The following is a 53,322-nucleotide window of genomic DNA, read 5'->3' as shown; positions in this document are numbered from 1 at the left end:
TTGGTCGGCGTCACCCGCGCGTCGGTCCCGTCGGTGAAGGCGGAGAGCAGGCCCTGCGTCGAGGCGGCGTTGGTCGTGGCGGGGGATTTGGGCAGGTTGGCCGAGTAGGTGAGCGTCGTCGTCGGCTTGGCCGGGATGATCGCGTTCGAGATCTTGATCGGACCCGTGCCGTTGGTCTGGCCGGTGACCGGGTCGAGGCTCGCGCCGACGAGGTAGGCGCCCGCGCTGTTGACGAGGTAACCGTCCTTGTCCGGGGCGAAATCGCCGCGGCGGGTATAGAGGTTGGCGGTGGAGAAGGCCTCGCCGCCGCCGGTATCGGTGGTCTTCTTGCGAACCGCGAAGAAGCCCTGGCCGTCGAGCGCCATGTTGGTGGAGACGCCGGTCGAGACCTTGTTGCCCTGGATCGAGTTGGTGAGCTCCGAGAAGGCGCCGACCGAGCCCGCGGTCTGGCTCTTCGCGTCGCCGTCGACGAGCATGTCGACGAAGCTCGTATCGATGCGCTTGTAGCCGGTCGTCTGCGAGTTCGCGATGTTGCCCGAGATGTTGCTCAGCGAGAAGGACTGCGCCTTCAGGCCCGAAACCGCGGTCTGAAGCGCGGAAAAGACGTCCATGGCGTTCGCTCGCTCCAAAAGACCGCATGAAGCGGTGGATCTGAAGTCGAGAGCGCAACGCGCGTGCCAGAGCTAAGTCATTGGTATCTTTGGAATGGATTTGCCGGGGCTCGGCAGTTTCGGACGGGCAGGCATGGGGCGAGCGGCAGATTCTGCCGGGTCCGGCCGTGTTTACGGCCCGTTATCGCCATCCCCGTTAGTGTCGCCGGGAGTTGTCGTGTCGGACGGGATTCATGAAGAACAAGAGGACGAGCCTCGTCCACCTGATCTACTTCTCACGCCTGACCATCTCGAACGAGCCGGCTCTGCGCGCCAAGCAGATCGGTGACATCACCCGTCAGGCTCAGAAGAAGAACGAGTTCGCCGTGATCACGAGCTTTCTGATCATCGACCAGAATTTCGCGATCCAGGTCGTCGAGGGCGAACGCCAGTCGGTCAACGAGACCTTCCAGCGGATTGCCGCTGATTCGCGCCACCGCGACGTGCAGATCGTCGAATGGCGCGAGATCGCCAAACGGGAATTCGTCAGCTCCTTCACCACGGTGAGCCGCACGACCGCCAACGAGCCGCATTTCGCCAAATCCGGCCTTCTGCCGATGCTGCAGCGGGGCACGCCCAAGGGCAGCGCGATCCACGGCCTGGCCGTCACGCTCCAAGCCGAATCGATGGCCAAGCAGGGCATCGACCATCTGTTCGTTTGAGCGGGTGGGCTGCCGCCAGCCCGCCCTTCAGAGACCCCGTTGAGATGCGACCCCGGACGCCATGAGCGACACGCTTCCCATCCTCATCGTCGATGACCAGCCCAAGCTCCTGCGGCTGATCATCGAGCTGATGACCCGCCTCGGTTTCCCGGACGTCGAGGGCGTATCGGACGCAGCCGAGGCCCTCGTTCGTATGCGGGAGCGCCGCTACGCCCTCGTCATTTCCGATCTCACTATGGAGCCGATGGACGGGCTTCAGCTCCTGCGCGAGATCCGGGCCGACGACAGCCTGATGAACACGCCCTTCATCCTCACCGAGTCCTCGTTCGACTTCGAGGACATCAACCACGCCCACGTCGCGGGCGCCGACGCCTTCATCCTCAAGCCGTTCGACATCAACCTCCTGAAGACGAAGCTGAAGCAGGTGCTCAACCGCAAGCCGCGCCGCCGCGAGGCGCCGCTGCCTTCCGAATCGACGCTGAGCCAGGAATTTCCGCTGCTCGGCAAGTTCTGACCAGCGCCATCCTCGCGCAGAACGCTCCGTCCGATTGCCCTTCCCAAGAAACCGACCTTCGGTTGGCCTTCCGTGAGGCACTCTTAACCGGATCCGGTCATTTTGCCGGGAACGAAAGAAGGGTGTGGACGACCGATGCAGGCGCAGGCCGAAGGTCAGGGAGCCGCAGATCGGGGCAACGGCCAGGACCGCCGCGAGACGCTTGGCGGGCATCTGCTGCGCGCAGGTTTCGGACTGTGCCTGACCGTCGTCGGATTTGCCGCGACTGCGCTGATGGCTTCGCTCTCCGCCGAGCCGGGCCTGAGGCTCACGGTCGTCGGGGGCGCGGCCATCCTTACCAACGTTTTCGTCTGCCTGATTCTGTGCCGGCTCGCCCGCAGCCTCACCCGCGCGATGCAAGCCGCCGAAAGCCTCGTTCGAGGTATCGCCGCCGATCCGACGCCGCCTGCCGCACGAACGGGTCTTGCCGAACTCGACGCCATCCTCGTCACGACCCTCGCACTGCGCACGGCTCGTGACACCCTCGCCGAGCGGGAGAAGGCCGCGCGTCTGCGCCCGGAAGCCCGCATCGCCGAAGCCTTCGCCGGGGGCATCGTCGCCTGCGTGCTGAGCGAGCCCTCCGGCCATATCGCCCTGGCGACCGCGCCCGCCGCCGCGCTCCAAAATCTCCCGGAAGCCGCCTCCGGCGAGGTCGCACTTGCCGACGGGCGCCATCTGCTCGCCGACCGCCATCGGCTCGGTGACGGAGCCGATCTGACCATCCTCACCGACATCACGGCCCTGAAGCACCGCGAGGACGCATTGAGCGATCGTATCGCCCGGTTGAACGCGGCGCTCGATACCCTCTCCCTCGGCTTCCTTCTCTACGATCGCGATCACCGGCTGCTGGTGGTCAACCGCCGCTACCACGAGATCTACAGGCTGCCTCCGGGGGCCGTGACCCCCGGCATGTCGGCGCTGGAAGTGCTGCGTAGCAATGTCAGAGCCGGCGATCAGCCGGACCGGAGCGAGGCCGAGTGCATTGCCGAGATCGGCGTGATGATGGGAGCCGACGCCGTGCCGGCCCAAGTCCAGCATCTCGCCGACGGACGCGTCGTCGCCGTCGAGATCCAGCCGATTGCCGGTGGTGGCTTCGTGGCGATCTACGAGGAGGCGACCGAGCGCTGGAACGCCGAGACCCGCATCGCCCACATGGCCCGGCACGATGCCGTCACCGATCTGCCCAACCGCGTGCTGCTGCGCGAGCGGATCGAGGGGGCGATCACCCAGGCCCGGCGCGAGACCGGCTTTGCCGTGCTCTGCCTCGACCTCGACAACTTCAAGCAGGTCAACGACACCCTCGGTCACGCGGTGGGCGACGAGTTGCTGCGGGCGGTGGCGCACCGCCTCAGGGCTTGCCTGCGCGAGGTCGACACCGTGGCCCGTCTCGGCGGCGACGAGTTCGCGATCATCCAGGCGGGCGTCGAGACGCCTGCCGATGCCGCCACCCTGGCCCGTCGCATCCTCGACGTGGTCAGCGCGCCCTACGCGCTGACCCATCACTCCGTCATCGTGGGCGTCAGCATCGGCATCGCGCTCGCCCCCGGAGACGGGCTGGAACCCGAGCGGCTGATGCAATGCGCCGACGTCGCCCTCTACCGCGCCAAGGATGACGGGCGCGGCGTGTTCCGCTTCTTCGAGGCGCAGATGGATGCCCGCCTCCAGGCCCGGCGTGCCCTCGAACTCGATCTGCGCGCCGCCTTCGAGGCGGAGGCGTTCGACCTGCACTATCAGCCGATCTATGACCTCGCCGAGGAGCGCATCTGCGGCTTCGAGGCGCTGCTGCGCTGGACCCACCCGACCCGCGGCCGGGTCTCGCCGGCCGAATTCGTGCCGCTCGCCGAGGAGATCGGCCTCATCGTGCCCCTGGGCGAGTGGGTGCTTCGCCGCGCCTGCCGTGAAGCCGCAGGCTGGCCGGAGGGCCTCAAGGTCGCGGTCAACGTCTCGGCGGCGCAGTTCACCTCGATCGCGCTGATCGGGACGGTGCAGGCAGCGCTCGCCGCGAGCGGCCTCTCCGCCCGCCGCCTCGAACTGGAGATCACCGAGAGCGTGCTGCTGGTGAACGGCAGCGCCACGGTGGCGATCCTGCACGGGCTGCGTGACCTCGGAGCCCGGATCGCCATGGACGATTTCGGCACCGGCTATTCCAGCCTGAGCTACCTGCGCAGCTTCCCCTTCGACAAGATGAAGGTCGATCAGTCCTTCACCCGCGACCTGACGGTGGAGCAGGGCTCCGGTTTCATCGTGCGGGCGGTGGTCAGCCTCGCCTCCAGCCTCGGGATGACGACGACCGCGGAAGGTGTCGAGACACCGGAGCAACTCGCTTGGCTGCGCGAGGAGGGCTGCGACGAGGCGCAGGGCTACCTGTTCAGCCCGCCGGTTCCGGCGAGCGAACTCCCGACCCTGCTTGAGATCTGGAACGGCCGGAAACGCCGCGCCGCGTGAGGCCGTGATCCGATCGCGCTTGCCGTCGAGCGCGCGGAATCACGCCGCTTCGGAGGCCGGCGGACGTTCCCGGGACACCTTGGCCACCGCCTCGCGCAGGGTGGCGAGGCCCGCCTCCGGGCCCATGCCGGCGGTGGCGAGATGCCGGCGATAGGCCCGCGCGCCGGGCCGCCCGTTGAACAGGCCGAGCATGTGCCGGGTATAGGCATGAAGCCGCAGGCCCCGTTCGAGCCCTGCCGCGACGATCGGCTCGAAGGCCTCGATCGCGGCGAAGGCGTCGGCCACGGGGCCCGGTTCGCCGAACAGTTCGGTATCGACATCAAGCAGCAGCGCCGGCTCGGTGTAGGCGGCCCGGCCGATCATCACGCCGTCGACATCGTCGAGCCGGGCCTTGGCGGCGGCGATGTCGGCGATCCCGCCATTGACCGCGATCGGCAGATCCGGATGCGCCCGCTTCAGCCGGGCGACACGGCCGTAATCGAGCGGCGGCACGTCCCGGTTCTCACGCGGCGAGAGACCTTTGAGCCAAGCCTTGCGGGCATGCACGACGAGGCCGTCGACCCCCGCCGCGATCACGGCGTCGGCCACGGCATCGAGGGCTTGTTCGATCTCCTGATCATCGACACCCAGGCGGCACTTCATGGTCACCGGCACCGAGACGGCCGCCTTCATGGCCGCCACGCAGGCACCCACGAGGTTTGGCTCGCGCATCAGGCAAGCGCCGAAGCGTCCCTCCTGCACCCGATCGGAGGGGCAGCCGACGTTGAGGTTGATCTCGGCGTAACCGAAATCGGCGGCGATCCGCGCCGCCGCCGCAAGGTCGTCCGGATTCGAGCCGCCGAGCTGCACCGCCACCGGCTGCTCGCCGGCGTCGAAGCCGAGCAGCCGCTCCCGGTCCCCGTGCAGCACGGCCCCGGTCGTGACCATCTCGGTATAGAGCCGCGCCCGGCGCGACAGGGTTCGGTGGAACGCGCGGCACTGCCGGTCGGTCCAATCCATCATCGGTGCGACGCTGAAGCGCCATCCGCTGAGTACGTTCAGTTTTTCAGCCGGGGTCGACACGTGCGCCCTGTTCCGTTTCGATGCCGGTTCGCTTCGAGCCTCGTCCTGAGCGGCCGGGGATAAGCCGATGCGGCAAGCGTTGAATTTGCTTGCTTCCGCAGGCTGCAAGCCGTCCGTGAGGACGATGTACGCAATGGCGCGGCCGGATACCACGCATCGGCCAGCCTCAAAAGAGATGAGCACCGCCATTGCGGGACCGGAGCGTTCGCCAGGAGGCGGGCGCAACGGTCGAAGCCGCGTCGTCATCACGCGCGTCGAAACAAATAGCGAGAGGCGCCGACCTGATGCCATCGGGTCGGATCAGCTCTCGGCAGTCACGCACCGTTCGAGGATTGCTGACGCATGGTGCTGTCGGCTGCCATCACGGCATCCACCGCACGTTCGGCGAGTGCGCGGGCGAGATCATGGGGCAGTCGGCCGCTGCTGGGCAGTTGTCTGCTGGTAACGTCATGCTGCGCGATCACGGCGGCCACGGCCCTGATCCGATCTTCGCGGCTTGCTTGAGCCTGCTGCACGTCATCCCTCCTGATGCGGCACCGATTTGAACCGGATTCCGCCTGTGCAACGCCGATGAGAGTGCCTCACAGACGTTTCATCACCGATCGTTTCCTCTCACCGCGACGGCGAAGGGGCGTTTCAGGAGAGACACCAAGTTGAAGCGCTTTGCGCGTTTGCCGGCTCTTCAATACCGGAACGGACGTCCCGTGTCCTTGTCGGGGTCGCAGATCTGCACAAGTTGCAGGCTGGTTGGGGAAGTTTGAAGCACCCCTTTTGCGGGCCATGCGCACAGGCCGCGCACGGTCGAACCAGGGTCTGGTGACGGACCGGATCGCCGCCCGTCTGCTATGATTCTTGGGCGGGCTGCTGATCGCCAAGTCTGAGAATGCTTGCTGCGAAGGCTTCCGCGCTCTCCTTGGTCAAATCGGTGACGACGAGACCTTGAACGGTCACCGCCCAGAGTCCGTCGCCGTTCTGGAAGACGCTGATTTCCGTCATGGCTTCCCCCGGAATTCGACTTCCCGGTTAACCATCACGCTCTGCAACGTGTTCCGGGCCGTGGCGGCGGGGCATGCCCCGCCGCTCACGCGAATCCCAGAGCGTCTCGATGGCGTTCGGAGCCGCTCAGTGTTCGTGGCGGTGGCTATGGCCGTGCTCATGGCTGTGGTCATGCCCGCAGCCTCCGTGGGCGTGGCTGTGACCGTGATCGTGGTCATGATCAGCATGGGCTTCATGAGCATGATCATCATGCGTATGGGCCTCGTGGCCCTGGTGATGATGGTCGTGGCCGCACTGGCTGTGATCGTGCGCAGCCTTCTCCGGCTTGAAGGGGCGGTTCACGGGATGGGCCGAGCAGCCGGCCCCGCGGATCAGTTCGGCGGCGCTGGCCGGCACGTAGAGAACGTCCGCGCCGACCTCCGCGGGGACATGCTCGCCGCCGAGCTGCCAGGCGAGGCGCAGCAGGCGCGCCGGGTTGCCGGCGCGGACCTCCAGAAGCGCTTCCTCGGCGGCACGCACGGCCACGAGGCGCCCGTCTTCGAGCTTCAGCGCGTCGCCGTCCTCAAGGCCCGCGGCACGATCCAGGTTGAGATCGACGGACAAGCCTCCCGCCGTTGTCAGGTGCGCGTGGGCCTGCCCCCGGGCCGCGTGGTCGAGGGTCACCGTATCGACGACGAGATCGGGCCGGACGGCGGCCTTGCGGACGATCAGGCTGGCTTTGGGCATGGTGATCCTCGGACAGAGGCCCGTCGGCAGCGGGCCGAAACCGGGCGATTTTGCAACAGGCGCGCCTTCAGATGGCAGGCGCAGGGCGAAAAGTCATGCGCCGATGCAACCTGCCCCAATCTTGGCCGTTTCATGTGCCGTCGATGGCAGCCGGTGACAAACCAAGGCCAAAACGGTGCCCCGCACCGGCAAATGGCCCGATCGCCGATGCACAAGGGAGTTCGGACCACCATGAAGAGACTCATTGCCGCCGCCCTCGCGGGCAGCCTCGCGCTCTCGCTCGGTGCCTGCAACACGCCTCAGGATCGGGCTCTGGGCGGCGGCGCCCTCGGTGCGGGCCTCGGCGCGGCGGTCGGCGGCCTTGCCACCGGACGTGCGGGCGGCGCGCTGGCCGGTGCCGCGATCGGCGGCGCGGGTGGTGCCATCGCCGGTGCCGCGACGGCGCCGCGCTGCCCCTACGGCACGTTCCGCGACGAGTACGGCAACGTCTACTGCCGCTGATCGCGACGCGGTTCATGGGAAAGGGCCGGGGCGGCGAGCCCCGGCCCTTTCCTTTTGCGATCGGATAACGCGCCGGGCTTGTGCTGCGGTACGCTTTGCGGCGTTTAGCTCCAATGAACGCTCCCGCCGAATGACCTCGGAACCGCTCTTGCCCGCACTGACGCCCCGACTCTCCCGTTCTCCTCGCGCGGGCAGCGCCCGATGAGCACCGGCCTATGGGGCAAGATCGGCGGGGCCGGGATCGGCGTGCTGGTCGGTGGGCCGATCGGAGCGCTGGTCGGATCGGTCGCCGGCCACTTTCTCGTCGATCGCGAGGGCGCGCCCTTCGGCCCGACGCCCCGCGACGTTCTGTTCACGACGGGCCTTGTGGCGCTCGCGGCCAAGATGGCGAAGTCCGACGGTGTTGTGACCGAGTCCGAGGTTCAGGCCTTCGGGCGGGTGGTGCAGGTCGAGCCCGAGGCGCGCGCGGGCGTCCAGCGCCTGTTCGATCTCGCCAAGGCGACGACCGACGGCTTCGAGGCCTATGCCGGACAACTTGCCGCGACCTTCGGTGAGGAGCCGGCCCTGCTGGAGGACGTGCTCGACGGCCTGTTCCACATCGCCACCGCCGACGGGGCGATCCACGAGGGCGAGGAGCGCTACCTGCGCGCCGTCGCCGGGATCTTCGGCCTCGATGAGGCGGCCTTCCGCCGGATCGCCGCCCGGCACGTGCGGCTCGCCGACGACCCCTACCTCGTGCTCGGCCTCGAACGCTCCGCCGACCCCGCTGCCCTCAAGGCGCAGTACCGGCGGCTGGTGGCCGAGAACCATCCCGACCGGGCGCTGGCCCGCGGATTGCCGCCGGAGGCGGTGGCGATCGCGACGCACCGGCTCGCCGCCATCAACGCCGCCTGGGACCGGATCGCGGCCGAGCGGGGGCTGACGTGAGCTTCTCTCCCGACACCCCGCTGGCGCAGGCCGTCATCGCCTCGCCCAATCACGGTGCGCGGGTCGGCGCGGCGCTCGACATGCTGATCCTGCACTACACCGGCATGCCGACGGCGCAGGGTGCGCTGGACCGCCTGTGCGACCCCTCCGCCGAGGTCTCGGCCCATTACTTCGTGTTCGAGGACGGGCGCATCGCCCAGATGGTGCCGGAGGCCGACCGCGCCTGGCACGCGGGCGCCGGAGCCTGGGCGGGCGCACGCGACATCAACTCCCGTTCCATCGGCATCGAGATCGCTCATCCCGGCCATGCCGGCGGGCTCCCGCCCTATCCGGAGGCGCAGATCGCCGCGGTGACGCGGCTTGCCCGCGACATCGTCGTCCGACGCGCAATTCCCGGGTCCCGCATTCTTGCCCATTCCGACGTGGCGCCCGCGCGCAAGGAGGATCCGGGCGAAGACTTTCCCTGGGAGCGGCTGGCGCGCGAGGGCGTCGGGCACTGGGTGCCGCCGGCGCCGGTGCGGGATGGCCGCTTCTTCGCCATGGGCGACACCGGCCAGCCGGTCGAGGCCCTGCAAGCGATGTTGGCCCTCTACGGCTACGAGCAGCCGGTCACCGGCCAGTTCGATGCGGCGATGCGTGCGGTCGTCACCGCCTTCCAGCGCCACTTCCGGCCGACCCGCATCGATGGCGTCGCGGATTCCTCCACGATCACGACCTTGCGTGATCTGATCGCCACCCGGCCGGCGTCAATATAGCCCGGCCGAGGGTTTCGGAAAGAATACCGATCGCCCGGCGTTCCGTCGTCACCGTCATCGTCACGGCTGCGCGTCGGATCCACCCTTTTCCATGTTCGTGTTCCATTGGATCGTCGGCGTCCTGGTCGGCGCTGTTCTGCTCGCTGCCCTGGCGCGGCGCCTGCGCGCGCCCTATCCGGCCTTCCTGGCCCTGGGTGGCGTCGGCCTCGCCTTCGTGCCCGGCGTGCCGGGCCTCACGCTCGATCCGGAACTGGCGCTCGCCCTGTTCCTCGCGCCGGTGCTCATGGATGCCGGCTACAGCACGTCCCTGCGCGACCTCGTGCGCAACGCCCGCCCCATCGCCGGGCTCGCCATCGGCGCGGTGGCGGCGACGACCGCGGCGGTCGCGGCGGTCGCGCTGTGGCTCGTGCCGGACATGCCGCTTCCCGCCGCCATCGTGCTCGGGGCGATCGTGGCTCCGCCCGATGCCGTGGCGGCGCTGTCGGTGCTCAACCACGTCTCCCTGCCGCATCGTCTCGCCACGATCCTGCGCGGCGAAAGCCTCCTCAACGACGCCGCCTCGCTGCTGATCTACCGGCTCGGCGTGGCGGCGGCGATGACCGGCCATTTCGCCGTCGCCGAGGTGGCGCCGGCCTTCCTGATCGGCGTCGTCGGCAGCCTCGTGGCAGGGCCGCTCGCCGCGCTCGTCTACTTGCGGATCCTGCGCCGCGTCGATGAGCCGGCCAGCGTCATCGTGTTGCAGTTCGCGGCCGCCTTCGGCCTCTGGATCGCCGCCGAGGCGATGGAACTGTCCGGGGTGCTCACCGTGGTGAGCTTCGCGATCACCGTGGCCCGCCGCGCCCCCGGCCAGACCTCGCCGCGCCCGCGGGTGATCTCGAACGCGGTCTGGGAAACGGCGATCTTCGTACTCAACGTCCTCGCCTTCGTGCTGATCGGCGAGCAGATCGGGCCGATCCTGGCGCGGATGACGCCCGAGCAGGAATTCGCCTACGCCTCGGTTGCCGGAGCCGTGGTCGTCACCGTGATCCTCGTTCGCATCGCCTGGGTGCTGCCGGCGAGCGCCATCCGCCATGTCGGCTTCGGCGTAGCCTCCGATCAGCCGGACGATCACGGCCCGGCCCGCGATCTCGGCCTCGGCGCCGGCTTTGCCGTCTCGTGGTCGGGGATGCGCGGCCTCGTCACCATTGCCACGGCCTTGGCCCTGCCCGAGGGCGGACCCGAGGGCGGCGCGTTTCCCTATCGCGACCTGATCGTGCTCACGGCCTTCTGCGTGGTGATCGGTACGCTCGTGCTCCAGGGCTTGACCCTGCGCCCGATCCTGGGGTGGCTCGGGCTGGAGGATAGCGATCCTGTCGGCCGCGAGGTCGGCCGGGCACGGGCCGAGGCCTACGGCGCTGCGGTCGAGGCCCTGAAGGACGACCGCTCGGAAGCGGCGGATGCCCTGCGCCGCGAGTTCCATGCCGCGCTGGCCCAGGCCGAGGCGCATGAGGAGGGCCTCGCCCCGGAAGGGTTGCCGACCGACGAGCCCCGCCGCCGCGCGATCCACGCCGCCCGCGACCGTCTCCTGACCCTGCGCCGGAACGGCCGGATCGGCGACGACGCCTATCTCGTGCTGGAAGAGGAACTCGATTGGGCCGAGCTCAATGCGACGCCGCGAGGCGAGGCGAGGCGTAATGCACGGATCGACGCGTAAGGGCTCGGATGGCCTCACTTTTAAATTGCAAAAGAATGTCTGAATATTCTGTTGTTGCGATGATGATTTGGCATTATCAGTTAAATGAGTTTTCAATTTGCCAAAATACCCCGTTGTAGTGCCTTCGCAGGCGTTGCGCCGCCGAGCAAATATAATCTTGACGTGCGCTGCCTATCAGTGAATCGGCCTATCAGGTGTGTTTACAGTGTCGGCACGTGCGACATGTCCAGCAATCCTCAGCAGGGAACTGTGTATCGCCGTTGGAATGGCCGAGAGATCCTGGACGAATAAAGTGCCCATGCGTTAAGACGCATGGGTCAAAGGCGGCGATGACGGGGACGGCTGTCAGAAGCGCGCCGGGCAAACCTTTTGCCCCCACGACACGTAATGGCCTGCGCCACGCGGCGCGCCCGCGATCCATCATGTCTTCGCGCTGCCATCCGCTTCCGCGGGAGAGGCGGGAACAGGTCCGATGCCGAAATCGATGTTCGAACCGTCAGCCTCATGCCCGACTGCACGGCCGTCTGGGCAACTCCCGGCGGATTGTTTCCCCGTTTCCGGCCATGTCCTTGGGTCGAGGCCGTGCAGCGGCTGTGTCGCAGGCTGGGATATCGTCCGCTCGCTGGATCGCCCGTGCTGATGGTTGCGAGCACCGCTTGTCTTGTCGCGGGTGTCGGGCTGGCGGCTCAGGCGCACCGCTTCGGCGCGCGCGCGGCGCTGGCCGAAACCCTGGCCGGTTTCATGCTGATCCTCGGTCTGGCCCTGATCGGCTTGGGGCTGCCGGTGTTTCGGTAGGGGCTGATCGCGACGGGGAAGGGCCGGTTGTCCGAGACGCGCCCGTCTCGGATGGTCGTCAAGCGCCGATGGTGCGGCGGGCGGCGAGCCGGACTTCGATCGCATCCCAGACCGACACCGCGAGATCCGGGCCGCCGAGCCGCTTGATGGTGCGGATACCGGTGGGGGAGGTGACGTTGATTTCGGTGAGATGACCGTCGATCACGTCGATGCCGACGAGGATCAGGCCGCGGCGTCTCAGCTCCGGGCCGATGGTGGCACAGATCTCGCGCTCGCGCTCGGTCAGCTCGGAGGCGCCGGCCGCGCCGCCGCGGACCATGTTGGAGCGGATGTCGCCCTTGGCCGGCACGCGGTTGATCGCGCCCATCGGCTCGCCGTCCACGAGAATGATGCGCTTGTCGCCCTCGGTGATCTTTTCAAGGAAGCGCTGCACCACCCACTGCTCGCGGAAGGTGGCGGAGAACAGGTCGAACATCGAACCGAAGTTCGGATCCTCCTCCGAGACCCGAAACACCGCCGCGCCGCCATGCCCGTGCAGCGGCTTCATCGCGACCGTGCCGTGCTCCTTGCGGAACGCCTCGATCTCGGCGCGGTCGCGGGAGATCAGGGTCGGCGGCATCAATTCGGGGAAGTCGAGGACGAACAGCTTCTCCGGCGCGTTCCGCACCTCGGCCGGATCGTTGACTACCAGGGTGCGCCCGGCGACCTTCTCCAGCATGTGCGTGGCCGTGACATAGGCCATGTCGAAGGGCGGATCCTGGCGCATCAGCACCACATCGACCTCGGCGAGGTCGATGCGCTCCGGGGCGCCGAGGGTCGCGTGCGCGCCCTCGACATCCTGCACCGTCACGGGCTGGGCGTAGGCCGTCACGAGCCGGCCCTGCATCGAGAGCCGATCCGGCGTGTAGGTGTAGAGGCTGTGACCTCGCGCCTGCGCCTCCAGCATCAGGCCGAAGGTGGTGTCGCCCGCGATGCGGATCGACTGGATCGGGTCCATCTGGACCGCGACGGTCAACGCCATGCTCGTCCCCGAATTACTGCGCGCGGTCCGCCGAAACAGCGGGCGAAACGGCGGGCTCCCGGCGAGCCCGCCTCGTTCAGACCGCTCAGGTGTGCCCGCGCCCTAGAGCATCGTCCTGGATATCGGATCCAGGACGATGCTCTAGGCTTTTGTTTTTGCATCATCTTCTTCCGAAAGCCGGCAGCCGGCTTTCGGGATGATGCTCTAGCGCTGGCCGCGGGACTGCGAGGCGCCACCGCTGCGCCGGTCGTAGTCGCTGATGGCGGACTTGCACTCGGGCGAGAGGCGGGAGCGGTTGCGGGTCATGCAGGCGTCGGCATCCTGGCTGTTCGGATCGACGCCGGCACAGAGCCGGAAGTAGTCGTTGGCGCAGCCGAGTTGAAGCCCCTGGTCCTCGCGCTGGGCCTGGGCCGGGCTCGCCGCCAGCAGAGCCAGCAGAGCGAGAGGCGCCAGTCTCAGGGCCGCGGACACTCCGCGCGCCGGGCTGCCGAATCGTGTGAAGTCCGGACGCATCCTGCCTTGTCCTTCGCTCGATCAAAGTTGGGTTGGCTCCGCATATCGGGCATCCCCCCTCGTTAGCAAGCGCAGCACGCCACCGTTGCACCTGCCCTCGCACGCGTGGCTTGGACCTCCGGCGTCACCAAACAATCCACCCGACAAAGAAACGGCCCCGCAGCGCGATCGCGCGGGGCCGAAGTCAAGGGAGGAAACGCCCGCCATGGACAAAGACGACAGAGCAAGGACCGTGCCGTCCTTGAAGCGGGTCGCGCCGAGGTCACGCATCGCCGCGGACGGATACGGAATGCGGCGTGCGTTGAAACACTCCGTTAACCACGTCGTGCTGACGTTCGTTTGAGATCGCCCGGCCGGGGCGGGCCCGTCCCGCTCACGACGAGCCCCCGCTCCATGCTGCCTGCCCGCTCCGGGAGGCCGCAGGGCGGGAGCCGGCCGCCACACACATCGACGGGACAGGCCCATGACGCCCTCAACGATCGCCCCCTCCAAGACGCCTTCCTCACCGTCCCCTTCCGCTCATGCGGCGAAGCCGGGCCACCGGCAGAGCGTCGCGACCGGCTCCGTCGTGCCCTTCGCCCCCGCGACGACGCGCCGCTTCCGCCGCGAGGCGGACGATACGCCGCGCGGACAGATCCTGCTGTTCATGGGCGTGCGCTACGAGAGGATGCCGGAGGCGGAGGCTCTGCCGGTTCCGCGCCGCCGCCGCTCGTGACGCGCCCCGGTTCTCGATCCGCCGGTCTGCTTCTGACCCTGCTGCTGGGCGCCTGCGCGCAGGAGGGCAACTTCGGCCGTCCGGCGCCGAGCGCCTGGAACAGCCTGATCGAGACCACGGGGACGGTGGCCGCGCATGAACGCGGCGAGGCGTCTTCGGCCTTTCCGCTCACGGACGACGAAACGATCTTGCGCGACCGGGCATGGCGGTTCCTGATGCCCGCCGACGGCCATGCCGCCTTCCTGGACGCGCTCGCCAACCTGACCCGAGCCCGCGTGCTGCCGTCGCGTTGGCGGCGTGATGATATTCCCGCCTATCACAACGATTTGATCTCCGAGGCGTTTCGCTCTCCCTATTCCCGCTACCGCAGGTTGTCGGACGATGTAATCGCCGATGGCCGGTTGATCCCGATCTTCGCGGCCGTTGCCGGGCGTGTCTTCGACGCGGACGGGGTGCGCCTGCGCGCGCTGCCGTTCTCGAAGAGCCTCGACGATTGGGACGTGCGGCAGGCCGCGATGCGGGTCGCCGAGAACCGCTGCCTCGTGGCGTGGGTGCGCCTGGAAACATCCCTGCGCATCGCCCGCTATCGCTACGCGCTCGAGCATTTTCTGATCGAGATGCCCGGCCGCGAGGCGGCGTCGGCCGAGCAGGCGCTCGCCTTCCTCGAAGGGCGGCGTGGGCTCCTCGATCCGCTGCTGCCGCCGGACGCCGCTGCCCGATGCGGCCTCAGCGAGACGCCGGTGCACGCCTTATCGGCCGCGCCGGTCGTGGCCAAAGATTAGCCTCGGTGTATGAGCCCCGCTTCGGAAATGGCAGGAACGGGGCTGAAAGCGAATGGGACCGATGCGAACCATCGTCTATGCGGATGGCGGCTGCGACCCCAATCCCGGCCCCGGCGGCTGGGCGGCGGTGATCCAGGCCCCCTCCGGGACGATCGAGCTGTATGGTGGCGAGCGCGCCACCACCAACAACCGCATGGAACTGACCGCTGCGATCCGCGCCCTGGAGCATTTTCCCGAAGGCGCCGCGATCGAGATGCGCTGCGACAGCCAGTACGTGGTCAAGTCCGTCACCGAGTGGATGCGCGGCTGGAAGGCGCGGGGTTGGCGCACCGCCACGGGGCCGGTGAAGAACATCGACCTGATGCAGCGCCTCGATGCGCTGGCCGCGGCCCGCGACGTGCGCTGGACCTGGGTGCGCGGCCATGCCGGCGAGGCCGGCAACGAGCGCGCCGATCATCTCGCCACCCTCGGCCGGCGCGAAACCCTGAGCGGCAAGATTTCGGGTGGGAAGACTTCGGGTGGGAAGGCCTCGGGGGAGGAGGCTTCGGGTGAAGCCACACTTCCGCCGGCCGAGACGGTGCCGGCACCGGCCCCGCCTGTGCAAGCCAAGACGGTTCAGGTGGCGCTGAGCGCGGATCTGGCCAACGCTCTGTCGCGGGCGGCAGGTCGTGCCGGGATCACCCCTCAAGCCTATCTCGAAGATGCGGTGCGGCTGGCGCTGGAGCTCAAGCCGCCGGGCGTCGCCCGGGTTCGGGCCGAGTTGCAGAAGGCGTCCTGATCGGGCGGGCGCGGGCGCAATGAACCCGGCCTTCTTCGACCGCCCCGCCGCGACCGTCGCCGCCGCGCTGATCGGCTATCGCCTGTTCGTGGACGGCGTCGGCGGTCTCGTCGTCGAGACCGAGGCCTATGATCGGACCGATCCGGCCTCGCACAGCTTCAGTGGGCCGACGCGGCGCAACGCCAGCATGTTCGGGCCGCCGGGCCGCGCCTACGTCTACCGCTCCTACGGCCTGCACTGGTGCCTCAACCTCGTCTGCGAGACCGGCAGCGCCGTGCTGCTGCGCGCGCTCGAACCGACTGCCGGTCTGGAGACGATGCGCGCCCGCCGCGGGCTCGATGCGCCGCGCCTCCTCTGCGCCGGGCCGGGCCGGCTCGCCCAGGCGCTCGGCATCGACCTCTCGCATGATGGCCTGCCACTCGATCACGCGCCCTTCGCCTTTGAGCCGCCACAGGGGCCGGTGACGGTCGCGGCGACGACCCGCATCGGCATCAGCCGCGGCGTCGAGGCGCCCTGGCGCTTTCTCGTGCCCGGCTCGCCCTATCTCAGCCGGCCGCTGCCTCGGGTGAAGCCCGGCACCGGGCCGGCGGCAGGGTAGGGGATTAGGTCTCGGCCAGGCCCGCGCTCGACTCCGAAGGCGCCCGCCCATGCGGCGTGCCGAGATACTCCTCCGAGCGCATCTCGATGAGGCGGGAGGCGGTGCGCTCGAACTCGAAGGCCTCGCGGCCCTGTCCCGCGGTGTAGAGTTCGGTCGGTTCCGCCGCGGCCGAGGCGACGAGCTTCACATGTGCGTCGTAGAGGGTGTCGATCAGGGTGATGAAACGCTTGGCCTCGTTGCGCTCCGCCTCGCCCATTACCGGAATCCGTGAGACGATCAGGGTGTGGAAGCTGTCGGCGAGCGCCATGTAGTCGGAGGCGCCGAGCGGCATCCGGCACAGGTCGTCGAAGCCGAATCGGGCGACGCCGCCGGCCTCTTCCGGAACCGGCACCGCGCGGCCCTTCACCTTCACCGTGCTCGGCTGGCCCTTGGCACGCCCCGAGAGCGCCTTGAAGGCGGCGTCGAGCGCAGCATCGGCCGTCGCATCGGCCGGCACATGGTAGACCGAACTGCCGCCAAGTTTCTCCAAGCGGAAGTCGGTGCGGGAATCGAGGCGCAGCACCTCGACCCGCTGCTGCAACTCCGCCACGAACGGCAGGAACAGCGCGCGGTTGAGGCCCCCCTCGTAGAGCCGTTCGGGCTCGACGTTCGAGGTCGCCACCACCGTGACGCCGCGCTTGAACAGGGCCCCGAACAGGCGGCCCAGGATCATCGCGTCGGCGATGTCGGTCACCGTGAACTCGTCGAAGCAAAGCAGCGTCGCCTCCGCCGCCAGCGCCTCGGCCACCGGCGGGATCGGGTCGTCGCCCTTCACCTCGCCCCGTTTCAGGGCCTGACGGTGGGCGTGGATGCGCTCGTGCGCGTCGGAGAGGAAGCCGTGGAAGTGAACCCGGCGCTTCGGGCCCGGCGCGGCCTCGTGGAACAGGTCCATCAGCATGGTCTTGCCGCGGCCGACCGAGCCCCAGATGTAGAGCCCCTTGGGCGGCCCGGCATCGTCGTCCTTGCGGCCGAACAGCCAGCCCAGTGCGCTGCCCTTCTTCGCCCGCCGTCGCCTCTCCAGGTTCTGTGCCAGCCGGTCGAGAGCCTGGACGAGGCGGATCTGCGACGGATCGCGCTCGATCGCGCCCGAGGCCACGAGGGCGTCGTAGCGCTCGCGGACCGCTCCAGGCGGGACCGCGCCGGCGCGGGCATGGTCTGAGGGGGCGTGACTATCGGGCATCCCGGCCGGTCGTTCGCGTGAGGGACATCTCCTTCGGCGCGTGAACCCGCGGAGGAGACGAGACGGTTGGCGCGCCATCGCTCTGCCGCGCCGCGGCAGAGCGATCAAGCCGTCGCGGTCCTTCCCGGCGAACATCCGCCCCGCATCGACATGCGGGCGTACGCCGCTTCACTCGGTGATGCGGGCGACCTTTAGCGCTTGGTCGAACATCGCTCCGAGGGCGGCGGTGATGTCGCTCGCGCTGTTGGCGGTGAAAAACAATCCCGGCGAGGCGCATTCCCGGAGAGGATCCGAAAGCGTCGGGCTGAAGCCGTTGACCCGACTGTTCTCCCAGACGATGTAGCTATGGTTTGTATAATTCTTGACGGGATTGTACGGGATGTACAGGATCGAAATCGTCGCGCCCGCTTTCTTCAGATCCGTGCATTTGGATGCGTCGATCTGGGCGGGCTGCGATCCGTCCCATTCGGCGTAGCGGTAGCCCGTGAACTTCGATGGGCTGCCGGGATATGTCTTCTTGTCTTTCCAAGATGAATAAGTCTGGCTGTTCTGCATGCCGTCCGTGATCAGGAATACGAACGGCTTCGGATTGTCAGTGCTGGATCCGTTGCCAAACTTCTGAATCGTCGATTTCATCTGCGGCAAGGCCGTCTCGAAATGCGTGCCTCCGCTGCCGGTGCCGGTGGTCGGATCGTTGTTGGTGTAAAGCTGCGTCGATCCAGTATCGAGCAGTTTGGTGAAGGCCAGCGGCCAGGTCTTGTCGCACTCGGCCGCCGTTCTCAGCGAAGCGAGAGAAGTGGTGGTATCGCTCAGTTGAGCGAGAGTCGCGAGCCGGTTGACGAACGGATAAAGACCGATCCGATACTGGTTCGGTACGATCGGCGTCGAGGCGCGGCTGAGAAGTGCGCAGACGGCATTGTTCACTGCGTCGGACCGCAGCTGGATCTTTCCCGCTGCCAGGTTCCAGCCCTTCATGTTGGGGAAGTGGCAAGCGAACTGGCAATTGCCTTCCGCTTCGACGCTCTGACTGGCAAGCTTCGCCGCATCGCTATCGGTCGTCGGCAGGCCCATGGAGCCCGACACGTCGACCATGAGGTAGAAGTCGGAATAGCCCGCCAGGTCGGCCGAAGCGGACACCGTGTTGGTCACCAGCGACGTCGAGAGCCCGAAGAGCTTTCCGAAGGTGTTTTGAACCGTGGCCGTGTAAGCCACCTTCGCGGTGAGTGTCTGCCCGACCCGCGTCACGTCGAGCGATGTCAGCGAGACCGTCGCGAAAGGGACCTTGCCGGTGTTGATGTTGAAGGCTTTCGTGGCTTGGTTCCGCCCCGCGGTGAGGCCGGCCGTCGTCACATCGCTCTGCTTCGCGTTGGCGGCGATGTATTCCTTGGCCGTCACCACGCCCGCCAGCGCGGCGGCGTCCGCCGCGTTGTCGAGCCGCGACTTGCTGCTGATCGCCATACCGTAATCGACGCCGAGGCCGATGAGGCCGATCGTCGGAAGCACCGCAAGGGCGAACATGACGTTGATGCTGCCGCCGCGGTCCGAAGCCAGGGCCATCGCCCGGCCCTTGAGCCGGCCCGCGCGGGTCATTAGCCGGTACATCTGGTTGCGATCCCGTCGTTATTGGTCGTGTCGTAGGTCACCAGGGAAGCGTAGCGCGGCTGCACGTAGGCCGACCGAGCGATCCGAATGGCGGGAACGATTCCCGAGCCGAAGGTCGGTTCGAAGTCGAACACCACATCGATCGCCACCAGGGATCCGGGCCCGAAGGAGGATCGCGGCAGGGTCGTCCGGTTCGGCGATGCGTCGTCGTCGGCCGGCAGTTGCGCCGTGCCGCACGGTCGGTAGTTGTCACCGCCCGGCTGGGCGGTGCCGGTGCTCGTCCAAACCACCCTGGCCTCGTAGCAGCCGCTCAGGTCGCCGCTGGTGTCGGTTTTGCTCGCGCACGCTGCGTTTTTCGCCGCGAACTGAATGGCGGCGTAGTTGATCGAGATGGTCTGCCACCATGCGAGGTCGCGTCGCTTGGCGTCCTTCATCACGTAGGGAAACAGGACGAGCGTCGCGTCGTAGCTGAAGTGCAGGTCGGCGGCGTTGACCTGGGCGATATTCGTGTTCTTCGGCGGTGTTGCCTGCGAGATCATCTGGCTGATCGAGTGCGCAACGAGTTCGACCTTGCGCGTCGCGTTGACGAAGGCGACCACCTGCGCCCCGGCGAACAGGATCAGCAGCAGAGTTGGCAGGATCAGCGCGAATTCGATCGCGGCCATGGCCTCGTCCGCCGCGCGGAAGCGCCGGACCCGCGCGCCGAGACCGTGGAAGGCTGCCATGAGGCGGGTTGCACCCGGATCGCCGCCGTGGCGGCCCGTAACGGAGTCCGGCGAGGTCGCAGGTGCGGGCATGCGGGGAGGAGCGGCCGCCATCAATACTGCTCGTTGCGAAAGGCTGCGGACGAGATCGCGAGGTAGGCGGGCTTGCCGTTGAAGGTGGCGCCGCCGCTCAGCCAGGATGAGATCTGCGGAGGTAGAAAGGTGATCGGATAGATGACCTGCAGATACTGATAATCGCCTCGACTTCCCAGGCCGAATTGTCCCGTCCCGGCGGCGAGATTGGGCACGATCACACCAGTCTGGTCCTTGTTCACGAAAGCGTAGTATCCGCTTGGCTGAGCCGCTTTCGGCACGACGTAGAGATTAACGATGACATTGTCGCAGGAGAACGCGGCAGACAGGTATCCGCAAACGCTATCCTTGAAGCCCGCCAGGGTCGCGGCCTTGGATTGCGTCTGAAGATCGCCGATCAGGATCTTACGCGACGCCCGTGCGGTTGCGTTGTCGAGCGCTTGATTCATGTAGAAGACCAGCGCTGATCCCAAGACGAAGAGAAGTGTCAGGATGAAGGCTGTTCCGACGAGGGCGAACTCGACCGCTGTCGATCCCTCTTCGTTGCTGATGTAATTTCGGTGCCGCCGCATGGAGGCAGTCTAGCTCTAGGGATTTAAGTAACTGATAACACGATGCTCCAAATCTCGGCTTTTGCTTGAAGGCCCTCCGGCGCATCCGGTGTGGATCCGGCTTCGGCGCGTGGAGAGCCAAGGGCTTGGCTGCCTCCCTCGCATCCCACGAGTGGAAGCCGCGTCCGCCGGGCCGTGCCTCGATACGCCTCTGCCCCCATGCGGATCGTGGCGATCGAGCAGACCAGCCATGCGGAGGCGGGCGGTGATCCGGTATTTTGCTGCATTGCAGCATGACGCGTTCCGTACCAGATTCGTCCGGTCCGCGCCGTGAGAGGGAGGCAGCGCGGGTGAACCGCCGATCCGGCGCACCGCAAGAGTTTTTCGCGTACCCGATGCCCCTCTCGATAGCGTTGCCCGATCCTTCCTTGTGCCGCGTGGTCGGCGCAGGCCGCGACGAACCCATTTTTCGCCGTCTCTGGCCGAGTGACCGGCCGGCGGTGCGGGCCTTCTTCCTGCGCCTCGATCCCGAGACCCGCGCGAGCCGCTTCATGGCTGCGGTCAACGACCGAATGGCCGCGTCCTACGCCGAGCGGGCTACCGTCATGTCCGGTCTGGTCATCGGCGGCTTCGTGGGCGGTGAATTGCGGGCGGTGGGCGAGCTGCGCCCGTTCGGGGCCGGGCAGGCCGGAGGCCGGTCTGCGGAGGTCGCCCTCACGGTCGAGCGGGGCTTCCGGCGGGCGGGCCTCGGTTCGATGATGCTGCGGCGTCTCGCCGAGGCCGGCCGCAATCGCGGCATCGCCGAGCTGCGCCTGCGCTGCCTGTCCCACAACGTTGCGATGCGCCGGCTCGTCACGGGCCTCGGTGCCGAGATGCGCCTCCATGACGGCGAGAGCGAAGGGGCGATCCCTCTCGCGCGGGCAACGCCGCTCTCGCTCTGGCGGGAGGGCATCGAGACGGCTCTCGATTTCAATCTCGCGGTGGCGGCTCTGCCCCTACGGCCGCTTTTGCCGCGTGCAGCCTGAATCTCCCGTTCAGGCGGCTTCGTCCGGCCACGCGACGATGCGCTCGACCAGCTCGTCCTCGGCAAACTCCTCCTCGTTGCCGGCGACGCGCCCGCGCACCGAGATGCCGGCATCGTGGACGCTGGCCCGGCGGCCGGTCTTCAACGGGTGCCACGCGGGCAGGTCGCGGCCCTCCCGCACGAGGCGGTAGGCGCAGGTCGGCGGCAGCCAGGGGATCGTGCGCACCGCTTCCGGCGTCAGCTGCACGCAATCCGGCACGCGCTTGGCGCGGTGGCGGTAGTCGCGGCAGCGGCAGGTATGGGTGTCGAGCAGCGTGCAGCCGACATCGGTGTGGTGGATCTCGCCGGTGTCGTCATCCTCGAGCTTGAGCAGGCAGCAGCGGCCGCACCCGTCGCACAGGCTCTCCCACTCCGTCGGGCTCATCGCCTCGAGCGTCTTCACGCGCCAGAACGGCCCTTCGCTGCGCTCGGCCATATCAGGCGCCTCGCTCGCTTTCGATCGTATCGTTTCGGGACAAGACGCCCCTCCTGCCGCATGCCGCCGCCGGGAGCAAGCAGGACCGGAGGATCCGCCATCCGCCCGCCGGATTCGGCTGCCAGAGAGCTTTTAAGGTTAACGCGCGGTCAGCGGCCCGCCGGGGGGGCGGTGGCCCGCCGTTCGCGTTCCTTAACGGAAGCGAAAGCTCGCGGGCCGGCGCGTGTCCTGATACAGAACGTATCGGATACCGTTGCCGAGGCCCTCGCTCTACGCCGACCCGGACAACGTCGAAAGAAACCGGAAGCCGCCTTGCGCCTGCCCAGCCTCAAATCGCTGACGACGCGGATCAGCCGCGCGGCCCTGGCCTTCGATGCCTGGGTCAATGCGAGCCTGTACGAGGGCGGCCATTCCACGACGGAAGCCTACGAGCGCTTCCAGGCGCGGATGCAGGTCTTCTCGGTCCGCGGCTGGAAGCGCTACGCCCTCGACCTCACCAGCGAGGGGGTCACCATCGGGACGGCGGGCGCCATGCTGCTGCTGTTCCTGGCCCAGCCTGCCTTCAACCTCACCAGCGATAACTGGCTGAAGGCCCAGGATCTCGCCGTCACCTTCCTCGACCGCTACGGCACCGAGGTCGGGCGCCGCGGCATCAAGCACGACGACTCCTTGAAGTTCGACGACTTTCCCGAACTGATGATCAAGGCGCTGCTCTCGACCGAGGATCGGCGCTTCTACGAGCACTGGGGCATCGATCCGATCGGCACCGCCCGCGCGCTCGTCTCGAACTCGTCGGGCAAGGGCAACGTGCAGGGCGGTTCGACCCTGACGCAGCAACTCGCCAAGAACCTGTTCCTGACCAACGAGCGCTCGCTGGAGCGCAAGGTCAACGAGGCGTTCCTCGCCTTCTGGCTCGAAGCGCACCTGACCAAGAACCAGATCCTAAAGCTCTATCTCGACCGCGCCTATATGGGCGGCGGCACCTTCGGCGCGGTGGCGGCGGCGGATTACTATTTCGGCAAGCGCCTGCAGGACATCACCCTGGCAGAAGCCGCGATGCTCGCCGGCCTGTTCAAGGCGCCGACCAAATACTCGCCCAACGTCAACCTGCCCGCCGCACGCGGCCGGGCGGTGGACGTGCTGCACAACATGGTGGAGGCGGGCTTCGTCACCGAGGGGCAGATCCAGACGGCGTTGCGCAACCCTGCGACCCCGGTGACCCGCACCAAGGACATCACCGCCGATTACTATCTCGATTGGGCCTTCAACGAGGTGAAGCGGATGGCCGATGCGGGCAAGCTCCGCAACGACCGCGTGCTCACGGTGAAGACACCGCTCGACCTCTCGATCCAACGCTCCGCCGATCAGGCGGTCGAGAACATGCTGCGGCGGCTGGGCGACCAGTACGACGTGGACGAGGCGGGCGTGGTGATCCTCGATCCCGACGGCGCCTTGCGTGCCATGGTCGGCGGCGCCGATTACGGCGAGAGCCAGTTCAACCGCGCCACCGATGCGCTGCGCCAGCCGGGCTCCTCGTTCAAGCCCTACGTCTACGCCGCGGCGCTGGCCTCGGGCCTGTTCAAGCCGGACACGGCGGTGGTGGATTCGCCGGTCTGCGTCGGCAACTGGTGCCCGCAAAACTACGGCCGCTCCTATTCCGGGCGTCAGCCGATGTGGCTCGCGGTGGCCAAATCGGTCAACACGATCCCGATCAAGGTCACCACGGCCATCGGCAAGGGGCTCGGCATCACCCACGACTGGAAGGCGGCGAAGGCCGGCCGCGAGAAGATCATTCAGCTTGCGAAAGCGATGGGCGTGACGACGCCGCTCACCGACACGCCATCGCTGCCGATCGGCGCCACCGAGGTCACGGTGATGGATCAGGCGGCAGGCTTTGCGGTCTTCGCCAACGGCGGCAAGGTCGCCAAGCCCTACGTCGCCAGCGAGGTGCGCAATTCCAGCGGCGAGGTGATCTACCGCCACGCCGACGAGAAGCCGGTGCAGGTGCTCTCGTCGCAGGTGACGGCGGACATGAACTACATGCTCAACAAGGTCGTCGAGGAGGGGACCGCGCGAAAGGCCCAGATCGAGGGCGTGAAGGTCGCGGGCAAGACCGGCACCACCAACGGCTACCGCGACGCGTGGTTCGTCGGCTACACCGGCAACTATGTCGGCGCCGTCTGGTACGGTAACGACGACCACAGCCCGACCAACAAGATGACCGGCGGTTCGCTCCCCGCGATGACCTGGCACGAGATCATGGCCCCTGCCCATCAGGGCATCGAATTGAAGCCGATGCCCGGCCTGAACGATCGCAGGAGCGCGCCGCAGGCCGCCCAGGCGCAGGCCGACGGCGCGGCGGCCGCCGCCAGCACCGGCGGCCGGCTCTCGCGCCGCTCCTTCGAGGTGCTGTCGGGCCTCAACGGACTGTTCCGCAACGTCGAGACCAGCCGCTCCGCCGCCAAAAGCGAAGTCGGCAAGGGCGAAATCGGCAAAACCGATCCGGCGCGCTCCGGCGCCGTCGCCCCCGACCGGATGCGGGCGCCCGGCCTCGTGCCCGTCGATGTCGCCGAGGGCGCCCGCGCCTCCGGCGGCTTCGGGACGCCCTGAGGCCGACCCCATGGCCCTGTCGAGTGGAGTCGGCCCGGCGGCCGGAACATCCCTGCGTGAGGAGGCGCGCCAGGATTCCTCCAAGCGCCTGCCAACGCGGCTCCCCAAGCGCCTGGGCCGCCTCGCGCGGGGTGCCGCCTCGCGCAGTTCGCGCGTCGGGCTGTTCGTCTACGCGCTCACCCTCGGCGGGCTTCTGGGCCTCGCCAGTGCCGACTACGCCACCAGCGGCGGCTATCCCTTCGGCGGGACGGCGATCGGGAGTTGGACGGCGTGGCCGCGGGCGGGCTCGCTCGATTCCGACCCCTATGCCCGCGCCGTCAACGCCCGGCGCGGCGACATCCCTCTCGCGGTCGGGGAGGGCATGCTGCTGACCGCCGCCAGCGACGATGCGGGGCGGACACTGGACGCCGCCTGCAGCTATCGCCTCGCGGGTGTGACGCCCCCGGCCCGCGCCTGGACCCTGACCGTTTCCGGTCGTGGCGCTCCGGCGCCGGGACAGGAGCCAGTACGGACGGGTTTTACCTCGACCGAGATCCTGCGTGAGACCGACGGCCGCTTCGCGATCCTGCTGAGCCCCGAGGTCCAACCCGGCAACTGGCTGCCGATGCCGCGGCCGAGGGGGCCTGTGCGGCTGGCGCTGCGCCTTTACGACACGCCGGTCGCCGCGAGTGTCGGTTCGCTCGACCGGGACACCCTGCCGGCGATCGAGCGCATGGGGTGCGGTTCATGAGCCGCGGCGCCTTCTGGCTCGCTACCGCCTGCGGCCTCGTCATCGCCGGCATCGTCCACATCGCCACGGTGCTGGCGATCCCGCGCTTCTCGGAGGGCGACGCCTTCACCCGCGCCCGGGCGAGCGAGACCCTCGACCACCCCTTGCGCATCCACGGCCTTGCGGGCGTGCCCGCAGCGAACGGCGAATGGCTGCCCAATCCCGATCCGGCGGTCTCGGTCGGCGTGTGCTCCTACGACCTCGACGACGGGCCGATGCGGGTCTCAGCCCAGGCCGGCTCGCTGATGCTGTCGGTCTCGATGCACGGCCGCCGGGGCGCCTTCTACGCCGTGACCGATCAGGCGGCGGTGCGCGGTGGGCTCGACCTCGTGGTGATGACCCGCGCCCAGTACGACGAGGCACTGGCCAACGACGTGGCCGGCGAGGTGACGCGCGACGTGCGCATCGTCGCCCCCGCCCGGCGCGGCTTCGCGGTGGTGCGTGTGATCGCCGCGCTGCCGAGCGAGCGCGCCGTGGCCGACGCGGCGGTGCAGGCGGTGTCCTGCACCATCGACAGCCCGGCCGAGCCGACGGGGGAGGAGTCGGGGAAGGGCAAGAGTTGAGCGGCTCAAGGCCGCGCTGCTGCGAGCGCCGCCCCAGCCGCCCGTTCAGCCGATCCCGCTTTCTCTGGGACGCGTCTGCGATCCTTTCTTCGAGAGACGAGGGGATTATTTTCGCCGCCGCGGCTTTCGGGAGCGCGGCGTTCATGCGGATGGCCGCGAAAGCCATGCGCGTGGTTCGATTGTACCCACGATGATTTTTCTTTAGGGTCCGCGTCTTAGGTCTGTCGCAGGGATTCCACCACGCGGTTGCCGTTGGCCGGGACGCATGACGCGCGAGAGGGTAGAAGCCCACAGGGCTGCTGCTTTTTCACGCAGCGATCTCATCCGATGGCCGCAGCGGGTCGCGGACAGCCACTTGATTCGCGGAGGCGGCTCGCCGTCCCCATATCCGTCGGTGCCGAACCCGGTTGCGGGTCCGAAACGCCAGTGCGCCGTGAGCGCGCCGAGGAAGAGTGTCATGAGTCAAACGGGCCGCGATGACCCGCAATCCCTGGACAGCCAACTCTGCTTTGCGGTCTACGCGGCGGCACATGCCTTCGGTCGCGCCTATCGCAGCCTCTTGGCCCATCACGAGCTGACCTACCCGCAATATCTCGTGCTGCTGGTGCTGTGGGAGGAGGAGGGGCTCTCGGTCAAGGAGATCGGCAGCCGTCTTTTCCTCGATTCCGGCACGCTCACGCCGCTTCTCAAGCGCCTGGAGGCCTCGGGCCATGTCCGCCGCGCCCGCGACCGGCCGGACGAGCGCCAGGTCAGCATCTTCCTCACCGAGAAGGGGCGCGGGCTTAAGGGCAAGATGGACTGCCTGCCGCACACGGTGGGCGGCATGACCGGGATGACCCTCGACGAGCGGCGCGCACTCCTCGACAACCTCGCCCTGATGCGCGACGAGCTTCATGCCCGTGCCGGCAGCACCGAATTGCCGGCCGCGAACGCGTCTCGCTGACGCGCCCTTGGGTTCGATCGCAGCTCCGAAATGAGAAAAGCCGCCCCGAGGGGCGGCTTTCCTTTTTGGTCCGATCGGATCCCGGAGGCGCGAGGGCCTCAGGACTTCGTCTTGAGGTAGGCGATGATGTCGTCGACCTTCTTCGGATCCTTGACGCCGGGGAAGACCATCTTGGTGCCGGGCACCTTCTTCTTCGGGTCGGCGAGCCACTCCTTGAGGTTGGCCTCGTCCCAGGTGATGCCGGACTTCTTCAGCGCATCGGAGAAGGCGTAGCCGTCGGCACCCTCACCGGCCTTCATGCCGACCACACCCTTCAGGGTCGGGCCGACGCCGTTCTTCTCGAAATTGTGGCAGGCCTTGCACGGCGCGAACGCCTTTTCGCCGGCGGCGGCATCGCCCTCGGCATGGGCGGCGACAGGCAACAGCAGCGCGAGGGCGGCGCCGAGGATGAGATGACGCATCGTTGTTTTCCTCCTAGGAACGGCCGAAGCCGGCCTGCTTATGGCAGAGCTTTTAGCCTTAGAACAGATATAGACTATGCCGGGCACGCGTCCAGCCGAGGCCGCTTCACGAAGACGCTTCCGATCCTTTCGGTGGCTGCATGGGTCGGCCGGAACCGCCGTGCGTCTCGGGAGACTTTCCGCTAGAATGTGGGTCCGACATCGTCCGGGCGAACCTGAACTGCGGCGGCTGAAGCAGGGCTGAAGGCCCGCACGCCCCTGTGGATCGCCGGAACGAAGACGACTAAACAAATCTCTGGAGGAGATGCCGGCCATGTCGATCGCCTTCCCCGCGCCGGACGCGGATGTTGTCGCCCGTCGCGAGGCGATCATCGAGGGGCTTTCCGCGCTGGTGGCGCCGGAGGCTCTGGTGACGACGGAGGACGAGCGCCGCGCCTTCGAGACCGACGGGCTCACCGCCTACCGCAAGATGCCGCTCGCCGTGGTGCTGCCCTCGACGACGCGGGAGGTCTCGGCCGTGATGGCATTCTGCCACGCCAACGGCGTCCGGGTGGTGCCGCGCGGCGCCGGCACGTCGCTGGCCGGTGGTGCCATCGCTCAGGAGGATGCGATCATCATCGGGGTGGGCAAGATGACGCGCATCCTCGATCTCGATTTTTCCAACCGCACCGCGCGGGTCGAGGCCGGTATCACCAACCTCGCGATCTCGGGAGCCGTGGCGCACGAGGGCTTCTTCTACGCCCCCGATCCCTCGAGCCAGCTCGCCTGCACCATCGCCGGCAACATCGCCATGAATTCCGGCGGTGCGCACTGCCTGAAATACGGCGTGACCACGAACAACCTCATGGGCGTGACGCTCGTGACCAACGACGGCACCGTGGTCGAACTCGGCGGCGAGCACCTCGATTCCGGCGGCTATGACCTGCTTGGCCTGATCTGCGGCTCGGAGGGCCAACTCGGCATCGTCACCGAGGCGACTGTGCGCATCCTGCGGGCCGCGGAAGGCGCGCGCCCGGCGCTGGTCGGCTTCTCCTCGGTCGAGGATGCCGGCGCCTGCACCGCGGCGATCATCGCGGCGGGCATCATCCCCGTCGCGATCGAGTACATGGACCGCGAGGCGATCCTCATCACCGACGACTTCGCCAAGGCCGGCTACCCGCGCGACGCCGCCGCAATGCTCATCATCGAGGTCGAGGGCTCGGACGAGGAATGCTCGGACATGCTGGCGCGCATCGAGGCGATCGCCGCAGAGTTCAACCCGACCAGCATCCGCGTCTCGAAATCGGAGGCCGAGTCCGCCGCGATCTGGAAGGGCCGCAAATCCGCTTTCGGCGCCACGGGGCGCATCTCCGACTACATCTGCATGGACGGCACGATCCCGACGGGCCAGCTCGGCCACGTGCTGGAGCGGATCGAGGCGATCTGCGCCGAGCAGGGCCTTCGCGTCGCCAACGTGTTCCATGCCGGCGATGGCAACCTGCACCCGCTGATCCTGTTCGATATCAACAAGCCCGGCGAGTTGCAGAAGGCGGAGGCCGCGGGTGACGCGATCCTCAAGCTCTGCGTCGAGGTCGGCGGCTGCCTCACCGGCGAGCACGGCGTCGGCATCGAGAAGCGCGAACTGATGCGCTTCCAGTACACGCAGGAGGATCTCGAACAGCAGATGCGCGTGCGCAACGTGTTCGATCCGGCTTGGCTGATGAACCCGGCCAAGGTGTTCCCGCTCGAGGGCCGGATCGCGGCCTGAGCGGCAAGCGGAACGGATGCGGTCGCGGCCGGTTGGCGTCTCACCCCGTTCGCATCGGCCCATAGCGATCGCGCTGGGACGACGCGCCAACCCGAGGCTCACGTGATGAAGCATCCGATTCTGACCGCTGCTGCTCTCGCACTCGGTGTTGCCGTCCTGGCCGGCCCGGTCGAGGCCAAGGGCTGCCTCAAGGGCGCCGTCGTCGGCGGCGTGGCGGGCAGCATGGCCGGTCACGGTAAGGCCGGTGCCGCTGCCGGTTGCGCCGTCGGCCACCACGAGGCTAACAAAAAGGACAAGTCTGGCGGTCAGAGCCCGCAGCAGGGCTCGGTCAAGTAAGGCTGTCTTCCCCGGTGCCTCGCTACTTCTTCCACACCCGCATCGGCGCCGCCGCCCTTACCGACGACGAGGGCGTCGAGCTGCGTGATCCCGATCAGGCCTGGCGTGTGGCGCGGGCGACGATCCGCGCCAGCCTGGAGGATGAGGGAGGCGACCCGCGGCTGATCACAGCGATTCTCGTCGTCACCGACGAGGCCGGGGAGGTCGTTCTGGAATTCCCCTTCGCCGAGGCGATCCCCGAACCGGGCGCCGAGCCCGAGCCAGGGGAGGGGACGCTGCACTGAGGGCAGGGCGGATGTTCTACCCCTCCGGCCCAAGCCGCTCACAGCGGAAGGCGCCATAGCCGCTGCGGGCCAGCCGCTCGGCCAGGGCCGGCATGAACCGTTCCGCTTCCGCCGTCAGGGTCCAGGGCGGATTAATGACTACGAGGCCGGTGCCGGTGAGGCGCGTCGGATCGTCGGGCCGCTCGATCATCAGGTCGAGGCGCAATGCAGGCCGTTCCAGCCCCGCATCGAGCGCCGCCGCCATGCGATCGACGCCGGACACGTCCTTGATCGGATACCAGCCGATGTATATCCCGGTCGGCCACTTCCGCGCGGCCTTCAGCAAGTGAGCGCCCAAACGGTCGATCTCACCGCGCTCCTCGTAGGGCGGGTCGATCAGTACGAGGCCTCGGCGCTCCGGCGGCGGGATCAGGGCGTTGAGCGCGGTCCAGCCGTCGAGATGCATCACCTTGGTGCGGGAATCGCTGGCGTAGCGCTGCGCCAGCGTCTGCGCGTCGGCCGGGTGCAGCTCGACGAACACACCCTTGTCGCCGGCCCGCAGGGCTTCGCGGATGATCGCAGGCGAGCCGGGATAGGTGGTGGCCCCGAAGCGCGCCCGCACGGCGGCCACCGCCTCGCGGTAGGGCGCGAGCAGCGCCTCGACTTCGGGGGCGAACGGCACGTCGAGCCGGCCGAAGCCATCGTGCCACTCGCCCGTGCGCCCGGCTTCCTCCGCCGTGAGATCGTATACGCCGAGGCCCGCATGGGTATCGATGGCGCGGAACGGTTTGTCCTTGGCGCCGAGATGGACGAGCACGCGGGTCAGCACGAGGTGCTTGAGCACATCCGCGAAATTGCCGGCGTGGAAGGCGTGACGGTAGTTCAGGGCATGGTCCCCACTGCGTGAGGCTTGGCGCTTACCAGGAAAGCCGTGCGCGCGTCACCGCGCCGCGTCGACCGACACCTCGCCCGCCCGGCAGTTCTGGCGCGCCACTTCGGGGCAGGGGGTGAAACCGCGCAGATCCTTCGAGAAGCAGATCCGCACCTCCTGCAACTGCCCGCGGCGGCAGGTCACCGACATCATGTCCGGGCGCAGGCCCTTGTTGGCCGTCACGAATTGCCGGGCGATCTCGATCGGGGCGGCCCGCAGGCTCGCCTCCGGCTTCGTGAAGGCCTCGGGGATCGTCACCGCCTCGCGGGCTGTCTTGACCGCCTTGAAGTAGGCGAGTGGATCGAGGCCGGAGCAGGTGCCGTGGGTGCGCCACTCATGGCGGGCCAGCCCCTCGCTCGGCATGATCTCGCCCGCAGCCTCGACCGCGTTGCGGGTCAACGGCCGCTCCACGGCCGAGCAGTTCGAGGGATAGCCACGCTCGAATTGCGGCCACAGGCCGTGCACCACGAAGCCGAGTCCGCGGCCCGGCGCGCATTGCCCTTTGCGGTCACGGCGCGCACCCTCGCCCTCGCAATAGGTCGGCGACCACGAGAGCGACAGCACGTAGAAGTCGAAGCTGCCGGGCTCAGCCCCGCGGCGAAACCCACCGAAATCCTGCGCGCTCGCGCCGGAGGCCAGGGTCAGCCCGAGGGCCAGGGCGGCGAGGCGGCGGAGAGGCATGAACGGGACTCGCAGGCGGCGGAACGCCTCAGGACGATGCCGGGCGCGGCCTGCAAGTCAAGCTTGCATCCGCGCGCGGGGATCGCTGTCCCGTCTCGGATCAGGGCCGCGCCATCCGGCAGGCGGTGGCGTAGGCATAGGCGTTGTTGCGGTCGAGGCCGTGGACGCAGAAATCGATGCCCCAGGTCGAGCCGATGATGCCGAGGCTCTCGCGCACCGAGTAATCGACCTTGCGACGCACCCCGTCCGAGGTGGTGGCAAGCGCCGAGCAGTAGCGGCGCGGGATGAAGTCGACGCCGTAGGGGCGCCACGCGGTGCGCTCGATCCGCTCGTAGGAGAGGATCGTCAGCGACGAGTTCCAGAACTTCGCCTCCTTTTCGGCGAACTGGGTCGAGACCTTCTCCAGAACGTCGGCGTCCTGGCAGCCGGGAATGTCGGCATCGTAGGGGAAGGTCTGCTCCTCGGCCGGCGAGATCTCCTCGCGGCCGGAGCGGGCGAGCGCCGGCAGCACGGACGAGGCCGTGACGAGGCCGAGCGCCAGGACGGCGAGGGGAAGGTTCGGGCGCATGCCGCTCAGATCCGCCAGTTGAGGGTGCCGCGGCGCGACGCAGGCCCTTAAGGGCTTGGCGCAGCGGGCACCGGATGGGCGAAAGACGATGCGCCGCGCTCGGCTCAAGTCAAGCTTCGACCGGGCGCGGGCGCCGCTTTTGGTCCGGGCTGGGGTGCGCCGGGCACACCCCGGACGGATTAATAGATCGGCTCGTCCGAGGCGTGATCCGAGGCGTGGGGCGCAGCCAGCGACAGCGGCGCATAGGCCGCGTCATGCGCCGGAACCGGGGAGCGGGGCCGGCTCGGAGCGGGCGCTGCGGCATAGGCCGTGGGCGCCGGGGCGGCCGGCGCGCGGGCGACGCGCGTGCCGGTCGTGCGCGAAGAGGTCGGCGCGACGCCGTAGGGATCGTCCTCCTCGACGTCGATCGGGGCCTGGCTCGGGGCGGTCTGCCGCGCGGGCGGGCGCGGCGAGGCCAAGGGCCGGGGCGAGCCGTCGGCGAGGTTGAGCTGCGACTCGAACTTGAGCAGCGGCTTGCAGATGCGCTTCAGGCCGCGCGGATCGTGCATCGCCAGATCGACGTGGATGTGGTCGTAGTGGAACACGTTGGAACCCGGCGCCAGGACGGTCGAGAATCGGGCGCAGGCTCCGACGAAGACTTCGCGCAGAAACGCCTGCTCGGCCTCGGTGCCGCGCCAGCCGCCCTTGACGGTGATGACGTGCCCGTCGGCGAGGGTGAAGGACATGATGTCGAGGGCGTTGCCGAAGGAATGCTCCGAGAGCTTGGCGCCGGCTTGGTTGTTGCGGCCGCGGCAGGAATAGGTGCCCGCATTGATCTCGGCGACGGCCACCCCGAAATACAGGTTGGCGGCGGGCTGGATCGTGTCGGCGAGCCACGCCTCGGCCTCGGCGAGCGCCGGGCAGGCCAGAGTCATCCGCTGCTTGAGCGCCACCGTGCCGCCGCCGAGCCGGGTAACCTTGAACGGCTGCTGCATGCCGCAGGGGCCGGGGCCGTCGATCTCCTTGGCCAGCGAGACATAGGCCGTCGGCTGCACGAGCTTGCGCGCGATGCACATCTGTTCGGCTTGGTCACGCCATGCCTCCCGGCGCTCGAACCGGTTGATCGCACAGCCCGTGAGCCCCGCGCCGAACAGCACCAGGGCCGAGAACGCTAACGCTTTACGCCACATGGACGCGACGATGCGCAGCGTCCCGTAAACGAGCCGCTAACGATGCGCGATCGGATCCGCTCCCATGTGGAGCGGTGTTGACAGATTCGACCCAGACCCCGACTCGGATGGCATGATTTCGCTTCTCGACATCCGCGCCCGTGTCGCCGCCGGCGCCCTCTCGGCGGCGGACGCGATCCGAACGGCGCGCGAGCGGATCGCTGAACGCGACCCCGCCATCGGCGCCGTGCTCCGCACCGCCCCCGAGGCAACGGTGCGTGAGAGCGGGCCGCTCGCCGGCATCGCGGTGGGGATCAAGGACATCATCGACACCGCCGACATGGCGACCGAGTCCGGCTCGGAGATCTATGCCGGCTGGCGGCCGCGGGCCGACGCGGCGATCGTCTCGCGGCTGCGCGCACTCGGCGCCGTGCCGCTCGCCAAGACCGCGACCACGGCCTTTGCCGGCCTCGACCCCGCCGCCACCGTGAACCCGCGCGATACCGGCCATACACCCGGCGGCTCCTCCTCGGGCTCGGCCGCGGCGGTCGCCGCCGGGATGCTGCCCCTGGCGCTCGGCACCCAGACCGGCGGCTCGGTGATCCGTCCGGCGGCCTTCTGCGGGATCGCGGCGATCAAGCCCTCGTTCCGGCTGCTGCCGACGGTGGGCGTCAAGACCTTCTCCTGGGCGCTCGACACGGTCGGCCTGTTCGGCGCCTCCGTCGCCGACATTGCCCACGCGCTCGCGCTGATCGCGGACCGGCCGGGCATCGAGGCACCCGCACCCGAGCGCCCGCGCCTCGCCCTCTGCCTCCAGGATTTCGCGGAGAGCGCCGACGCCGACGCGCTCGCGGCGCTCGATCGCGCGGCCCGCGCCGCCGAACGGGCCGGCGCGGTGGTGCACGACCTCGTCCTGCCGGAACCCTTCGCACGCGCCTGGGCCGCGCACCCGACGGTGCAGGATTTCGAGGCCCGCCAAGCGCTCGCCTGGGAATATGCCGAGCATCGGGACGCCCTGCCGCCGGTGCTGCGCGGCCAGCTCGACCGGGCGCAGGATCTGAGTGCTGCCGATTACGACGCTGCCCGCCGCGAGGCGCATCGGGCGCGCCGCCAACTCAAGGAGCTGTTTTCGGATGTCGATGCGATCCTGACGGTGTCCAGCGTCGGCCGGGCCCCGAAGGGGCTCGGCTCGACCGGGGATGCGCGCTTCAACCGCCTCTGGACGCTGATGGGCGTGCCCTGCGTGACCGTGCCGGTGCCGGGCGACGGCCTACCGCTCGGCGTGCAGGTGATCGCCCGCTTCGGCGACGACGGACGGGCGCTCGCCATCGCGCGGATGATCGAAGGGGCGCTGGCGCGGGCATAGAGCATCGCGCCCCGAGGGGGCTTTGTTCTGCTGCGCTCAAGACTGAACGGAAAGCAGGACCTCGTTAGAGCATCATCTCTTTCCGAAAGCCGGCGGCCACCGTTCGGGACGATGCTCTAGGGCCGTATCCGATCGCATTGCATCGGGCCGGCGTCTCTCGGTCATTGTTGTGACGCGCATTCTTTCGACGAGCCGGTAGCCACTTCGTCGCGATGCGCCCTACCCGGACTCGGTCCCACGCCGCGCCGCCTTGCGCCGTTCCGTGAGCGGCAGGTCGATGGAGCAGTGCAGACCGGTCTCACTCAGTTCGTAGCGTGTGCGCGCGTCGAGGGCGTAGGGCAGCGCTTTCTCGATCAGCTCGCGCCCGTAGCCACGCCGTTGCGCGGCGCCCTCGTCCTGCAATCGCTCGACCTCCGTCTCGCTCCAATGCAGGGCAAGCCGCATCCGGTCGTCCTCGGTGTAGGTGCGCCACGTCACGCTCAGCCACCCCGTGTCTCCGGCGAGCGCGCCGTATTTGCGGGCGTTGGTGGCGAGTTCGTGCAGGGCCAGCGCGAAGGTCTGCACCGTCGCCTTGCGCAGCCGCACGGATGGGCCGTCGAGATAGATGCGGTCGGACGCCTCCCAGGCGCCGAGGGCGTCGAGTTCCGTGACGATGAGCGCGTGCAGGGTGATCGGCTCGATGGTGGAACGGGAGAGCAGGCCCTGTACCCGCGAGAGCACCGCAAGCCGGTCGTAGAAACGCGCGCGGAACGTCGTCATGGAGTCGCTTCGGGCCATGGTCTGCTCGGCCAGCGAGCGCACCACCGTGATGAGGTTGCGCGTGCGGTGCTGCAGCTCGGCCACCATCACGCCCTGCTGCTCCTGCAGCTGCCGCAGGTCGTCGATGTCGGTGGAGGTGCCCAGCCACTCGATGATGTCATTTCCCTCGCGCAGCGGCAGGGCGCGCGACTGGAACCAGCGATAGCGGCCCTCGGGGGCGTGACGGATTCGGTAATCGACGGCCAGCACCTCGGCCGCTGCGGCTCCGCTCCATGCACCTTGAGCCCGGTCGCGATCCTCGGGGTGGACCGCGTCGAGCCAGCCGAAGCTGTGGCTCTCGGCCTCGCTCTGGCCGGTATAGCGGCACCATTGCGGGCTCGCCCAGCTCCACGCGCCGCCGTCGCCCGCTCGCCAGACGAGCTGGGGAATGCCTTCGACCAGAGCGCGCTGCCGGGCTTCGCTCGTGCGCAGCTCCGTTTCGGCCTGCGCCCGCTCGGCCGCCTCCCAGGTCCGCGCGGCCACCTCCTCGATCAGGGTCGTCTCGGAGCGCGTCCAGGTGCGGGGCTCGGGATGGGTCAGGTAGAGGACGGTGCGGATTTGGTCGTCGCGGACCAGCGGCACCGCCACGAAGCTGCCGACGGCGCCCTTTCGCCAAACGCCGGGCGCCGCAACGGCCGCGGCATCGTCCACGATGACCGTCTCACCACTCCGGAGCCGCTCGAGAACCACCCGGCCGAAGGCCGTGATGGGCAGGGGGCCGAGCCGGGCCTCGGTCGGGGCGTGATAGCCGACCTGCCGCTCGACCCGCTCACCGTCCGCAGAGAGGCGCGCGTAGCCGACCCGTCCGACGCCCAGATGGCGCCCCAGTGCCTCGACCACGGTGTGAAGGGCGGCCTGCGGGTCGGTCTGGTCCTGAAGCCGGTCGGCGAGGTCGAGCAGGAAGGCCTGCCGTGCCTCCTCCGCCCGCAGGTTCTCGGCGGCAAGATGCTGGTCGTGGATGTCCGTGGCGGCGCCGATCCAGCGCGTGATCCGCCCTTCCGCGTCCCGCGCCGGGGCGTGGCGGATCAGGAACCATCGAAAAGGTCCGTCGCGGCGGCGGATGCGCTGCTGTCGCTCCACCGGCCGGCCGGTGGCGAAGGCTTCGGTGAAGATGCGTTTCGTCGCCGCCCTCTCGTCGGGGGGGATGGTGGCCAGCCAACCGCCGTTCTGGACCTTCTCCTGAGCCTGGCCGGTATAGTCGCCCCATTGCTGGTTCACGACGACGACCTTGCCCTCGGGATCGCAGTTCCAGAGCAGGCTCGGTACGAGTTCGGCGAGGGTCCGGAAGCGCCCCTCGCTCTCGCGCAGGGTGTCGGCGGTCCGCTTGCTCAGCAGGGCCTGGAGAATGGCCGGGGCGAGGGCCTCGGCGGCTTCGAGATCCTCCGATCGGTATCCGCCCGCGCGGTTGCCGAGCCCGATCATTCCGATGGTCTGTCCGTTCCGCTTCAGCGGGACGCCGAGAAAGGCCCTCAAACGCGGGTGGCCGGTCGGTGTCCCGATCCGGTCCGGGTGCGAGCCGGGATCGTTGGCGATGAGGCTTTTGCCGTCGCGCAACACGCGGCCGTAGAGGCCGTGGATCTTGAGCCCTTTCGGGCCGACGCCCTTGGGAAAAGCGGGGTCGTCCATCGCGAAATGCTGCCAGCCGCGATCGCTGATGGAGAGTTCGTTGAACCGGTCGTTTGCGTGGTCGACCTCTCCCATGAAGCTGAAGGCGCTCTGCGTCACATCCTCGGCGACCGCAAGGCAGACGCGGCCGAGTTCCTCCTCCGTGGGGGCGGTCAGCGCCTCACGGAAGATGCGGTTGATCCCTTCGAGCACCGCGTTCTTGCGCCGGATGTCCGCTTCCGCCCGGCCGCGCTCGACCGCGGACCAGATCCGCTCGGCCACCTCACGCAGCAAGCCGACGTCGGCCTCCGCCCACGGCCGCGGAGTCGAGTGAGTGACGCAGAGCGCGCCGACGAGGCTGCCGTTCTTGATGAGCGGTGCGCCCATGCAGGCGGCGATGCTAAGGGCAGCGAGGGCGGCGCGGCCGGCGACTGGGATCTGGGCTGAGCTCTGCGTGTCGGCCACGACGTGGCACTCGCCTCGGCGAAGAATATCGACGGACCACGCGAAGTCCGCGACCCGGTGCTCGCCGGCGATCGAGAATGCGTCGCCGCGAGCGTGGTCCCATGCGATGCGGGCGATTCCGGCGGCTTCGTCAATGGCGACGTAGTAGCACCGGTCCACATCCAGCCGCTCACCCACGAGCCGGCATGCCGCGCTCTGGATCACTTCCGGATCGGTCAGCGTGCGCACCGCATCGCTCAACGCCAGGAGGAAGGCCTGCCGCTCCTCGCGATCGCGCAGGGCCGTCTCGGCGACTTTGCGCTCGGTGACGTCCTCGTAGAGGATCAGCAGCCGGTCGTTCGCCTGTGGGTAGACGGAGACCTCGAACCAGCGCCCCATCGGCGTGTCCGTGTGCTCCAGCCGCGCCGGCACGCCCGAGGCGGCGATGCGCTCGTAGGTCTCGATCCACCACGGGTCGAGATCGGGCACCACGTTGCGTCCCGTCCGCCCGCGTGCGTCCGTTGCCGGCAGGCCGACCAGCCGTTCGAAGGCTGGATTCAGCTCGATGTAGAGGAAATCGACGGCCCGGCCCTGCCCGTCGCGCACGAGTTCGAGCTCGCAGAAACCCTGCCCCATGGTCTGGAACAGGGTGCGGTACTTCTCTTCGCTCGCCCGAAGGGCCGCTTCGGCCCAATCAAACTCAAGGATCCGCCGCGTCGTCGCGTCGCGATCCGACGGCCACCCGGGCGGATCTGTTTTTTCGCCCATCCTGCGCCTTGTTGCGGCTCGATAGGCCTAACTTAATCGACGGATTGCCGGTTTTGCAAAGTACGCCGGTGTTCTGGGAAGCGTGCCTCTCCGAGATGTGTCCGGTGCCGGGCCCGCGGCCCCGCCGCCCCGCCGATAGCCGGCGGAGAGGGGGCCGGCCCGCGCCGGCCCCGCGGTTCACGCCCCGCGAAGGGCCGACAGGTCGAGCGGCAGTGAGCGCAAGCGCTGGCCCGTCGCGGCGAAGACCGCGTTGGCGATGGCCGGCGCCAGCACCGGCACGCCGGGCTCGCCGATCCCGGTGGGGGCGACCTCGGAGGGCACGATGTGAACCTCGACCCGCGGCATCTCGGAGATGCGCGTCGGCTGGTAGCTGTCGAAGTTCGTCTCCTGCACCACGCCGTCCTTGAGGGTGATGCGGTTGCGCAGCACCGCCGAGAGGGCGAAGCCCACCGCGCCCTCGACCTGGGCGCGCACCACGTCCGGGTTCACGGCGATGCCGACATCGACCGCCGCCACGATCCGGTTGACCTTCACGCCGGACTCGCCCGCCGTGACGTCGGCCACCATCGCGACGTAGGAGCCGAAGGATTCGTGCACGGCGACGCCGAGGCCGCGACCCTTCTCGGAGGGCTTTGCGCCCCAGCCGGCCTGCTCGGCGGCGAGCCGCAACACCCCCGACAGGCGTGGCGCGCGGGTCAGCAGCGACAGCCGGTAGGCGACCGGATCGGACCCCGATGCATGGGCCAGCTCGTCGATGAACACCTCCATCACATGGGCGGTGTGGGTGTGGCCGACCGAGCGCCACCACAGCACCGGCACGCCCTCGCGGGCGTTGTGCACCTCGAAGCGGTAGGCCGGGAGCGCGTAGGGCGTGTCGGAGGCGCCCTCGACGGTGGTCGAGTCGATGCCGTTCTTGACGAGCATCGCCTCGAAGGGCGAGCCGATCATGATCGACTTGCCGACCATGGTGTGGCGCCAGCCGGTGATCTGGCCCTTCTCGTTCAGGCCCGCCTTGACCGTGTGGTAGACCTGCGGGCGGTAATAGCCGGCCGCCATGTCGTCCTCGCGGGTCCAGACGAGGTGAACCGGCGCCTTGCCGTCCCAGGCTTTCACGATCGCGGCGGCCTCGGCGAAGTAGTCGGCGCCCGGCGTCGCCCGCCGGCCGAACGAGCCGCCGGCCCACTGGGTGTGCAGCCGGACCCGGTCGGTCGTGACGCCCAGCGTCGCCGCCACCACCGCCTGCTCGATGGTCTGGATCTGGCAGCCGGCATAGACGTCGTAGCTGCCGTCCGCCGCGCGCTCGATCGTGGCGTTCAGGGGCTCCATCGCGGCATGCGCGAGATAGGGGAAGGAGAACTCCGCCTCCAGCACCTTGGCCGATCCCTTGATGGCGCCGTCGGCATCGCCCGCCTGCGAGGCGACGAGGCCGGAGGTCTTGGCCGTCTCACGGTACTCGGCGAGGATCGCGTCCGAGGAGCGGGTCTCGGCGGCGGAATTGTCCCACGTGACCTTGAGGGCTTCGCGGGCCTTCATCGCGCTCCATGTGTCGCGGGCGATCACCGCCACGCCGGTCGGGATCGTGACGATGCCGACGACGCCGGGCATGCCCTGCGCGGCCTCCGCATCCACCGACTTCACCGTGGCGCCGAAGCGCGGCGGGTGGGCGACGAGTGCCGTGACTTGGCCGGGGCGGCGGATGTCGAGGGAGTAGATCGCGGTGCCGTCGGTCTTCGCCGCGGAATCGATGCGCGGCACGCGCTGACCGATCAGCGTCCACTCGGCCGGCGTCTTGAGACGGGGCTCCTGCGGCACCGGCTTGGCGGCAGCGGCTTCCGCGAATTCGCCGAAGCGGGCCTGCTTGCCGGATCGGTGGCCGATGACGCCCTTCGTGACGGTGATCTCGCCTGCCGGCACGCTCCATTTCTCGGCCGCGGCGGCAACCAGCATGGCGCGGGCGGCCGCCCCCGCCTTGCGGAGCTGGAACCAGGAATTGGCGATCGCCGTCGAGCCGCCCGTGCCCTGGACCGGGCCCATCAGCAAATTGGCGTAGAGCTTCGCATCCGCCGGTGCAAAGGCGACGCGCATCTGGCTCCAATCCGCGTCGAGTTCGTCGGCGAGGATGGTGGCGAGCCCGGTCGTGTTGCCCTGGCCCATATCGAGATGCTTGATCATCACCGTGACGCTGTCGTCGGCGGCGATCCGCACGAAGGCGTTGGGCTGGGCCGGACCCTTGGACAGCGCGTCCGAGCCTTCCGCGGCGCGGGCACCCTTCAGGTCGAGGCGGAAGGCGAGCAGCACGGCGCCCGCCGCCGCGCCGCCGAGGAAGGCGCGCCGGGACGGAACGGGCGTATCAGTCAGGTCGAGCTTGAGCATGCCGGGCTCCAAATCGTGAAAGGCTGCGGGGCGGGCGGCTCAGGCGAGCGAGCGGGCGGCGTCGTGGATGGCGGCGCGGATGCGCTGGTAGGTGCCGCAGCGGCAGACATTGCCGTCCATGGCGCCGTCGATATCCGCGTCGCTGGGCTTCGGGTTCTCCGTGAGCAGGCCGATGGCCGACATGATCTGGCCGGATTGGCAGTAGCCGCATTGCACGACGTCGAGGCCGCGCCACGCCGCCTTCACCGCATCGGCCACCTTGCCCTCGACGCCCTCGATCGTGGTGATCTTGGCCTCCCCGACATCGCCGATACGGGTCTGGCAGGCGCGCACCGGCTGACCGTCCATGTGCACCGTGCAGGCGCCGCACTGCGCGATGCCGCAGCCGTACTTGGTCCCGGTCATGTCGAGGCGGTCGCGGATCACCCAGAGCAGGGGCATGTCGGGGTCGGCATCGACCTCCCGCGCCACGCCGTTCAGGTTGAGGGTCAGCATGGGCGCACTCCGAGAGGAAGCTGTCGCACGAAACGCATGAATTCAGGGCCGCCGTCCGGCCGGGAGATGCGCTTCGAGACCGTCACGTGGTGTCGTGACTTGAAATGGTCACTTGGAATCGTTCCGATTTTGATCCTGTACGCCCATCCCTGATGTGCGGGAGCGCACCCCAACACGGATGAGACGTTTCCGCACCTGTATCGGCGCAATTCGCCGGATCGTCGAAGCCGCTTCTTAACGGTTCGCACGGCACCCTGCGGGCTCTCCACCCCGCCCCGTGCGCCGCCAGACCACGACCGGGCGCCCGGCGTTCCGATCCCGATTGGCGATCTCGACTGTTATGGCCGACCTCACAGCGGAGATGGTTCAGCGCGGGCGCGGGCCCTCCTCGCAAGAGGTGGCCAAGCGCCGCGGCATCGCGCGCGAGATGCGCTCGGCCCGGGAGCGGCTGACTTCCACGAGCGGCCTGGAGCGGGCCTTCGACACCGAACTTCTGCGGCTCTACGCCCAGTACCGGGTCGGTGCGGGCATCCCGCTCCTGATCCTGGCGCTCATGGTTGCGGGTGCCTCCTCGATCTGGGTGCCGGCCGTGACCGCGGCGATCTGGGCGACCGGGGCGATCGCGGCCACCACCCTGATGCTGCTGCTGAGCCGCCGCTTCCTGCGGCAGGCGCCGGAAAGCCGGTCGCTGAAGCGCTGGGGGCGCACCTTCATCGTCGCCGAGTTCGCTCAGAGCGCCGCCTGGGCGATGCTGCTGCTCGTGGGCGTTCCCGAGGCGCGCACCTTCGCGCTGTTCGGCCTCGTCATCGTCGCGGCGGTGACGACGATGCTCGCCGCGACCGTGCCGGTCGCTGCCCTGGCCGGCCTCGTGCCGCTGATGCTGGCGGCGCTCTCGCTGCTGATCTTCTCCAGCGACATGGACACGATGCTCCTCGTCGCGATGACGGTGGCGAGCCAGATCTTCTTCGCCGGCTTGGCACGCCGACTCTACGCCTCCGCCGTCGGCACCTTGCAATCGCGGGCGGAGAAGGACGCGATCTTCGCCGAACTCGAACAGGCCAAGGCCAATTCCGACGAGGCCCGTCGGCGGGCGGAGGAGGCGAACCTCGCCAAGTCCCGCTTCCTCGCCACCATGAGCCACGAGCTGCGCACGCCGCTCAACGCCATCCTCGGCTTCTCGGAGGTGATGAAGAACGAGGTGTTCGGCGCCCATGCCGCCCCAGCCTACCGGGAATACGCGACCGACATCCACGACAGCGGGATGCACCTGCTCAATCTGATCAACGAAATCCTCGACCTCTCGCGCATCGAGGCTGGGCGCTACGACCTCACCGAGGAGGCGGTGCAACTCGCCCATACGGTCGAGGAATGCCGCCACATGATGACCCTGCGCGCTCGCAGCAAGGGCCAGACCTTCGCCAGCCTGATCGACGGTTCCCTGCCGCGCCTCTGGGCCGACGAGCGGGCGCTGCGCCAGATCGTGCTCAACCTGCTCTCGAACGCGGTGAAGTTCACCCCGCCGGGCGGCGAGATCACGATCAAGGTCGGCTGGACTTCGTCGGGCGGGCAATATCTCAGCGTCAAGGATTCCGGACCCGGCATCCCCGAGGACGAACTCGGCACGGTGATGTCCTCGTTCGGGCGCGGCTCGCTGGCGATCAAGACCGCCGAGCAGGGCTCCGGCCTCGGCCTGCCGATCGTGAAGGGTCTGATCGACCTCCACGGCGGCGGCTTCCAGCTCAAGTCGAAGCCGCGCGAGGGCACCGAGGTGATCGTCACCTTCCCCGCGAGCCGCGGCATGGACACCCTGCCCGCGATGACACTCGGTGCGGAGAACGCCCCGGCCGAGGCGGCGTCCGCCCGGCGCGCGCGGGCGGCCTGACGGGCGAAGCCGTCAGCCGGCGCGTCTCAATCGGTGCTCTTGCCCGAGACGCCCGCCTGCTCGAACGTCGCCATGTCGCGGTGGCAGGCGAGCGCACCCTTCAGCAGGCCGAGCGCCAGGGCCGCGCCGGAGGCCTCGCCGAGGCGCATGTCGAGCGATAGGACGGGCTTCAGGCCGAGCCGGTCCAGCACCTCGCCATGTGCACCTTCCGCCGAACGATGGCCGGCGATGCAGTGGTCGAGGGCGTGAGGGTCGGCGGCGTACAGAATGGCCGCCGCGGCGGTTGCGACATAGCCGTCGAGCACCACCGGCACCCGCTGCAGCCGCGCGGCGAGGATGGCCCCGGCCATCGCCGCGATCTCCCGGCCGCCGAGGCGCGCCAGGATCGTCAGCGGGTCGCCGAGGTGATCCTTGTGGGTGTCGAGCGCCAGCCGCACCGCCTGCGCCTTGCGGGCGAGGCCTGCTGCGTCGAGCCCGGTGCCGCGCCCGACCCAATGCTCGGCCTCGCCGCCGTAGAGCGCGGCGTAGATCGCGGCCGCGACCGTGGTGTTGCCGATGCCCATCTCGCCGACCGCCAGGCAGTCCGTGCCCGCCGCCACCGCCTCCATGCCGAAGGCCATGGTGGCGACGCACCCTTTCTCGTCGAGCGCCGGGCCGGAGCAGATGTCGCCGGTCGGCAGATCCACGGCGAGGTCGAACACCCGGAAGCCGAGGCCGTAGGCGGCGCAGAGCTGGTTGATTGCGGCACCCCCGGCGGCGAAGTTGTCCAGCATTTGCCGGTTGACCGCGGCCGGGAAGGCCGAGACGCCGCGCTCCACCACGCCGTGGCTGCCGGCGAACACGCAGACCATCGGCCGGTCGAGGGTGGGCTTGGCCTTGCCCTGCCACGCGCCGAGCCATTCCACGAGCCCTTCGAGGCGCCCGAGCGCGCCCGGGGGCTTGGTGAGGCTGGCATCCCGTGCCCGGATCGCGGCGACCGCGTCCCCGTCGGGGCCGGGCATCTCCGTGAGCAGGCGGCGGATGTCGGCGAAGGGCGAGGCGTCGGAGGTCGGGCTGGCGGTCATCGGCAGGGCTCGTGCGCGTCGGATGCGGGAAAAACGGAGGAGGTCGCCCGATCGGTGCGGGAATTGCCACCGGATAGCCAGCGCCGCCGCGTAGCAGGCAGGAGGCTCCCGGCGCTATAGAAGCGGACGGGCCCGCGGTACAGGCGGCCGGAGGAAAGGGCAGCGGAATGATCGAGCGCAGTGGCCGCGATCTCGGGCCGCCCTTTCCGGGGGCGGAACTGGTCTACGATCTCGCCGCCTGCCTTCGCTTCTTCACCCGCCTGCCGGTTCCGCCGCTGCCCGACGAGCCGGCGCCCTACGCCGCACCCGATTTTCGCACCGTGCCGCGGATGCTGCCGCTGGCGGGACTGCTGATCGCCGCGCCCGCCGCCCTGGTGCTGGTTCTGGCCTGGGAGATCCGGCTCGGGCCGTTCGTCGCCGCAGCCCTCGCTCTCGTGGCGCTGGCCCTCATCACCGGTGCCATGCACGAGGACGGCCTGGCCGACGTTGCCGACGGGTTCGGCGGCGGGCAGAGCCGCGAGCGCAGCCTGGAGATCATGCGCGACAGCCGCATCGGCGCCTATGGCGGCACCGCGCTGTTCCTCGGGCTGGCGCTGCGGGCGGCGATGCTCGCGACCCTGCTCGACCGCTCCGGCGGGCTCGCCGCCGTGTCGCTCCTGTTCGCCGCCGCCCTGTCGCGGACGGTGGCGCTGGTTCCGCTCGCGATCCTCGACCCCGCCCGTCCCGGCGGCGCGGGTGCTGCCGTCGGCCGGCCGACCCGGACGACGCTGGGCATCGCGGGGGTGATCTGCCTGATCCTCGCCGGGATCGCCGCCGCCCTCGGCCTGCCGCCGCTGGGTCTCGGCCTCGCTCTGATCCTGGCCCCGCTTGCAGCCTTCGGTCTCAGCGCGCTGGCCGAGCGCAAGATCGGCGGCCAGACCGGCGACGTGGTCGGCGCTTGCCAACAGGTCGGCGAGATCGCGGTGCTGCTGGCCCTGGTGGCGGCGACGGCGTAGGCGGGAGGGGCGTGATGCTGAGAATCCTCCGCCGGCTTTTCCAGGGCCGGGCAGCGAAGGCGCAGAGCCGCACATCCTCCGATGCGTCCACGGAAACGCTCGACCGCGCGGACACCGCCGAGCAGATCGAGATCCTGGCCCGCGGCGGTTTCGAGACCGAAGCCTCGACGCTCGAGACGATCCTGGACGGGTACCTGGGCCCCGATGCGGTCGCACCCGACGACCGCCGCTGGGTCGAGGCGGAGGTGGCCCGAGCCTTCGCGCGCAAGCGGGCCGACGAGGCGACATGGCCGCTGGAGACGGATTTCGACCGCCTCGCCATCGCCTTCGACGCCCTCGACGCCAGCGGGATCATCGCCCTGCACGATGCCGGCTATACCCGTTCGGACGGGATCTCGGATGCGGGCGAGGTGTATCACCAGCGCCGGGAGCGGGGACGCGACTCGCGAGGGTTCGTCTTCTACCACGGGCAGGATGTCGAGGCGGTCGTCGGCGACCGGGGGCTCTACCTCGCCTTCGGCGCGTTCGACGACCGCGACGAGACCATGGTCGGCATCGCCGCCGAGATCGTGGAGGCCGTGGAGGCGCAAGGGTTGCGGACGCATTGGGAGGGGGATGTGGGAACACGCATCTTCGTCCACCCGATCCAGTGGTTGAAGCGCAGCCCGTCCGATGACCCGCGGGCGTCGTAAGGTTTCCGGTGAGACCTTGATTCACGGCCCCGCTCCGTCCCATCTGCACGGGCGATGCTGGCGACTCCCCCGAACAAACCTTCCTCACCCTGCACGAAGCTCTGCGTGCTCGATGCCGTGACCGGCCTGTGCGAGGGCTGCGGGCGCACGCGCGACGAGATCGGGCTGTGGGGCTCGCTCTCCGAGGCGCAGCGGCGGGCCGTCATGGCCGCGCTGCCCGAGCGGCTGCGCCGGGCCTATCCCGGCCGGGAGGCGGGCGCGCCATGATGTGGGCCGGCCTTGCCATTCTCGGGATCGGTCTCGTCGTCCTGATCGCCAACCATGACGGCGGCCCGGTGATGGGGCTCGATTCCGATCAGCTCGCCGGCGTCGTCTCGATGACCGCCCTGCTGCTGCTCCTCGCCGCCGGCCGCTGGCGACAGGCGCTCGTCATGCCGGGCAAGACCCTGGGTTCGATCCTGATCTGGCTCGTCATCGGCGCGGTGATCGTCGTCGGCTACACCTATCGCGACGATGCGCAGCGGGTTGGTGCGGGGCTCGTCGGGGCGCTACGCCCCGGCACGGCTGTGGTCGGGCCCGGCGGCGAGGTGACGATCACCCGCCGCTCGGACGGCGATTTCGCCGTGCTGGCGGCGGTGAACGGCGGCGCCGAGCAGCGCTTCGTCTTCGATACCGGGGCGAGCAGCGTCGTGCTCACCGCCGAAACCGCCGACCGTCTCGGCATCCGCCCGCCGGACAGCGCTTTCACCCAGCGCGTCTCCACCGCCAATGGTACGGCGCTCACGGCGCCGATCCGGCTCGACTCGATCACGGTGGGGCCGATCACCGAGCGCAACGTCAACGCGATGGTGAGCCGGCCCGGCGTGCTGACCACCAACCTGCTCGGCCAGAGCTTCCTCGACCGGCTGCCCTCCTACGAGGTGCGTGGAGACCGGCTGATCCTGCGCAGCCGCTGACGGGCGTCAGCGACGCCCGCCACCTCCGAAGCCGCCCGGTCCTCCCCCGCCTCCGAAGCCGCCGGGACCGCCTCCGAAGCCTCCGGGGCCACCCCCGCCGCCGAAGCCGCCCGGTCCACCGTCGCCGGGCCGGCCGAATCCACCTGAGGGTGCGCCGAATGCACTTCCGGGGCCGCCACCCGGGCCCGGGCGGGTGTCGATCGGGTAGCCGCCGGGCGTCGCGTTTCCTCCGGGGGCCCCGCTTCGGCCGGATTCGAAGCCGCCTGCTCGGCCGCCGGGGCGGGAGAACGGCGCCTCGCCGCCGGGCCCCGACCGCCCGGGCGCGCCGGGCCCTTGGCCGCCGAAGCCTCCACCGCCGGGCCCCCCACCGGGACCCTGGCCGCCGGAGCCCTGGCCACCTGCACCTTGCCCGCCGGGGCCTTGGCCCCGTGCCGACGCGTCACCGCGCACCGATTCGACCGTCATCCGCCCATCCCGGCCGATGCCGGTCTCGATCACCGCGGGGCGCCCGGATCCCGGCAGCGCCGAGGGGGAGACCCCGCCCGAGACGGCGAAGCCCGAGCCGAGACGCAGCCCGCCCTCGCCCTGCGCGACGTAGGCCTCGATCGAGGCACGGGCGAGCCCCGCTGGGAATGGCAGGCTGACGTCGCGGGCCGAGGTGATCGTCAGCCCCGCCGGGCCGGCCTCGCCCTCCACCAGGGCGCGCCGCCCGGTCAGTCCCGGCTCCAGGCCCGCGAGGCGCAGGCCGCCGATGCGCGGGGTGCCGTCGCGATCCCGCCGGACCGGCCCGGCGACGCGGGCGCTCCCGTCCGCGCGCGGCTCGATCAGGCTCGCGACGATGGTGCCGTCGGCCCGGCGCAGGCCGCTCACCGCCACGCGCTCGCCCACCGCGAATCGCGTCCGGGCCGTCTTCAGGCTTGCAGTCGAGATGCTCTGTCCGAGCACCGTCAGGCGGCCTCGAGCCACGGCCTCGACGGGGCCGACGACTTCGCTCGACACCGTAATGGCACGGGTCGAAAGCGCGCCCTCCGGCCCGCGTGCCACCACGCGCACGACATGGCCGACCTTGAGGTCGGCGACACGGGCGGGCGTGCCGTCGATGCGAACCTGCACGTCCGGCGGATAGGTGATGCGCAGGTCGTTGACGACGATCGAGCCGAACCGGCGGATCGTGCCGATCACACCGGTGCCGCCGATCCCGCGATCGCCGCCGGGCGTCTCCTCCTCCGAGGGGCGCGCACCGGTGCCTCCGATGCCGCGGTCCTGGGCGGGGTCGCCCGCCGTTTGGGGCCAAGCCGGGTGCGGCCGCCAGAGAATGGTGCCGGCCAGCAGCGCCAGCAGCCCGCGGCGGGTCGGAGTCAGGCGGCTCAAGGCGCGCGACCCTCCGCATCTCCCGATGCCGTCTGCACGCCGGGATCACGGGCGGGGACCTCCTCCCGGTAGATGTAGATGCCGAAGTTCCAGCGGTGGCGCCCGCCTTCATCGTCCGCGCAAGCCGTGTGCGCCTCGGCGTTCGCCTGCTTCAACGCCCCCATCGCGATCTCCCGCGCCCGCTCCTCAAGCCGCGCGGCGAGCGCGTCGGAGAGGCCGTCGTAATGCACGGCGCGCTCGAAGAAGCGAGGGGAGAGCGCCGCGACGTTCTCGGCCGCCGCCGCGATGTGGTCGTGCAGGTTGCGCCCGAGATAGTAGAGCTGGGGCTCGGTCCCCCCTTTGGGCAGGTAGGCCGCCTCCAGAAGCTGCACCCGGCCTTCCGAATCGAGAATGGCGAGGCCCCGGTCGAGCCATTCGTCGAGCACGGCGCGGGGCCGCACGTCCTTGGTCACGCCGGCCACGAGGCTCTCGAAGGAGGGGGCCGCGTCGTCGGTCGAACGCGGCAGCGGCAGCGGCCGGCCCTGGCCATCGGTGAATTCGGGTGCGGCGACCCAGCGGGCGATGATCCGGCTCGTGCGTGAGACCGTTGCCGGCACTTGGCTCACGGGCGCGCCCGCCCCGCGCAGGCGGCGCACTTCCTTGCGGTGGATGCCCGTCAGCAGGCTGACCCGGCTGTCGGTCTGCTCCTTGCCGGGCAGGGCGAAGTCGTACTCGGCGACGTTCACGTAGAGTTCGCGCAACAGGTTCGTCAGGGCGGGAAAGGTGATGCCCCGCTGCACCAGCAGGCGCACGAGCGGTCGCAACAGGCGGGCCACCGGCCCGTGCAGCGCGGCGCCGTCCGGAGATGGAGCGGGTTCGATCGTCTCAGACATGACCTGAGCTTAGTGGCAGTGGTGTGGGATACAATCCCACAATGTGCGCTCCAGCACCAACTTCGCAGATTTACGATTGACGTGGGATTTTTGCACACGTAGTTCTTTGTGGTCAAATTTCCCACGTCAAGCCGCGGCTCGGGTGAGGCAGCACCATGATCGAACTGAGACCCATCGCCGTGCTCGGCGAGGCACCGCTCCTGCTCACCGCTCGGCCGCGTATGGGGATCGATGCGTCGGTTCGGCCGCTGATCCGCGGTGCTGTCCTGGCGGCGATCCTGTCCGCCGTGCTCGCATTGCCGGAGTTGCGGTCGCTTGCCGCCGACCGGAGCCCCGCGTTCGAGCGCCTCGAAGCTCTGGTTGCCGGTGCGGCTGCGCCGCGCAAGGACGCGAGGCGGGTCGCCCTCGTCCGGGAGGCAACCCGATGAGCCCCGCGCTTCAAACAGCATTCCCGACGGCGGGCCTCGCCGCGAGCCGGCTTCGGCCGCCCGGTCCGCACCGCGTCCGGGCGCGTCTCCGCCGCATCCGACCACAGCCCGAGCCCTGCGGCGGTGAGACCGTCATCGATTTCGCGCTCTGCCTGATCCTGGCCGTCGCAGTCGTCGGCCTGCTGCTGCTCGCGCTCTGACACCTTCCCCACGCCCACAACACGAGACGACGATGACCCGACACCCGATGCATCCGGCTCTTTCAAGCCTTCTTGTCAGCCTTCTTCTCGCGGGTGGCGCGTCCGCCGCCGACCTGCCGCGGCGTGCTGCGCCCCCGTTGCCTCCGACCCTGCCGGTCTTCACCTGGACCGGCTTCTATGTCGGCGCGAATGCCGGCTACGGATTTCGCGGCGGATCGTCGACCTACACGGACGCGACCTACGGCACCGTGACGGAGAGCGGCGGTCGCGGCGGCTTCGTCGGCGGCGGCCAGATCGGCTACAACTATCAGCTCACGCCGGGTTCGGGCTGGGTGCTCGGCGCCGAGGCCGATTTCCAGGGCACCGGGTTCGGCCGCCGCGGCGACGGCACCATCGGCTCCACGCCCTATTACAGCGTCGCCCCGAGCCTGGATTGGTTCGGCACCGTGCGCGGCCGGCTCGGCTACGCCTTCGACCGCTGGCTCGTCTACGGCACCGGCGGCTTCGCCTATGGCGGTGGGAGCCGGTCGTCCTATGCCTCCGCCTATCCCTACACCCTGCCGGACACGACGCGGCTCGGCTACGCGGCCGGTGCGGGCATCGAATACGCGCTCACGGAGCGTATTTCGGTGAAAGTCGAGGGACTCTACGTCGATCTCGGCAAGCAGGGCAGCGGCACGACCGTCTACGATGCGACGGTGCCCGCCTATTACGGCACCGGCCGTTCGGAATCCGGCTTCGGCGTTGTGCGCGGCGGCTTGAACTATAGGTTCTAAAGCCGCGGGGATGGCTTGTTTCTTGCGTGAACGAGTGAACCACGTCTGCGGACAAATCGTTTGAACGGCTCAGCCTTCCCGGCGCGGGTCATGATCCCGGCCGGCGAAGCGCTGTGAGGGGAGCGTTTCGAACGGAGTCTTCCAACCGTGCCTACACTTGCCTACCCCGCCGCCCGGCGTCTTCCCCTAGTTGCCGGTCTCTCTGTCATCCTCTCCGGCCTCGTACCGCTCGCCGTCTCGGCTCAGTCGCTGGTCGCACCGGACGTCGAGGCGCCCTCCGTCGAGGCGCCGGCCACGCCGGACCTCGGCAATGGACTGCCCCAGGGCGCACTGGTCTTTCACGGCAACTATTGCGGCCCGGGCAGCCGCGGTGCTGGCCTCCCCCCGATCGATGCCCTCGACCGGGCCTGCATGCACCACGATGCCTGCTCGCCGCCGGTGGGTCAGGGGCTGCCCGCCTGCTCCTGCAACGATCGTCTGGCACGCGAGGCCCGCCAGGTGGCCCGGACGCCGCGGATCGACGACGAGTTGCGAACGGCAGCGGGTTTCGTCGCCGTCGGCGCGAAGGCCCTGGCCTGCCAACCGTAAAATCCAACCTCTGATGCGGCATCGGCCCGGAACGCTCGTTCCGGGCCGATGTCATTTTGCACCATGCGTGTTTCGGTCGAGGCACGCAGAGCCGCGCCCCGTCCGGTTTGCTACGGCCGTTTGCGCGACCTCACGCAGGGTGGGACGCCTTACGCCTCGGGCGTCTCCATCGGAATTCCCAGCGCGTCGAGACCTTCCTCGAGGAGCGGGGCCGCATCCGGCGTGCCGAGTAGCTCGCGGATCACCGTGTCGCCCGCCGCCTCTCGCTCCTTGGCGAAGTTGACCGCCGTCTTCCATTCCGCCGCCTCGTAGTCGCCGCGGCCGATATAGAGCAGGGCCCCGAGATCGGCGCGCTCGTCCTCGTTGAGCCCGGCGATCATGCTGCGGATCTCCTGCTCAGTCGCGTCGTCGGTGCCGCCGACCAGCATGTCGATCGAGCCGTCATCGGTCGGGTTGGAGCCCGAATCCGGATCGGTCGCGCCTTCCTTCACCTCGACCGCCCGCAGCCGCAGGATGATCTCGGTGATCTTGTCGAGGGCAATGTCCATAAGCGGCTCCAGCATCGACGGCCCACCAAGCGCGGCGCGTCGGGTTCGAATGGAACGCGCCGTGTCCGCCGCGGGCGTCCGGTCAGGCCGGTGCCGTCGGGCTGCGACAGGGCGCAGAGCCTCGACAACCCGTGGCGTGGCCGTTGGTTCGGCCGGGCCGGAGCGCCATGCGGATTCGGGAGGGGAGGGGAGCGGCAGGCGGCGGCCGCCCCGATAAGCCTCAGGCGCGCGGCGGGTATCCGCCCGGCTCGGCGTCCACGCTCCGCGCCGGGCGTTCCACCTCCCGACGGTGCCACATCAGCAGCAGGGCGGAGACCACTAGCCAAGGACCGGCGATCCCGATGAAGAACGACATGAGCGCATCTCCCCGCGGCGGCGGCTGTTGTTTCGAGAGAATCCGTTCCGCGTGACAGGATGATAAGCGTTGCCGGCCGGCCCGCAAGCGCCGCGTCAGGCGAACAATTCGGGGCGGCGCAGGCGAAGCGAGAGCAGGAGCACCAGCGTCTTCATATCGGCGATCTCGCCGGACTCGCTCATGGCGGCGAGGGTGGCGAGCGGCATCTCGACCACGGTGATCGCCTCGTGCTCCTCGGCCAGTCCGCCGCCGGGCCCTTCCCGGTCGCTCTCCGCGTAGGGGGCGAGGTACAGGTGCATCCGCTCGGTGGAGATCCCCGGCAGGCTCCACACCGTGGAGACCGGCTCCAGATGCGCCAGCCGCAGGCCGGTTTCCTCGAAAGCCTCCCGGCGCACGCCCTCCGCCGGATCGGCCTCGTCGAGCAGGCCTGCGGGTACTTCGAGCAGGTCGGTCACGCCCGCGGTGAAGAAGGGCGCCGCGCGGAACTGGCGGATCAGCAGGGCCACCTTGCGCTCGGGATCGTAGGGCAGCACGCAGACCGCCTCGCCGTGATCCTCGATCTCGCGGGTCACCGCGGCGCCCTCGGGGGTCGTCACCTCGGCGACGAGGAAGCTCGCCCAGCCATCGTGGACGGTGCGGGTGCCGCGGATCTCGGGGGGCATGGCGTCTCCGGTTCGGGGCTTCAGGTCGGATTGTCGGGGTCAGTCTTGCGCATTCGGGCGGTCGGCGCCGCGGCGGATCAGGAAGCGCGCGACCGGGCCGTGGTGCTCCAGCGCTTCCAGCGCGGCCCCTTCCTCGCGGACGACGTTCGGGATGTCGATCCCGGCCAGCGGATCGGTCGCGGTCACCGCCAGGCGCGCGCCGGGTGTCAGCGCCCGCAGGGCCTTGCGCGTGCGCAGCGCGGGGAGGGGGCATTTGAGGCCGCTGAGGTCGAGTTCGACCGTGCCGTCCTGCGAGATCTCGGACATGGGAGCGGCGCATAACACGAAAACGCCCTGCCGGCTGAACCCAGACGGCAGGGCAATGTCTTCGCGGGTGGAGGAGAGGGTTACCAGCCGTAGGGGCCGTAGCCGTAGTAACCGCCATAGGCCGGGTAGCCGTAGCCGCCGTAATAGCCGACGGGTCGACCGTAACCGTAGTAACCGCCATAGGCCGGATAGCCGTAGTAGCGCGGGGCCGCGCTGGCGGCGATCGCGCCGCCGATCAGGCCGAGCGCCGCGCCCGCGAACAGCGCACCGCCGACATTGCGGCGGCGATAACCGTAGCCGTAGCCGTAGCGGGGGCCGTAATGGCCTCCGTAATATCCGCGGCGCCAGCCGACGGTCTCGACGGTGCCGCCGCCGCCGACCTGCGCGGCGCTCATCGCCGGCAGGGGCGCGGCCTGGGCGGGCGGGACGGCCGTCACGGTCAGGCTCGCCGCGGTGAGGCCGGCCAGCGTCAGGGTCGTGATGCGGGACATGGATGCGAACTCCTTAAGCGATAAGGAACACGCAGAGGAACAACGCGGCGCCGAACGCGTTCCGAGCGCCAAGCTTGCCGCGGGCCAAAATCCGCGACGCTGCTCCGATCGTCAGAACGTGCAGGCGGTGAAGGCCGGATCGACCGACTTCTCCCAGGGGCCTTCGTAATCGGCGAGCCGCTCCTGTGCATGGCTGCGGCCGGCGGCGACGATCGCTTCCAGAGGTTGAAGATAGACCGCCTCGTCGCGGCCGTTGCCGTCCCGGCGCGCCCGCGCCTGCAGCCCGGTGCGGGCGATGGCGAGTGCCTCCGCTGCGACCGTGCCGAGGCAGCGCCCGCCGATGCTGGCATGGAGCCCGAGCCGCGGCACGGCGGCGCGCATCGATTCCCGCTCCCCGGCGGACCAGCCGCGCACCAGATCCCAGGCG

59 protein-coding genes (2 of these 59 only partly in view) are annotated in these 53,322 nt (G+C 69.2%); 30 read left to right on the top strand and 29 right to left on the bottom strand.

All coding sequences use genetic code 11. The features are described 5' to 3' along the window. Positions 1–611 carry the start of a flagellar hook protein FlgE gene (locus MKK50_RS06365; protein ID WP_253367083.1) on the bottom strand. It extends 772 nt beyond the left edge of the window, so only the first 611 of its 1,383 coding nucleotides appear in the window; it begins with the start codon at positions 609–611; its stop codon lies beyond the left edge, outside the window. Positions 612–844: 233 nt separating this feature from the next. Here MKK50_RS06365 and MKK50_RS06360 point away from each other — a divergent pair, with 233 nt between their 5' ends. From MKK50_RS06360 to MKK50_RS06350, 3 genes are all read left to right on the top strand, one after another. Continuing rightward, a complete protein-coding gene (locus MKK50_RS06360; protein WP_253367084.1) occupies positions 845–1,312 on the top strand; it encodes a BLUF domain-containing protein in 468 nt (155 codons plus the stop codon). 61 nt (positions 1,313–1,373) lie between these two features. Then, the gene (locus MKK50_RS06355) at positions 1,374–1,826 is read left to right on the top strand and encodes a response regulator (RefSeq protein WP_253367085.1); all 453 of its coding nucleotides are present in this window, start codon (positions 1,374–1,376) and stop codon (positions 1,824–1,826) included. A 135-nt stretch (positions 1,827–1,961) separates the two neighbouring features. Beyond that, complete coding sequence (locus tag MKK50_RS06350) at positions 1,962–4,310, top strand: putative bifunctional diguanylate cyclase/phosphodiesterase (RefSeq protein ID WP_499021170.1); 2,349 nt, start codon at positions 1,962–1,964, stop codon at positions 4,308–4,310. Positions 4,311–4,349: 39 nt separating this feature from the next. Here the strand turns inward: MKK50_RS06350 and dusA are convergent, their stop codons facing one another. From dusA to MKK50_RS06330, 4 genes are all read right to left on the bottom strand, one after another. Further along, a complete protein-coding gene (gene dusA / locus MKK50_RS06345) occupies positions 4,350–5,372 on the bottom strand; it encodes a tRNA dihydrouridine(20/20a) synthase DusA (RefSeq protein WP_499021168.1) in 1,023 nt (340 codons plus the stop codon). A gap of 314 nt (positions 5,373–5,686) precedes the next feature. Beyond that, entirely contained in the window at positions 5,687–5,887 is a 201-nt protein-coding gene (locus MKK50_RS06340; protein ID WP_499021166.1) for a hypothetical protein, read from the bottom strand. A gap of 328 nt (positions 5,888–6,215) precedes the next feature. Further along, a complete protein-coding gene (locus MKK50_RS06335) occupies positions 6,216–6,368 on the bottom strand; it encodes a hypothetical protein (RefSeq protein WP_253367090.1) in 153 nt (50 codons plus the stop codon). 126 nt (positions 6,369–6,494) lie between these two features. Further along, the gene (locus MKK50_RS06330; protein ID WP_499021164.1) at positions 6,495–7,094 is read right to left on the bottom strand and encodes an urease accessory protein UreE; all 600 of its coding nucleotides are present in this window, start codon (positions 7,092–7,094) and stop codon (positions 6,495–6,497) included. Between the two features lie 231 nt (positions 7,095–7,325). Here MKK50_RS06330 and MKK50_RS06325 point away from each other — a divergent pair, with 231 nt between their 5' ends. From MKK50_RS06325 to MKK50_RS06305, 5 genes are all read left to right on the top strand, one after another. Then, positions 7,326–7,595, top strand: a complete 270-nt coding sequence (locus MKK50_RS06325; RefSeq protein WP_253367094.1) for a YMGG-like glycine zipper-containing protein — start codon at positions 7,326–7,328, stop codon at positions 7,593–7,595. A 201-nt stretch (positions 7,596–7,796) separates the two neighbouring features. Further along, positions 7,797–8,522 carry a TerB family tellurite resistance protein gene (locus tag MKK50_RS06320; RefSeq protein ID WP_253367096.1) on the top strand — a complete coding sequence of 242 codons (726 nt, stop codon included), beginning with the start codon at positions 7,797–7,799 and terminating at the stop codon, positions 8,520–8,522. Continuing rightward, entirely contained in the window at positions 8,519–9,277 is a 759-nt protein-coding gene (locus MKK50_RS06315; protein WP_499021161.1) for an N-acetylmuramoyl-L-alanine amidase, read from the top strand. The genes MKK50_RS06320 and MKK50_RS06315 overlap by 4 nt, the downstream gene beginning before the upstream one ends. 91 nt (positions 9,278–9,368) lie before the next feature. Then, entirely contained in the window at positions 9,369–10,970 is a 1,602-nt protein-coding gene (locus MKK50_RS06310; protein ID WP_499021160.1) for a Na+/H+ antiporter, read from the top strand. A gap of 633 nt (positions 10,971–11,603) precedes the next feature. Beyond that, positions 11,604–11,765, top strand: coding sequence for a hypothetical protein (locus tag MKK50_RS06305; protein WP_499021251.1), 162 nt, complete (start codon positions 11,604–11,606; stop codon positions 11,763–11,765). Between the two features lie 58 nt (positions 11,766–11,823). On the opposite strand, the gene gshB is transcribed toward MKK50_RS06305, so the two are convergent. Then, positions 11,824–12,786 carry a glutathione synthase gene (gene gshB / locus MKK50_RS06300; protein ID WP_253367104.1) on the bottom strand — a complete coding sequence of 321 codons (963 nt, stop codon included), beginning with the start codon at positions 12,784–12,786 and terminating at the stop codon, positions 11,824–11,826. A 204-nt stretch (positions 12,787–12,990) separates the two neighbouring features. Next, positions 12,991–13,299: a hypothetical protein gene (locus MKK50_RS06295; RefSeq protein WP_253367106.1), complete on the bottom strand. Its 309-nt coding sequence runs from the start codon at positions 13,297–13,299 to the stop codon at positions 12,991–12,993. Between the two features lie 463 nt (positions 13,300–13,762). Here MKK50_RS06295 and MKK50_RS06290 point away from each other — a divergent pair, with 463 nt between their 5' ends. The 4 genes from MKK50_RS06290 (at position 13,763) to MKK50_RS06275 (ending at position 16,172) form a co-directional block, all read left to right on the top strand. Then, a complete protein-coding gene (locus tag MKK50_RS06290) occupies positions 13,763–14,014 on the top strand; it encodes a hypothetical protein (protein WP_499021158.1) in 252 nt (83 codons plus the stop codon). Next, a complete protein-coding gene (locus MKK50_RS06285; RefSeq protein ID WP_499021157.1) occupies positions 14,011–14,796 on the top strand; it encodes a hypothetical protein in 786 nt (261 codons plus the stop codon). The genes MKK50_RS06290 and MKK50_RS06285 overlap by 4 nt, the downstream gene beginning before the upstream one ends. 61 nt (positions 14,797–14,857) lie before the next feature. Then, positions 14,858–15,574, top strand: a complete 717-nt coding sequence (gene rnhA / locus MKK50_RS06280) for a ribonuclease HI (protein WP_499021154.1) — start codon at positions 14,858–14,860, stop codon at positions 15,572–15,574. Between the two features lie 19 nt (positions 15,575–15,593). Next, positions 15,594–16,172 carry a DNA-3-methyladenine glycosylase gene (locus tag MKK50_RS06275; RefSeq protein ID WP_499021153.1) on the top strand — a complete coding sequence of 193 codons (579 nt, stop codon included), beginning with the start codon at positions 15,594–15,596 and terminating at the stop codon, positions 16,170–16,172. 4 nt (positions 16,173–16,176) lie between these two features. Here the strand turns inward: MKK50_RS06275 and zapE are convergent, their stop codons facing one another. The 4 genes from zapE to MKK50_RS06255 form a co-directional block, all read right to left on the bottom strand. Next, on the bottom strand, positions 16,177–17,391 hold the full coding sequence (gene zapE / locus MKK50_RS06270) for a cell division protein ZapE (RefSeq protein ID WP_499021152.1): 1,215 nt from the start codon (positions 17,389–17,391) through the stop codon (positions 16,177–16,179). A gap of 168 nt (positions 17,392–17,559) precedes the next feature. Continuing rightward, positions 17,560–18,993: a TadE/TadG family type IV pilus assembly protein gene (locus MKK50_RS06265; RefSeq protein ID WP_499021151.1), complete on the bottom strand. Its 1,434-nt coding sequence runs from the start codon at positions 18,991–18,993 to the stop codon at positions 17,560–17,562. Beyond that, positions 18,981–19,811 (bottom strand): TadE/TadG family type IV pilus assembly protein, encoded by an 831-nt coding sequence (locus MKK50_RS06260; RefSeq protein WP_499021149.1) that lies wholly within the window; start codon positions 19,809–19,811, stop codon positions 18,981–18,983. The genes MKK50_RS06265 and MKK50_RS06260 overlap by 13 nt, the downstream gene beginning before the upstream one ends. Beyond that, the gene (locus MKK50_RS06255; RefSeq protein ID WP_499021147.1) at positions 19,811–20,362 is read right to left on the bottom strand and encodes a TadE/TadG family type IV pilus assembly protein; all 552 of its coding nucleotides are present in this window, start codon (positions 20,360–20,362) and stop codon (positions 19,811–19,813) included. The genes MKK50_RS06260 and MKK50_RS06255 overlap by 1 nt, the downstream gene beginning before the upstream one ends. A gap of 374 nt (positions 20,363–20,736) precedes the next feature. On the opposite strand from MKK50_RS06255, the gene MKK50_RS06250 reads away from it, so the two are divergent. After that, positions 20,737–21,366: a GNAT family N-acetyltransferase gene (locus tag MKK50_RS06250; protein WP_499021146.1), complete on the top strand. Its 630-nt coding sequence runs from the start codon at positions 20,737–20,739 to the stop codon at positions 21,364–21,366. Between the two features lie 9 nt (positions 21,367–21,375). Here the strand turns inward: MKK50_RS06250 and MKK50_RS06245 are convergent, their stop codons facing one another. Continuing rightward, positions 21,376–21,840: a YcgN family cysteine cluster protein gene (locus MKK50_RS06245; RefSeq protein WP_253367119.1), complete on the bottom strand. Its 465-nt coding sequence runs from the start codon at positions 21,838–21,840 to the stop codon at positions 21,376–21,378. Between the two features lie 312 nt (positions 21,841–22,152). Between MKK50_RS06245 and MKK50_RS06240 the strand changes: the two genes are divergently transcribed. The 4 genes from MKK50_RS06240 to MKK50_RS06225 all read left to right on the top strand — a co-directional run bounded on the left by MKK50_RS06240 (position 22,153) and on the right by MKK50_RS06225 (position 26,725). Further along, on the top strand, positions 22,153–24,450 hold the full coding sequence (locus tag MKK50_RS06240; protein WP_253367122.1) for a transglycosylase domain-containing protein: 2,298 nt from the start codon (positions 22,153–22,155) through the stop codon (positions 24,448–24,450). 10 nt (positions 24,451–24,460) lie between these two features. Next, complete coding sequence (locus MKK50_RS06235; protein ID WP_499021144.1) at positions 24,461–25,180, top strand: DUF1214 domain-containing protein; 720 nt, start codon at positions 24,461–24,463, stop codon at positions 25,178–25,180. Further along, a complete protein-coding gene (locus tag MKK50_RS06230) occupies positions 25,177–25,782 on the top strand; it encodes a DUF1254 domain-containing protein (protein ID WP_499021143.1) in 606 nt (201 codons plus the stop codon). The genes MKK50_RS06235 and MKK50_RS06230 overlap by 4 nt, the downstream gene beginning before the upstream one ends. A 457-nt stretch (positions 25,783–26,239) precedes the next feature. Continuing rightward, on the top strand, positions 26,240–26,725 hold the full coding sequence (locus MKK50_RS06225) for a MarR family winged helix-turn-helix transcriptional regulator (protein ID WP_499021141.1): 486 nt from the start codon (positions 26,240–26,242) through the stop codon (positions 26,723–26,725). Between the two features lie 98 nt (positions 26,726–26,823). On the opposite strand, the gene MKK50_RS06220 is transcribed toward MKK50_RS06225, so the two are convergent. Then, the gene (locus tag MKK50_RS06220) at positions 26,824–27,186 is read right to left on the bottom strand and encodes a c-type cytochrome (RefSeq protein WP_253367130.1); all 363 of its coding nucleotides are present in this window, start codon (positions 27,184–27,186) and stop codon (positions 26,824–26,826) included. Positions 27,187–27,499: 313 nt separating this feature from the next. On the opposite strand from MKK50_RS06220, the gene MKK50_RS06215 reads away from it, so the two are divergent. From MKK50_RS06215 to MKK50_RS06205, 3 genes are all read left to right on the top strand, one after another. Further along, positions 27,500–28,933 carry an FAD-linked oxidase C-terminal domain-containing protein gene (locus tag MKK50_RS06215; RefSeq protein WP_499021138.1) on the top strand — a complete coding sequence of 478 codons (1,434 nt, stop codon included), beginning with the start codon at positions 27,500–27,502 and terminating at the stop codon, positions 28,931–28,933. A 105-nt stretch (positions 28,934–29,038) separates the two neighbouring features. Beyond that, the gene (locus MKK50_RS06210; RefSeq protein WP_499021137.1) at positions 29,039–29,269 is read left to right on the top strand and encodes a hypothetical protein; all 231 of its coding nucleotides are present in this window, start codon (positions 29,039–29,041) and stop codon (positions 29,267–29,269) included. A 14-nt stretch (positions 29,270–29,283) separates the two neighbouring features. Beyond that, complete coding sequence (locus MKK50_RS06205; RefSeq protein WP_499021135.1) at positions 29,284–29,553, top strand: DUF6894 family protein; 270 nt, start codon at positions 29,284–29,286, stop codon at positions 29,551–29,553. Between the two features lie 16 nt (positions 29,554–29,569). Here the strand turns inward: MKK50_RS06205 and MKK50_RS06200 are convergent, their stop codons facing one another. The 4 genes from MKK50_RS06200 to MKK50_RS06185 form a co-directional block, all read right to left on the bottom strand. Continuing rightward, positions 29,570–30,376 (bottom strand): 23S rRNA (adenine(2030)-N(6))-methyltransferase RlmJ, encoded by an 807-nt coding sequence (locus MKK50_RS06200; RefSeq protein ID WP_253367137.1) that lies wholly within the window; start codon positions 30,374–30,376, stop codon positions 29,570–29,572. A gap of 96 nt (positions 30,377–30,472) precedes the next feature. Further along, complete coding sequence (locus tag MKK50_RS06195) at positions 30,473–31,144, bottom strand: ribonuclease T2 family protein (protein ID WP_499021133.1); 672 nt, start codon at positions 31,142–31,144, stop codon at positions 30,473–30,475. Positions 31,145–31,244: 100 nt separating this feature from the next. Beyond that, a complete protein-coding gene (locus tag MKK50_RS06190) occupies positions 31,245–31,712 on the bottom strand; it encodes a hypothetical protein (RefSeq protein ID WP_253367139.1) in 468 nt (155 codons plus the stop codon). 179 nt (positions 31,713–31,891) lie between these two features. Further along, positions 31,892–32,881: an extensin-like domain-containing protein gene (locus tag MKK50_RS06185; RefSeq protein ID WP_253367140.1), complete on the bottom strand. Its 990-nt coding sequence runs from the start codon at positions 32,879–32,881 to the stop codon at positions 31,892–31,894. A 112-nt stretch (positions 32,882–32,993) separates the two neighbouring features. Between MKK50_RS06185 and MKK50_RS06180 the strand changes: the two genes are divergently transcribed. Next, positions 32,994–34,226 carry an amidase gene (locus MKK50_RS06180; RefSeq protein ID WP_499021131.1) on the top strand — a complete coding sequence of 411 codons (1,233 nt, stop codon included), beginning with the start codon at positions 32,994–32,996 and terminating at the stop codon, positions 34,224–34,226. 219 nt (positions 34,227–34,445) lie between these two features. On the opposite strand, the gene MKK50_RS06175 is transcribed toward MKK50_RS06180, so the two are convergent. The 3 genes from MKK50_RS06175 to MKK50_RS06165 all read right to left on the bottom strand — a co-directional run bounded on the left by MKK50_RS06175 (position 34,446) and on the right by MKK50_RS06165 (position 40,709). Beyond that, complete coding sequence (locus MKK50_RS06175; protein WP_499021130.1) at positions 34,446–37,841, bottom strand: GAF domain-containing protein; 3,396 nt, start codon at positions 37,839–37,841, stop codon at positions 34,446–34,448. A 177-nt stretch (positions 37,842–38,018) separates the two neighbouring features. Beyond that, the gene (locus tag MKK50_RS06170; RefSeq protein ID WP_499021129.1) at positions 38,019–40,214 is read right to left on the bottom strand and encodes a xanthine dehydrogenase family protein molybdopterin-binding subunit; all 2,196 of its coding nucleotides are present in this window, start codon (positions 40,212–40,214) and stop codon (positions 38,019–38,021) included. A 39-nt stretch (positions 40,215–40,253) separates the two neighbouring features. Beyond that, positions 40,254–40,709, bottom strand: a complete 456-nt coding sequence (locus MKK50_RS06165) for a (2Fe-2S)-binding protein (RefSeq protein ID WP_499021128.1) — start codon at positions 40,707–40,709, stop codon at positions 40,254–40,256. Positions 40,710–41,049: 340 nt separating this feature from the next. Here MKK50_RS06165 and MKK50_RS06160 point away from each other — a divergent pair, with 340 nt between their 5' ends. Continuing rightward, entirely contained in the window at positions 41,050–42,591 is a 1,542-nt protein-coding gene (locus MKK50_RS06160; RefSeq protein ID WP_499021127.1) for a sensor histidine kinase, read from the top strand. Between the two features lie 26 nt (positions 42,592–42,617). Here the strand turns inward: MKK50_RS06160 and cobT are convergent, their stop codons facing one another. Then, a complete protein-coding gene (cobT, locus tag MKK50_RS06155; RefSeq protein ID WP_499021124.1) occupies positions 42,618–43,655 on the bottom strand; it encodes a nicotinate-nucleotide--dimethylbenzimidazole phosphoribosyltransferase in 1,038 nt (345 codons plus the stop codon). A 167-nt stretch (positions 43,656–43,822) separates the two neighbouring features. Between cobT and cobS the strand changes: the two genes are divergently transcribed. From cobS to MKK50_RS06135, 4 genes are read left to right on the top strand one after another with little or no spacing between them, the layout of a single operon-like run. Then, the gene (cobS, locus tag MKK50_RS06150) at positions 43,823–44,650 is read left to right on the top strand and encodes an adenosylcobinamide-GDP ribazoletransferase (protein ID WP_253367151.1); all 828 of its coding nucleotides are present in this window, start codon (positions 43,823–43,825) and stop codon (positions 44,648–44,650) included. A 14-nt stretch (positions 44,651–44,664) separates the two neighbouring features. After that, on the top strand, positions 44,665–45,342 hold the full coding sequence (locus MKK50_RS06145) for a DUF6891 domain-containing protein (RefSeq protein WP_499021123.1): 678 nt from the start codon (positions 44,665–44,667) through the stop codon (positions 45,340–45,342). Positions 45,343–45,396: 54 nt separating this feature from the next. Further along, positions 45,397–45,609 (top strand): DUF1289 domain-containing protein, encoded by a 213-nt coding sequence (locus MKK50_RS06140; protein WP_499021122.1) that lies wholly within the window; start codon positions 45,397–45,399, stop codon positions 45,607–45,609. After that, positions 45,606–46,298: a retropepsin-like aspartic protease family protein gene (locus MKK50_RS06135; protein WP_499021120.1), complete on the top strand. Its 693-nt coding sequence runs from the start codon at positions 45,606–45,608 to the stop codon at positions 46,296–46,298. The genes MKK50_RS06140 and MKK50_RS06135 overlap by 4 nt, the downstream gene beginning before the upstream one ends. Before the next feature lie 6 nt (positions 46,299–46,304). Here the strand turns inward: MKK50_RS06135 and MKK50_RS06130 are convergent, their stop codons facing one another. Then, the gene (locus MKK50_RS06130) at positions 46,305–47,669 is read right to left on the bottom strand and encodes a DUF5666 domain-containing protein (protein ID WP_499021118.1); all 1,365 of its coding nucleotides are present in this window, start codon (positions 47,667–47,669) and stop codon (positions 46,305–46,307) included. Beyond that, complete coding sequence (locus MKK50_RS06125; RefSeq protein ID WP_499021116.1) at positions 47,666–48,541, bottom strand: DUF6502 family protein; 876 nt, start codon at positions 48,539–48,541, stop codon at positions 47,666–47,668. The genes MKK50_RS06130 and MKK50_RS06125 overlap by 4 nt, the downstream gene beginning before the upstream one ends. A 155-nt stretch (positions 48,542–48,696) precedes the next feature. On the opposite strand from MKK50_RS06125, the gene MKK50_RS06120 reads away from it, so the two are divergent. From MKK50_RS06120 to MKK50_RS06105, 4 genes are all read left to right on the top strand, one after another. Then, positions 48,697–48,969 (top strand): hypothetical protein, encoded by a 273-nt coding sequence (locus tag MKK50_RS06120; protein WP_499021115.1) that lies wholly within the window; start codon positions 48,697–48,699, stop codon positions 48,967–48,969. Continuing rightward, positions 48,966–49,169 (top strand): hypothetical protein, encoded by a 204-nt coding sequence (locus tag MKK50_RS06115; protein ID WP_499021113.1) that lies wholly within the window; start codon positions 48,966–48,968, stop codon positions 49,167–49,169. Before MKK50_RS06120 ends, MKK50_RS06115 begins: the two co-directional genes overlap by 4 nt. Before the next feature lie 32 nt (positions 49,170–49,201). After that, positions 49,202–49,945 (top strand): outer membrane protein, encoded by a 744-nt coding sequence (locus MKK50_RS06110; protein WP_499021112.1) that lies wholly within the window; start codon positions 49,202–49,204, stop codon positions 49,943–49,945. 147 nt (positions 49,946–50,092) lie between these two features. After that, positions 50,093–50,533, top strand: a complete 441-nt coding sequence (locus MKK50_RS06105) for a phospholipase A2 family protein (RefSeq protein ID WP_499021111.1) — start codon at positions 50,093–50,095, stop codon at positions 50,531–50,533. A 149-nt stretch (positions 50,534–50,682) separates the two neighbouring features. Here MKK50_RS06105 and MKK50_RS06100 read toward each other — a convergent pair whose 3' ends face one another. From MKK50_RS06100 to MKK50_RS06075, 6 genes are all read right to left on the bottom strand, one after another. Next, positions 50,683–51,081 carry a DUF3775 domain-containing protein gene (locus MKK50_RS06100; RefSeq protein ID WP_499021110.1) on the bottom strand — a complete coding sequence of 133 codons (399 nt, stop codon included), beginning with the start codon at positions 51,079–51,081 and terminating at the stop codon, positions 50,683–50,685. Positions 51,082–51,301: 220 nt separating this feature from the next. Further along, positions 51,302–51,436: a hypothetical protein gene (locus MKK50_RS06095; protein ID WP_301288494.1), complete on the bottom strand. Its 135-nt coding sequence runs from the start codon at positions 51,434–51,436 to the stop codon at positions 51,302–51,304. Positions 51,437–51,531: 95 nt separating this feature from the next. Further along, on the bottom strand, positions 51,532–52,098 hold the full coding sequence (locus tag MKK50_RS06090; RefSeq protein ID WP_499021108.1) for an NUDIX domain-containing protein: 567 nt from the start codon (positions 52,096–52,098) through the stop codon (positions 51,532–51,534). A gap of 39 nt (positions 52,099–52,137) precedes the next feature. Next, a complete protein-coding gene (locus MKK50_RS06085; protein ID WP_499021107.1) occupies positions 52,138–52,404 on the bottom strand; it encodes a sulfurtransferase TusA family protein in 267 nt (88 codons plus the stop codon). Between the two features lie 80 nt (positions 52,405–52,484). Beyond that, positions 52,485–52,895: a hypothetical protein gene (locus MKK50_RS06080; protein ID WP_499021106.1), complete on the bottom strand. Its 411-nt coding sequence runs from the start codon at positions 52,893–52,895 to the stop codon at positions 52,485–52,487. 111 nt (positions 52,896–53,006) lie between these two features. Beyond that, positions 53,007–53,322, bottom strand: the 3' portion of a protein-coding gene (locus MKK50_RS06075; RefSeq protein ID WP_499021105.1) for a glutamate--cysteine ligase. 1,055 nt of this gene lie beyond the right edge of the window; only the last 316 of its 1,371 coding nucleotides appear in the window; the start codon falls outside the window, past its right edge; its stop codon occupies positions 53,007–53,009.

Origin of the sequence: Methylobacterium sp. J-043 (assembly GCF_022829505.1) — a bacterium.
Classification (GTDB): Bacteria; Pseudomonadota; Alphaproteobacteria; order Rhizobiales; family Beijerinckiaceae; genus Methylobacterium; species Methylobacterium extorquens_A.
This window is presented reverse-complemented; position numbering and strand designations above follow the sequence as displayed.

What these genes read in the sequence shown, in the direction of transcription:
- MKK50_RS06360 (WP_253367084.1), top strand. Translation starts at nt 845, where the DNA reads ATGAAGAACAAGAGGACGAGCCTCGTCCACCTGATCTACTTCTCACGC.
- MKK50_RS06355 (WP_253367085.1), top strand. Translation starts at nt 1,374, where the DNA reads ATGAGCGACACGCTTCCCATCCTCATCGTCGATGACCAGCCCAAGCTC.
- MKK50_RS06350 (WP_499021170.1), top strand. Translation starts at nt 1,962, where the DNA reads ATGCAGGCGCAGGCCGAAGGTCAGGGAGCCGCAGATCGGGGCAACGGC.
- MKK50_RS06335 (WP_253367090.1), bottom strand. Translation starts at nt 6,368, where the DNA reads ATGACGGAAATCAGCGTCTTCCAGAACGGCGACGGACTCTGGGCGGTG.
- MKK50_RS06330 (WP_499021164.1), bottom strand. Translation starts at nt 7,094, where the DNA reads ATGCCCAAAGCCAGCCTGATCGTCCGCAAGGCCGCCGTCCGGCCCGAT.
- MKK50_RS06325 (WP_253367094.1), top strand. Translation starts at nt 7,326, where the DNA reads ATGAAGAGACTCATTGCCGCCGCCCTCGCGGGCAGCCTCGCGCTCTCG.
- MKK50_RS06320 (WP_253367096.1), top strand. Translation starts at nt 7,797, where the DNA reads ATGAGCACCGGCCTATGGGGCAAGATCGGCGGGGCCGGGATCGGCGTG.
- MKK50_RS06310 (WP_499021160.1), top strand. Translation starts at nt 9,369, where the DNA reads ATGTTCGTGTTCCATTGGATCGTCGGCGTCCTGGTCGGCGCTGTTCTG.
- gshB (WP_253367104.1), bottom strand. Translation starts at nt 12,786, where the DNA reads ATGGCGTTGACCGTCGCGGTCCAGATGGACCCGATCCAGTCGATCCGC.
- MKK50_RS06295 (WP_253367106.1), bottom strand. Translation starts at nt 13,299, where the DNA reads ATGCGTCCGGACTTCACACGATTCGGCAGCCCGGCGCGCGGAGTGTCC.
- MKK50_RS06290 (WP_499021158.1), top strand. Translation starts at nt 13,763, where the DNA reads ATGACGCCCTCAACGATCGCCCCCTCCAAGACGCCTTCCTCACCGTCC.
- rnhA (WP_499021154.1), top strand. Translation starts at nt 14,858, where the DNA reads ATGCGAACCATCGTCTATGCGGATGGCGGCTGCGACCCCAATCCCGGC.
- MKK50_RS06275 (WP_499021153.1), top strand. Translation starts at nt 15,594, where the DNA reads ATGAACCCGGCCTTCTTCGACCGCCCCGCCGCGACCGTCGCCGCCGCG.
- zapE (WP_499021152.1), bottom strand. Translation starts at nt 17,391, where the DNA reads ATGCCCGATAGTCACGCCCCCTCAGACCATGCCCGCGCCGGCGCGGTC.
- MKK50_RS06265 (WP_499021151.1), bottom strand. Translation starts at nt 18,993, where the DNA reads ATGTACCGGCTAATGACCCGCGCGGGCCGGCTCAAGGGCCGGGCGATG.
- MKK50_RS06260 (WP_499021149.1), bottom strand. Translation starts at nt 19,811, where the DNA reads ATGGCGGCCGCTCCTCCCCGCATGCCCGCACCTGCGACCTCGCCGGAC.
- MKK50_RS06255 (WP_499021147.1), bottom strand. Translation starts at nt 20,362, where the DNA reads ATGCGGCGGCACCGAAATTACATCAGCAACGAAGAGGGATCGACAGCG.
- MKK50_RS06250 (WP_499021146.1), top strand. Translation starts at nt 20,737, where the DNA reads ATGCCCCTCTCGATAGCGTTGCCCGATCCTTCCTTGTGCCGCGTGGTC.
- MKK50_RS06245 (WP_253367119.1), bottom strand. Translation starts at nt 21,840, where the DNA reads ATGGCCGAGCGCAGCGAAGGGCCGTTCTGGCGCGTGAAGACGCTCGAG.
- MKK50_RS06235 (WP_499021144.1), top strand. Translation starts at nt 24,461, where the DNA reads ATGGCCCTGTCGAGTGGAGTCGGCCCGGCGGCCGGAACATCCCTGCGT.
- MKK50_RS06230 (WP_499021143.1), top strand. Translation starts at nt 25,177, where the DNA reads ATGAGCCGCGGCGCCTTCTGGCTCGCTACCGCCTGCGGCCTCGTCATC.
- MKK50_RS06225 (WP_499021141.1), top strand. Translation starts at nt 26,240, where the DNA reads ATGAGTCAAACGGGCCGCGATGACCCGCAATCCCTGGACAGCCAACTC.
- MKK50_RS06220 (WP_253367130.1), bottom strand. Translation starts at nt 27,186, where the DNA reads ATGCGTCATCTCATCCTCGGCGCCGCCCTCGCGCTGCTGTTGCCTGTC.
- MKK50_RS06215 (WP_499021138.1), top strand. Translation starts at nt 27,500, where the DNA reads ATGTCGATCGCCTTCCCCGCGCCGGACGCGGATGTTGTCGCCCGTCGC.
- MKK50_RS06210 (WP_499021137.1), top strand. Translation starts at nt 29,039, where the DNA reads ATGAAGCATCCGATTCTGACCGCTGCTGCTCTCGCACTCGGTGTTGCC.
- MKK50_RS06195 (WP_499021133.1), bottom strand. Translation starts at nt 31,144, where the DNA reads ATGCCTCTCCGCCGCCTCGCCGCCCTGGCCCTCGGGCTGACCCTGGCC.
- MKK50_RS06190 (WP_253367139.1), bottom strand. Translation starts at nt 31,712, where the DNA reads ATGCGCCCGAACCTTCCCCTCGCCGTCCTGGCGCTCGGCCTCGTCACG.
- MKK50_RS06185 (WP_253367140.1), bottom strand. Translation starts at nt 32,881, where the DNA reads ATGTGGCGTAAAGCGTTAGCGTTCTCGGCCCTGGTGCTGTTCGGCGCG.
- MKK50_RS06180 (WP_499021131.1), top strand. Translation starts at nt 32,994, where the DNA reads ATGATTTCGCTTCTCGACATCCGCGCCCGTGTCGCCGCCGGCGCCCTC.
- MKK50_RS06175 (WP_499021130.1), bottom strand. Translation starts at nt 37,841, where the DNA reads ATGGGCGAAAAAACAGATCCGCCCGGGTGGCCGTCGGATCGCGACGCG.
- MKK50_RS06170 (WP_499021129.1), bottom strand. Translation starts at nt 40,214, where the DNA reads ATGCTCAAGCTCGACCTGACTGATACGCCCGTTCCGTCCCGGCGCGCC.
- MKK50_RS06165 (WP_499021128.1), bottom strand. Translation starts at nt 40,709, where the DNA reads ATGCTGACCCTCAACCTGAACGGCGTGGCGCGGGAGGTCGATGCCGAC.
- MKK50_RS06160 (WP_499021127.1), top strand. Translation starts at nt 41,050, where the DNA reads ATGGCCGACCTCACAGCGGAGATGGTTCAGCGCGGGCGCGGGCCCTCC.
- cobT (WP_499021124.1), bottom strand. Translation starts at nt 43,655, where the DNA reads ATGACCGCCAGCCCGACCTCCGACGCCTCGCCCTTCGCCGACATCCGC.
- cobS (WP_253367151.1), top strand. Translation starts at nt 43,823, where the DNA reads ATGATCGAGCGCAGTGGCCGCGATCTCGGGCCGCCCTTTCCGGGGGCG.
- MKK50_RS06145 (WP_499021123.1), top strand. Translation starts at nt 44,665, where the DNA reads ATGCTGAGAATCCTCCGCCGGCTTTTCCAGGGCCGGGCAGCGAAGGCG.
- MKK50_RS06140 (WP_499021122.1), top strand. Translation starts at nt 45,397, where the DNA reads ATGCTGGCGACTCCCCCGAACAAACCTTCCTCACCCTGCACGAAGCTC.
- MKK50_RS06135 (WP_499021120.1), top strand. Translation starts at nt 45,606, where the DNA reads ATGATGTGGGCCGGCCTTGCCATTCTCGGGATCGGTCTCGTCGTCCTG.
- MKK50_RS06125 (WP_499021116.1), bottom strand. Translation starts at nt 48,541, where the DNA reads ATGTCTGAGACGATCGAACCCGCTCCATCTCCGGACGGCGCCGCGCTG.
- MKK50_RS06120 (WP_499021115.1), top strand. Translation starts at nt 48,697, where the DNA reads ATGATCGAACTGAGACCCATCGCCGTGCTCGGCGAGGCACCGCTCCTG.
- MKK50_RS06115 (WP_499021113.1), top strand. Translation starts at nt 48,966, where the DNA reads ATGAGCCCCGCGCTTCAAACAGCATTCCCGACGGCGGGCCTCGCCGCG.
- MKK50_RS06110 (WP_499021112.1), top strand. Translation starts at nt 49,202, where the DNA reads ATGACCCGACACCCGATGCATCCGGCTCTTTCAAGCCTTCTTGTCAGC.
- MKK50_RS06100 (WP_499021110.1), bottom strand. Translation starts at nt 51,081, where the DNA reads ATGGACATTGCCCTCGACAAGATCACCGAGATCATCCTGCGGCTGCGG.
- MKK50_RS06095 (WP_301288494.1), bottom strand. Translation starts at nt 51,436, where the DNA reads ATGTCGTTCTTCATCGGGATCGCCGGTCCTTGGCTAGTGGTCTCCGCC.
- MKK50_RS06090 (WP_499021108.1), bottom strand. Translation starts at nt 52,098, where the DNA reads ATGCCCCCCGAGATCCGCGGCACCCGCACCGTCCACGATGGCTGGGCG.
- MKK50_RS06085 (WP_499021107.1), bottom strand. Translation starts at nt 52,404, where the DNA reads ATGTCCGAGATCTCGCAGGACGGCACGGTCGAACTCGACCTCAGCGGC.
- MKK50_RS06080 (WP_499021106.1), bottom strand. Translation starts at nt 52,895, where the DNA reads ATGTCCCGCATCACGACCCTGACGCTGGCCGGCCTCACCGCGGCGAGC.